Genomic DNA, 57,303 nt, shown 5'->3' on the forward strand with positions numbered 1-57,303 from the left:
GCCACGCCACCATCCGCCTGATCAGCCAACCCACCTACCAAGGGCGCTACAACCGGAAAGAAGATCCGCTCTGGACCTACAAACCCACAGCGCAACCCATTGACGTTCTCGCCTGGTACCAATGCGACCACCTCGGCACGCCACAGGAACTCACCGACCAGAACGGCAACACCGCGTGGAGCGCCCAGTACAAAGCGTGGGGCGAAGCTCACGAGCAGCGTTCCGATTTCGCCCAAAAGGTCGGCCTGAAAAACCCGATCCGCTTCCAGGGCCAGTACCACGACCCCGAAACCGGCCTGCACTACAACCGCCATCGGTACTATGATCCGAGAGTTGGGCGGTTCATCAGCAAGGATCCGATTGGTTATGAGGGTGGAATTAATGTTTATCAATACGCGCCGAATCCCTCAGGCTGGACAGATCCGTTGGGGTTGGCTGCCCATCGTGGCCGGATCCAAGCTCAAGGAGCGAAACTCGAGGAGTCGGTTGCTTGGAACCAGGATAAGCCCTTGACCGCGAGTGACGCCAAGCAAAAGCTGATTGCACTAAAGGCAAAGCTTGATAGAAAGGATCTCGCCATCCGTGAGGATGCTTTCAAAAAAGCGGAGAAATACATCGATAACGCGGCAAAGTGTGGAGGTGCAGATGCTTCCATTAGTCACACCTTTAAGGTGAAAGACACTAAGCATGAGCGTGTTGATATTGAAGTTATCACTGGCAAGGCGTTTACGGAGTAACTGATGTTTGAAGACTACTTGAATAATGAGCAGTGTTACATTGAGCTGGAGCGATACCTATATGACCGTTTCTTTCTTGAGTGTAGAACAAGCGAGCTAGAGTTAGCAAAGTTTAAAGCACCTTTTTATAATACGACGTTTTCGGATGGCACCCCGTTTAGGGAAGGCAATCCTATATTTTCCGTGCGAAATGAAGTTAGCGGTACCGTTCTCAGAATAGTACTCGATGAAGACACTGACTCTCCAGTTTCGTATCGAGACAAACACATGGGATGTGAACTCGTTATTATAGCGAAGGTAGCTTTGTTGGAGCACATCACCAAAGAAATGGCAGAATGGGTTAAATCTCAGTAACTTATGGAAAATGTTGACTTCAAGCCTTTAAAATGCAGGGGCAATAAATGATTGGTTCTGCTGAGAAATTCATCGCGCTCCGAACCAGCGAGTTAAAAAGCGAGTATGACAGAGCTGCCACGGAAGAGGCTCCGATAGCTGTTTGGCGCGAGATCATCATCAAGCACCCAAACTTTAGACGGTGGGTTTCGCACAACAAAACCGTGCCGCTGGAGATACTTGAAGAATTGTGCATTTATGACAGCACTATCAGGCAATCTGTCGCGAGAAAAAGGAAGTTATCGCCGCCGATGTTTGAAATGCTCTCTAGAGATGTTAGTGATGTTGTCAGGGTGGCGATAGCCGCAAATAGAAAAACACCAATCGCAATTTTAGAGAGGTCGCTAACCGATGCGGATAAAGATGTAGTGAGCGTGGCTAGACTGAATCTTGATGATAGAAAAATCAGCCACCGATGAAGATAATTACGTCTGCTGCGGAATTTTTCGAGCTAAAGGGGACGCAAGCAAAACGGAACGGACACCTTTATTCTTCAAAGGGGACTGTCCCATTTATTCTTCTTTATTCTTCTTTATTCTTGGTAAAATCGTGACCGACACACTGAACGTACCCCCGCTGATCGAACTTCCTGAGAGCCTGAGCCCACTGTTTCTTGCCGCAGGCTGGCCCAGGATTTCCACCGTACCGCTACCGCATTACGTTCCACCCGAGCATCCTGCCTCCGCTCTACTTGAACAGCTTGCCGGGGTGCAGGTGGGCATCTGTGGCGCAGGAGAGGAGTGTGCTACCAGTGATGTCGCCTTTGGCACATTTGAACACCTGCATGGAAGCGAAGCATTCCTTGAGTGGCAGCAACGCCTAAGCAGTACATTTGTGAGCATCGCCGAAATCCATCACGGCCACGGCGCGCTGTTGATGGACGAAATGGGTTGCTGCTACGTCTTGAGCCTCATCCACGACGGGCTTTGGATAGAGGGGCTGGATTTTGTTCAAGCCATGGAGAACTTGATGTTCGGGCGTAAGGCGGGTGAGCCGGCGCTACTGGCAACGCCAGGCGCGATACCAACCTTTTATAAAGGAACCTCTAAAGACGCGGACCCCTTATCTATTTAAGCATAAGCCCGATTATTCGAGGGTGTCGCTTATCAACGGGCAACTGATAAGGCGGTCAAAATCCGAGCGCCCACTGAGGGCCAAGTGGCGCTGGATAACTCATTCCAAGTCAAGGACACGATGAACAGCAGTCGGCGATTAAAAAAAGCTGGGATGATTCAGAGCAAAAGGAAGACTAAGAAATGAGCACTCACGCTATCTCGTACAGCAAGGAGGATCTAGATATCTTGCTTCAGTCGGACGACCCTACAGTAGCCATAAATGCGCTTCTATATCTTTGTTTTAATATCGACGATCCGGAATGGATTCAGGTCAAGTGTGTACAGGTGGTTCAAAACCATCAGAGTGACGATGTCAGAGGGCTGGCACTGACATGCATCGGACATGTTGCTCGGATGCATAAAATCATTAACAAAGTCTTGGTTATTCCCGTGCTGCTTAAGGGGCTTGAACACAAGACGTTAACGGGTAGAGCCCAAGATGCGCTTGACGATATCGACATCTATGTCCAAGGCTCAAATCTGAAAAACGGTGGGTAGTTTCCCTTATCCTTCAGCAACCGTATATAGGGCTTGTTAGATGACCAGGGACTACCTTCGATGTTAAGAATTTCTGCAAATTATAAAGACCTGGAGTCATACACCGTGCACGGCACGGCCATCGGCACTGATACAAGCTTTCAGCTCGATGAGATATCGATAGTCGCGGACCCAAAAACGTTGAAAGCCTTAGGTGCCTTTTTTATGAATGCGGCAGACGAAATGGAGCAACACGGTTTGGAGCATCTTCACTTTCAAGACATATTGGAAAACTTCTGCCACGACAACCACGTGGATGTGATTGTGCTGAATAGTGATGCTGTCATTCCAGAGCTGCCAAGCGGCGGCCCTCTCAAAGTCGACTGATCCGACCCACTTCACCACTCCAACGAACTCACGCCGTGGGCCCAGTGCTCGCCTGTACCAATGTGATCGCCTCAGCACGATACTAGAACCCCACGACTCAAACGATGAAACCGAGGCGGGACAAGTGAAAATCGATGATAACGGAGCCCCTAGAATGAGCAAGCATGGTCGCCCCCAGCCTCGAAAGGCAAAGATAAAGCGTTTTACAAGGGACACTGCCAGTGATTGATCAATCTTACAAGCGAGAGCTGCTCTATAGAAAAGCTCTCGGGAAAATCGTATTTCACTTGTACAAAGGAAAAATACAATTTCTGTTAGATAAGGAGGTTAATGACTCGCTCTTCTTAGATTTATTTCAGACAGATTGCCTCATTACCAAACTGACCGAGGGAATCAAAATCTCCACCGAGCACTTTGAGTTTGCAACTACGCGCAAATGCTTTGAATTCGTATCATCCACAATAATTGCCGGAAATTATTTCCTACTTATTGATGCGGACTGGAGGTATTGTGGAGCGTACACGCACGAAGTTCCTCCAATACTTAATCCGACTTTTGACTTTAATAAATTTCACAGCGACGAAATAAGATTGATCAGCGCCGACTTTTCTACTGAAATTACCATTGATTACAGTGACACTCACAATACGAAACTTTTCGAACTCCGCATCTGTAAATATCATCCTGCTTGACTATCAGAGATCATCTCGATGACAGCGCGACTGATTCCGCAAAAAACCACAATGCTGATGGACCTATTTTTCCAACTTAACAAAATCGATATTAAAAACTAGGGCGTTGGGTTATTACGCCATGTTGCGCTTTTGAATTCGCGAAACGCTGGTTTGATCTGGCGCGGTATTCCTCGAAGCAGCCTGCTGGCCTTTAAACTGGTTTAATAAATACGAAGCCAAGAAAAAGCCCCGAATCACCGGGGCTTCCTCAAAGCATCACTTACCAAAGCCCCCTCTCAAGGATCCACCTGCGCCATCAACTCCACCACCGGCTCTGTCCGCTTGGCGTACCGTTGTGCCAGCACCGCACACACCATCAACTGGATCTGGTGGAACAGCATCAACGGCAAGATCAGCAGCCCGATCGTGCTTCCGGCGAACAGCACCTGGGCCATGGGCACACCCGTAGCCAGGCTTTTCTTTGAGCCGCAGAAGAGAATCGTGATGCGGTCTTCCTGGTTGAAGCCGAACAATTTGGAGAGCAGGGTCGAGGCCACCAGCACCAGCGTCAGCAGCAGGCAACATACCAATACCAGCCCCGCCAGGTCCCAGACCGGCGTCTTCTGCCAGATGCCTTCGTTCACCGCTTCGCTGAACGCGCCGTAGACCACCAGCAAAATCGAGCCCTGATCGACAAATTTCAGCCAGTTCTTGTTGCGTCCAACCCAGGCGCCGATCCAGCGACGGGTGATCTGCCCGGCAATGAACGGGAGCAGCAGTTGCACGCTGATCTTCACGATAGCATCGAGGGTCGAGCCGCCTTCGCCATGCACATTCAGCAGCAACGTCACCAGCAACGGCGTCAGGAAGATCCCGAACAAGCTGGAGGCCGCTGCGCTGCAGATCGCCGCCGGAATATTGCCGCGTGCCAGGGAGGTGAAGGCAATGGCGGACTGTACTGTCGCCGGAAGCGCGCAGAGGTACAGGATGCCCATGTACAGGTCTTTGCCGATCAAAGGCGACAGCACCGGTTTAAGCGCCAGACCCAGCAGCGGGAACAGCACGAAGGTCAGCCCGAACACCAGCAGGTGCAAACGCCAGTGCCCTGCCCCGGCGATGATGGATTCCCGGGACAGCTTGGCGCCATGCAGGAAGAACAACAGCGCAATGGCGATGTTGGTCAGCCAGCCGAAACCGACCGCGACCTGACCGGTGGCGGGCAAGAAGCTGGCAATGATCACCACGGTGATCAGCATGAGGGTGAAATTGTCGGGAAGAAAACGGGGGCGGGTCATCTGCGTCATCCGTAGGTGCCAGGAACATGGCCCCTACTTTAACGCGCAACGCCGATGCCGACTAACGCCAATATGGCGATCAATAGCGCCTAACGGACACATCTGTCAGGCGCTTCGCGTCTTGACCTTCGCTGGTAAAGCGCGGCCCACGGCTCGGCAGGTCAATAAAGTCAGGCAATGCCGCCCTGAATGACGCGCATCACGGTGACTCGACGCTGGCCGGGGTTGTCCGCAATCAGCCGGGACAGTGCCGCTTGCCACTTCAATACATCTTTTTCCTGGGAGAGCATCATCAGCTGTTCCCACCCCATAGGGCCGCGCGGGCCAGCCTGGGCGACGGTGTCCTCAGGACTGTCTTCACGTTTCAAAAGGTTTGCTGCAATTTCCGAGAGAGTACTCATGGCTGGCTCCTGGGCATGCACGTCGTAAAGCATGCCGATTCAAAACTAAAGGTAATTTCAGGAGTGCCTTCGCGCCAATTTTCAGTGATCGAGGCCGCCTGTAATGGGGCTGTAGCAATGTTCAGACCAACAACCTGGCGCCCGCTCATTAATCATTATTCCTGGCTACTGATGCAGTTAGCTGCGCTGGTCGGCCCGATGTCCTCTCCCATTGACCGCCCACGACAGAGCCGCTTAACTGTATATACATACAGCTAACCAAAGGAGGGCCAATCATGAATGCCGTTTTCCCACGTTTTTCTTCACTTCCCCAGAGCCGGCCAGTTGCATCGGGCATTCCCGCTGCTCCTCGACAGACTACCCGCGGCCGTCAGCAGCCAGGTTCACTGACTGTCCGGTTCAGCGTGGCCGATCATGCTTACGAATGAGCGCACGTTCGCGTTGATCGACTGCAACAGTTTCTACGCCAGCTGCGAGCGGGTGTTCCGCCCCGATTTGGCAAGAACGCCCATCGTCGTGCTGTCCAACAACGATGGATGCGTCATCGCGCGCAGTTACGACGCCAAGCCGTTCGTCAAAATGGGCGCGCCGTATTATCAGATCAAGGACGACCTGCGCCGTGCCGGAGTGGTCGCGTTCAGCAGCAATTACGCGCTCTACGGCGACATCAGCGAACGGGTGATGACGATCATCGAGTCAATGGTGCCAGCGCTTGAGGTCTATAGCATCGACGAAGCGTTTGCCGACCTCACTGGCGTCCCCGGCGACCTGAATCAGTTTGGCCGCGACATTCGCGCGCGGCTGTTCAAATGCACCGGCATCCCGGTCGGAGTGGGCATCGCGCGGACCAAAACGCTGGCCAAGCTCGCCAACCACACCGCCAAACGGCTGTCGCACATCACCGGTGGCGTGGTCGACCTCAGCGACCCCTTCAAACGCGACTGGACCCTGCGCAACACCGACGTCGGCGAGGTCTGGGGAGTCGGCAAACGCATGCGGGCACATCTCGAAGGCATGGGCATCAAAACCGCCATGGACCTGGCCAGGGCCGACCCGTGGACGTTGCGCAAGAACTTCAGCGTCGTGATCGAAAAGACCGCCCGTGAGCTGGCAGGCACAGCGTGCCTGGAGCTGGAAGACATCACGCCGCCGAAACAGGAAATCTGCTGCAGCCGCATGTTTGGCGCGCGGGTCACCGACATCGAGCCGATCAAGGAAGCAGTGGCCACCTATACCCAGCGCGCCGCCGAAAAGCTGCGAGCGCAGAATTCGCTGTGCAAGAAGATCCGGGTGAGCATCCGCACCGGTATGTTCAACCCCGAGGAGGTCAAATACGCCAACGCTGCGTTGGTGGAGCTGCCCTACCCCACCAACGACGTGCGGCTGATGACCAAGGCTGCGACTGAAGCGGTCAATCGGCTGTTCCGGCCGGGCTTCAAATACAGCAAGGCCGAAGTGCTATTGATGGATTTGCGCCAGCCGGGGGAATTCACCGATGACCTGTTCGCCCATTCCCAGCCCTCCGACGCAGGGAAGGTGATGCAAGTGCTCGATGAGATCAATGGCCGCTGGGGCCGTGGCACCCTGCGCTCGGCCAGCGTCCCGTCGGCCCCTGAATGGGCCATGCGTCGAGACCTGATGAGCAGCAGCTACACGACGCGGCTTGATCAGCTGTGGACGGTCAAGGCGACATGAGGGGCTAGCAGCCTGCACAACTGAGCGGTGCGCAGGGCTCCGGCCCTGCGTGGCCAGTAGTTCAGTGGTTCAGTGGCTCAGTGGTAATGCCTGGGTGCTTCAGCGCTTCGGAACACGGTCTTCAAGCAACGCAACCCTCAAGAATGCATCACCTTGTCGTGATCGCGGACGCTGTACTTCACCACGCCCCAGATCACCAGCTCGTCACCCTCCATGACATAGCGCGGCGGGTACTTGCTGTTTTCCGACTTGAGAATCACCTCGTTCCCACGCATGTGCAGGCGTTTGCAGACCGGCTCTGTGTTGAGTGCAGCGATGACGATGTCACCGTGCTCGGCGTACAAACTGCGGTCGACAATCACCAGATCGCCGCAGTAGATACCCGCCCCCTGCATGCTGTCGCCTTCGATCTTGACCAGATAGACATGCGGCGCGCGGATGTCGAAAAGCTCGTCCAGCGAGATATGCCGCTCGATGTGGTCGGCGGCCGGCGACGGAAAGCCCGCCGGGATGCGGAATGCGTAAACGGGAAACCTGTCGCCCGCCGCCGAGAACGGTCCAAGGATGGTGACACTCATGATACTGGCCTTGTGATTGATAACTGTACGTATATACAGTTAACGTTTTCAGCCGCATGCGGTCAATCTTGAAAGCAGCAAAATTCGACGGGTGACACATGTGCGGACGCTATTCCATTTATGAGCCAATGGACCACTACCTCAAGACCCTTGCGCCAGAGCAGTTGGTGATCAACGGCTATGATCTCTGGCCCATCGAGCGCTACAACGTGGCGCCGACGACCCGCGTCGAGATCATCCGCCCGGTCGCTGACGGCTTGAGCGTCGACAAGGTGCGTTGGGGCTGGTCGCCTTTCTGGGCGAAGGGCAAACGACCCGACCCGATAAACGCGCGGGTCGAGACCGTGATGACGGGGAAATTCTTCAAGGACTTATGGCCGAACGGTCGCGCGCTGGCACCCGCCAACGGCTGGTTCGAATGGGTGAAAGACGCGAACGATCCCAAGCGCAAGCAGCCCTGGTTCATCCGCCTGAAGGATCAGGAACCGATGTATTTCGCCGCCCTGGGGCAAGTCACCTCGGGCCTGGAGCCGAACGAAAGCGACGGTTTTGTGATCATTACCGCAGCGAGCGATGAAGGCATGCTCGACATCCATGACCGCCGCCCGCTGGTGCTGACGCCGGAGCTCGCCCGGGAGTGGATCGATCCGCAAACGCCGACGTCACGCCTGCAACAGATCGCGCAAGACGGCTGCCGACCGGTCAGCGACTTTCGCTGGCACGCGGTGAGCAAGGACGTGGGTAATGTGCGCAACGACGGCGCGAGGCTGATCGAGCCCGTGGAGGGGCCCGATCTGGCAGAGCGTCAAACCACGCTAGACCTTTGACCGCTGCGCTGCGCGGTCAAACGTGACGCAACGCCGCTGTGATCAGAGCGACCACTTCACCGAGAACATGACATTGCGCGGATCGCCATAAACGCCTGTGCCCGAGGCATTCGGGATGCCCTGCCAGTAGCGTTTGTCGAACAGGTTGTTGACGTTGACGCGGCCATCCCAGTGCTCGTTCAGCTTGTAACCGGCCATCAGGCCAACCACGCCGTAAGCTTCCTGGTTGGCCTCGCCGTTGCCGACACGGTTGAAGGTCTTGCTCTGGGCAAGCACGTCCGCGCCCACGCGCCATTTGTGCAGCTCGCCGGGCAAGGTGTAGCTGGTCGCAGCCTTGAACAGGTGCTTGGGCTGCTCAGGTGCAAACAGTTTGCCCTCGTTGCTCTTGGTGCCGTCTTCGACGAACTGGCTGAGCACGTAGGTGTACGAAGCCGACAGCTGCCAGTTGGGTGTCAGCGCGCCAGTCAGCTCGGTGTCGATGCCGCGGCTGCGCACCTTGCCCGCTGCGCCGTAGCAACTGGTCGCCGGGAAGCCCGGGCAGTTATCGCCATTCTGGTTTTCCAGCTGATAGGCCCGGTTCTCCTGCTCCATTTCAAACAACGCGACCGAGGCGTTAAGGGCGCCGTCAAAATATTCGCCTTTCAGGCCGAGCTCGTAGTTCTTGCCGGTCATTGGCTGCAGCACGGAGCGTGAAGTGTCCGTCTCGCTCTGCGGCTTGAAGATCTCGGTGTAGCTGGCGTAGGCCGAGTACGTTTCGTTCAGGTCATAAATGATGCCTGCGTACGGGGTCACTTCGCGGACCACTTTGTAGTCGCCGTCGCCCACACGGTTGTCGTAGTCATACCAGCTGACCCGGCTGCCAAGGATGACGTGCAGCGGATCGATGGGATTCAGGCGCGCTGCGGCGTAAACGCCCTCCTCGGTCGCTGCATTGCGCGTCTCGTACAGGCTGGTGTCGACGTCAGGCTTGGCCACTGAATGGGTCGGTTTGTAGAGATCGATCGGCGTGCCGTCGGTCCAGCCGCCCCATTGATGAAACTTCTCTTGCCGATGACTCACGCCCACGACCAGTTCATGCTCACGCCCGAATAGCTGGAACGGCCCGGTGAGAGAGGCATCCAGGTTGGTCTGGTCGTCGTCGTCGCGGTACTTGCCCTGGTACTGCTGGAAGCCCAGACCGTCGTAGTTGCCGATATAGCTGGAGAACGTGTCCGCTTCCGCCCAGATCTTCTGCCCTGCCAGTTTGGCCGACCAGCCGTTATCGAAGCGGTGGGTGACGTCGGTGAAGAACATAATGTTGTCTTTGTTCCAGTACGACCAGTCATTGCTGAGGAACGTCGAGCGCTTGAGGTGCAGGTCCTCGCCATTCGGACCGCTCGGCAGGCCGCCCCAGTCGGAGGTGTTGTCGTCACGCTGCTTGGAGGCGCCGACTGTCCACGTGGTTGAGTCATTCAGATCGGCTTCGAGGATGCCGTAAAAGGTCTGGCGCTGGTTCTCGCGGATATCGGAAAAGCTTTTGTCGTCTTCGTAAGCTGCAACCACACGGCCACGGACAGTGCCGGAATCGTTGAGCTTGTTCGACGCGTCCACCTCGGTGCGGTAACGGTCCCAACTGCCGGCGCTGGTCGTCACGCTCACCTGCGGCACGGCGGTCGGGCGCTTGCGCACCAGGTTCAACGTCGCCGCCGGGCTGCCCGCCCCGGTCATCAGGCCCGTCGCACCACGCACCACTTCGACACGGTCGTACATGGCCAGATCTGCGCCTGAAATCACGTCCTGCGTGTACGTACTAATGCTGCTGGGCAGCCCGTCGTACATGATGTTGTCGATCTTGAAGCCACGCGCCAGAAACTCCTGACGATCGGATGCGGTCCGGTGCAGGGTCACGCCGGGCGCGTACTTGACCACGTCGTTCAGGTCATTCATGCCCTGATCGTCCATGCGCTGGCGGGTGATCACACTGACCGACTGCGGCGTCTCGCGAATGGACAGCGGCAGCTTGGTCGCCGTGTTCATGGAGCCCGTAGTGTACGAACCGGTACTTTCAGTGGTGGCCAGGCCGGCAATGCCGTAATCAGCATTGATGCTCAGCCCTTCCAGCGCCACCGCACCCTGGGTTGCCGTTGCTGTTGCCTGAGCCGGGGCTTGCACCTGTGCTGTCTGGGCCGCAACGACCTGCGCCGAGTTGCCGTTGACGCTGCCTGTCAGGCCGCTGCCCGCCAGCAGCTGGCGCAAGGCTTGCGCCGGTTCCAGTTCACCGCGCACGGTCGGCGCCTGTTTGCCGGCGACGGTCTGAGGATCAAACACCACCCGAATTCCGCTGGCACTGCCCAACTGAGCGAGTGAAGTCGCCAACGGCTGGGCAGGCAGATCAAGGCGCACCGGCGTGGCGAAAGCATGGCTGGAAAAAGCAAGCGAAACGAGCGCAGTCAAGGCTGGCAAAGCGGGACGTAACATCGGGTGCTTCCTGGAAGGACGAAGACGTGCTGATCTGCGGCACGGCACCCTGAGGAGCGACGAACCGCATGGCGAAGAGCTATGAGGGCGCCGATCCTAACAACTTTTTCATGGAATGTTAATGCAAAGCGTTATCACCTGATAAGACTTCTGATTCATGTTGTCATTTGGGTGATGCGCTAAGTCCGAAACTGGCCATAAGGCGGTATCACGCGGCTGCGCGCTTCGCGCTTCCGAACAATTTGGGCCCGAGCAGATTGACCGTCAGCCCCAACATCACCAGCACGCCGCCTGCGCATTGCAGCAGACTCAGGCGCTCGCCTAGAACCAGCGCTGAAGAACTCAGGCCGACCACCGGCACCAGCAGTGAAAACGGCGCGACCTTGCCCGCCGGGTAGCGAGACAACAGTTTGCTCCAGCTGATATAGCCAAAGAGGGTGGCCACGAAGGCCAGATACGCCAGCGACAGCACCGAACTCCAGCTCAGGTTCAGCAACGAGTGCTCAATGAGCGCCGGGCCTTCCAGCCACCACGACATCGCCAGAAACGGCAGCGGCGGAACGATCGCACCCCAGACCACCAACGCGACGAGATCGACGTTTCCAAACCGGCGCGTAATGATGTTGCCCAATGCCCACATCGACGCGGCGCACAACACCAGCAACACGGCCAGCAACGGAGTCGCAGCCCCTGTCCCCATGCCGATAAGCGTCAGCCCGCCAGCGGCGATGAGCAAGCCAGCGACGCTGTAGACGCGTAATTTCTCACCGAGGAACATCGCCGCGAACAGCAGCGTGAAGAATGCCTGCGCTTGCAGCAGCAACGAGGCCAGTCCTGGCGGCATGCCGTGCGCCATGCTCTCGAACAGAAAGGCGAACTGCCCGAAGGAGATGGTCGCCCCATAGGCAAGCAGCCAAAGCCAGGGCAGCTTCGGACGGCGGATGAAAAACACCGCCGGAATCGCAACCAGCGTGAATCGCAGCGCGCCCAGCAGCATCGGCGGCAGGCCATCCAGGCCGTATTTGATCACGATGAAATTCAGCCCCCATGCAACGATGACAAGCAAAGCCAGGCACAGATCTTTAAACGGCATGGAGTTCCTTAAAAGGCGATAGCAGCGCGCTGCTGGGTGAAATGGGGCGCGGCAAATTGTGCAGGAGCTCACGGATGCGTTCAACCGGGCGGGTCTCGCATCAGAGCGAGAAGTCGCCGGTCGAGGGCTACCCCCTCCAAAAGCCGGGAACTAACAGCTCGAGCCATTCTCGGAATAACGAGAACTGAACCCTCCGGGAACGATACCAGAGCAAACAAACCCTGGTGATCGCTGCGGCGGGGTTCGGCAGATGGCAGACAGCCCACCCTAGGCCGCACCATGCTGGAACGGCCATCCATGCAGCAAAGGAGCAGGACCGATGGACTATAACGATGTCGCCGAAGTCATCACCACCAGTAGCACGTCGGGTGCCAACGATCTACTGGGCAAGGGCTGGACGCTGCTGGCGGTTGTGTCGGGCAACAGCGGTCCGGATTTCGTGTTGGGTCGACACAAGGATCAACCAAAGCTGGCGGGCAAGAGAAACTCCGGCGAGCTACTGGGCGACGCCGACCTTTAAGCGCAGGCGCCGTGGGACCGGCCACCTCAGGCGAGATGAACGACGAGCTTAATGTCCAGCCGGGAGACGCCGGCCTCCCTAGACCTTGAATTGCCCCATCAGTGCTTGCTGATGGTTGGCCAGTTTATTGAGCTGTTGGCTGACTTGCGCCGACTCGCCTGCCTGGCGGGAAATGCTTTCAGTCACGTCGCGAATGGCAGCCACGTTACTGTTGATCTCTTCCGCCACCAGACTCTGTTCTTCGGCGGCGCTGGCAATTTGCAGGTTCATGTCGGTAATCATCCCGACGGCTGCACTGATGCGCCTGAGAGCATTCACCGCGAGCTCCACCTGACGGACGCTGTTCTGCGCCTGTTCATGGCTTGCACCCATGGTGCCGACAACTTCGCGCGTGCCACTTTGAAGGCCTTCGATCACCTGGCGTATTTCTTCAACCGAGTCCTGTGTGCGTTTGGCAAGGCTGCGCACTTCGTCAGCCACTACAGCGAAACCTCGTCCGGCATCACCGGCCCGGGCAGCTTCGATGGCCGCGTTGAGTGCCAGAAGATTGGTCTGGTCGGCAATCGAGCGAATCACTTCCAGTACAGAGCCAATCTGCTGGCTGCTGTGGGAAAGACCTTCGACCTCCCCCATGGCCATTGTCACTTTGCCGGCCAGCAGCTCAATGGCCGTGGTGGTGGTGTCGATGACGGCGAGCCCTTCATGGGTCGCTTCGTCAGCACTGCGGGCGGCTTCGGCGGCTTGCGCTGCATTGTGGGCCACGTCATGGGCAGTGGCGCTCATTTCCTGAAAGGCGGTAGCCACCTGGTCCACTTCCCGGAACTGCTGCTGCATTCCATCGCTGGTTTGTCTGGCGATAGCCGCAGACTGGTCAGCGGTGGAACGTGCGTCCAGAACCGATAGCTTCACATCGGCGATAATTGGCTGCAGCTTGTCGAGGAAGCGGTTGAACCAACTCACCAACTCACCCAGCTCATCGTCCTTTTTATACTCCAGGCGCCGGGTAAGGTCCCCTTCGCCGGTGGCAATGTTTTTGAGCATGTCCGCCACCTTCAGAATCGGGCGAGTGACGCCACGGGCGGTCAGCCACATCAGCACCAGGCCGGCGATAACGGCCAGCAAGCCAATGCCCAGCGCCATACGGCTGTCGCTGGCGCGGCGGATGTCGAGTTCCGCCTCAAGCTTTCTCGCCGGTGCAGTCAGTATTTCTTCCGGCACTTCGAGTAGAACACTCCAGGGCTTGGCGCCTGGAATGGGGATCAACGGCTCCAGCACCTGCAGCATCGGCCCCTGATGCAGCATTTGCGACTGGCCGCTGGCCGTCAGGCGAATGAGTTCGTCACTCTGGGCACCAAAACCCGTGCTCAAGGGTTTGCCCAGTACGGAGGCGTCTCCGCTATGGCCAGCAAAGAAGCCCAGCGGGCTGACGATACTGATACGACCCTGGCCGTCGTACAGCTCGGCGCTTGCCTTGTCGCTGATCCCTTGAAGGCTGGCCAGGCTGATGTCAGCGCCGACGACACCCACGACCTTGCCATCCACGACAAGGGGAACAGCGATGCTGGTCATCAAGGTTTTAACGTCGTCCACGTCGTCCACATAGGGATCGAGTACGCAGGTTTTTCCGCTGGTGACGGCGCAGGTGTACCAGAAATTATAGGGGGCGCCGTTGCTCATCACGGTGGTGTCGGTGAGCACTTTCTCCTTCATGGCCTCAGCTTCGAGTGTCCCGTCGCTGGACTGTGACCAGTACAAGGCGAAGCGGCCCTTTTCGTTACTGCCCAATGCCGGCTGGTCCAAAAACTGCTCGTCCTTGCCATCAAGACCGTTGGCCTCGAACACCACATACAGTCCCAGCAGATTGGGCTTGCCCTGGAGGGCGTCGTGTATTTGCGAGGACAGATCGGCACGTACGGATTTTGAATCAATGTCGTGCTGCCGGGCCTGGGCAATCAGCATCTTTATTTGCCGGGTGAAGCCGTCGCTGTATTGGTAAACATCCATGAAATAGCGCTGGATGCTCAGGGCCTGGGTCTCGCCGCGAGCAGCCATGCGCTTCTGCGCCGACTCTTGCAGCATGGCGGTGCTGGAAGCCTGAACAATCCGGGCACTGCTGTGCGACTGATACAACGAAGCAGCGACCAGCAGCGTAACGATGAACAACAGACAAAGGGCTGCGAGCAGCGTGATTTTCCACTGAATAGAGAAGCGATTGAACATGGGTGTGCCTTGGATACGTCGGGTATGCAACGTATATCGGCGCAGCTGCTCATTACTGAATCGAAGGCATTCGGGTATCAGGATCCGAACGGCGAAAGGAATCGTCGCCCACCAAACCCCGAAAACGAAAAAGCCCCGCATTCGCGGGGCTCTTTTTACTGCGTTTGGCGGGGAACTAGGGATTCGAACCCTAGAAACGCTATTAACGTTCGCCGGTTTTCAAGACCGGTGCATTCAACCACTCTGCCAATTCCCCGAAGCTTCTGACGTAGGGTTCCGAGCACCCTGCGTCGCATTGCGGGCGCCATAATACCGTAATGAAACAAGCTGTCAAACTCTCCGGCTAGCGTGCTGCGTCGCCTCTGTTATGATCTTTGCAACTTGAGGTTTCAAACCCTTCATTTTCACCATCAGGAGTAGCGCCATGCGCGAACAGGATTACGCAGTCAACAACCGCGTGCAGGTCGAGCAGCTAGAGGTTAGCCGCGTCCTGCGCAACACTTACGGCCTTCTGGCCCTCACCCTTGCCTTCAGTGGCGTCATGGCGTTCGTCTCGCAGCAGATGAACTTCCGTTACCCGAACGTCTTCGTCGTACTGATCGGCTTCTATGGTCTGTTCTTCCTCACCAACAAACTGCGCGATTCGGCGTGGGGTCTGGTTTCTGCTTTCGCATTGACTGGCTTCATGGGGTTCATCCTCGGCCCGATTCTCAACCGTTACATCGGTATGCAGGGCGGCGCTGAAATCGTCGGTTCGGCGTTCGCAATGACGGCGCTAGTGTTCGGCGGCCTGTCGGCCTACGTGCTGATCACCCGCAAGGACATGAGCTTCCTCGGCGGCTTCATCACCGCAGGTTTCTTCGTGCTGCTCGCGGCAGTGCTGGCCAGCATGTTCTTCCAGATCAGCGGCCTGCAACTGGCGATCAGCGCCGGCTTCGTGCTGTTCTCGTCGGTCTGCATTCTGTTCCAGACCAGCGCGATCATTCACGGCGGCGAGCGCAACTACATCATGGCGACCATCAGCCTGTACGTGTCGATCTACAACCTGTTCATCAGCCTGTTGCAGATCTTCGGCATCATGGGCAGCAAAGACTGATCGCTGCCTCATTAACAAAAAGCCCGCTTCGGCGGGCTTTTTGCTGTCCGGCGGTCGTGAATTCTTTATCATTGCGCTCATATGCCTTGTCAGCGACCCACTGAGCCGACCATGAAATTCGCCATCGCCCTTCACTCACCCGCACACGCGCCCTCCTCCCGACGCGCGCTGCTGTTTGCCAAGGCCGCGCTGGCTGAAGGTCATGAAATCGTGCGGCTGTTTTTCTACCAGGACGGCGTCCACAGCGCGTCCGGCAACGTGGTTTCACCTCAAGACGAGTCGGACACCGTTTCGCAATGGCGCGAATTCGTCAGTACGCACCAACTCGATGGCGTGGTGTGCATCGCCGCCGCCCTGCGTCGAGGGGTCCTGAATGTGGAAGAAGCGGAGCGTTATTCACGCCCTGCGGCGAATCTTCCAGCGCCCTGGGAACTGTCGGGTCTTGGCCAGTTGCATGATGCGGTGCAAGCGGCGGATCGCTTGATCTGCTTTGGAGGGCCGTAAAATGGCGAAGTCGTTATTGATTATCAGCCGGCAGGCACCGTGGGCCGGCCCCGACGCCAGAGAGGCGCTGGACATCGCGCTGGCGGGCGGCGCGTTTGATCTGCCCGTTGCCATGTTGTTTATGGACGATGGCGTACTGCAACTGGCACCGGTGCAAAATGCCACCCTGTTGCAGCAGAAGGACCTCACGGCCAATCTTCAGGCCTTGTCGATGTTTGGCGTGGAAGATTTGTTCGCCTGCCGCTTCAGTCTCAACGAACGTGGCATGCAGGCGACCGGCTTCAGCGTAGACCCGCTTGAGGTATTGGATGACGCGCAAATCGCTGCGCTCATCGACCGTTACGACCAAGTGATCACAATCTGATGGCGACTTTGCACGTACTTTCTCATTCCCCCTTCACCGACTCGCGTCTGAGCAGTTGCCTGCGCGTGCTCGGCCCCGACGACGGGGTCCTGCTGTGCGGTGACGCCGCTTATGCGCTGGGCACAGGAGCCGTCGCTCAAGCGTTACGTACCAAAAGCACTGGCCTGAGCGTGTATGTGCTCGATGAAGACGCCAAGGCCAGAGGCATCGCGCTGCCAGAGTGGGCGCAGAGCGTCGACTACGCAGGATTTGTCGCGCTGTCGGTGCATTACGACAAGGTCAACACGTGGCTATGAAGGCGCTTACCGTTGACGGGCGCGATATTGCCCTGGACAAGGACGGCTACCTTGCAGACCTGCATGACTGGTCCAAAGAGGTAGCCGAAGCGCTGGCCCGAGAGGAAGCGATAAGCCTGACTCCCGAGCATTGGGAAATCCTCGAACTGCTGCGTTCGTTCTACTCAGAATTCCAGCTGTCCCCGGCCACTCGCCCTCTGGTCAAGTACACTGCGCTGAAACTGGGCGCTGACAAAGGCAACAGCCTGCACCTGAATCGTCTGTTCAACGGCACTCCCGCCAAACTTGCCGCCAAGCTGGCGGGCCTGCCAAAGCCGACCAATTGCCTATGACCGACCACCCCCCCCTCGTCACCCAAACCCCTGACGAACACCCGTTCGCACCCTTCGTACGTATTCTGGGCAAAGGTAAACGCGGCGCTCGCAACATGACCCGCGCCGAAGCCAGGGAAGCAATGGGCATGGTGCTCGATGAAAAAGTCGAGGACACCCAGCTCGGCGCGTTTCTCATGCTGCTGCGGCACAAGGAAGAGAGCCCGGATGAACTGGCGGGCTTTACCGAAGCCGTGCGCGAACGCCTGAACGCACCCCAACTCAGCGTAGACATCGACTGGCCGACCTACGCCGGCAAGAAGCGTCATCTGCCATGGTACCTGCTCGCGGCCAAATGCCTGGCGCAGAATGGGGTGCGAGTGCTGATGCATGGCGGCGGTGCGCATACCGCCGGCCGCCTTTACAGTGAGCAGTTGCTGGAGCTGTTGGGCATCCCGTTGTGCCGCAACTGGCAGGCAGTGGGTGAGGCGCTGGAGCAGCACAACATCGCATTCATCCCTCTGGGAGACTGGGCGCCGCAGCTGCAGCGCATGATCGACTTGCGCAACACCCTCGGCCTGCGCTCGCCAATTCACTCGTTGGCGCGCATTCTCAATCCGCTGGGCGCACGCTGCGGTCTGCAGAGTATTTTTCACCCGGGCTATCAAGCCGTGCATCGCGACGCCAGCGGTTTGCTGGGCGACCACGCGATTGTGGTCAAAGGCGACGGCGGCGAAGTTGAAATCAACCCGGACACGATCAGCCATCTGTATGGCACCACCCACGGCCAGCCATGGGATGAGGAATGGCCTGCTTTGTCGGACCGCCGCCACGTCAAACCCGCCACGCTCGATCCCGATCACCTGGTCGCCATATGGCGCGGTGATATTGAGGACAGCTATCCGCAATTGGCGCTGATTTCGACGATGGCCCTGGCGCTGCGTGGCCTCGGCATGCCGCGGGCTGAAGCCTTTGAACGTGCGGAACTCTACTGGGCCAGCCGCGATAAATCGATTTAACCGATAGGAACCGCCCAGTCTTTGCGCCATTTGTTCGAACGATTGTCTTTAGACTGACCTCCAACGTACATCAGTACACATTAATTGGAGTCAGACATGGGCCTCCTCGTCGAAGGCCGCTGGCAAGACCAGTGGTACGAGAGCAGCAAAGACGGCGCGTTCCAGCGTGAACAAGCCAAGCGCCGTCACTGGGTCACCGCCGACGGACGCCCCGGCCCGTCGGGCGAAGGCGGCTTCAAGGCCGAAGCCGGCCGCTACCATCTGTATGTGTCGCTGGCCTGTCCGTGGGCGCATCGCACGTTGATCGTGCGCAAACTCAAGGGCCTGGAGAGCCTGATCGACGTCTCGGTCGTCAGTTGGCTGATGCGCGAAAACGGCTGGACCTTCGACCCACAGACCGGCTCAACCGGGGATGCGCTCGACGGCCACACGTTCATGTACCAGCGTTATCTGGCCGACACCGCGGACTACACAGGCCGGGTCACCGTGCCAGTGCTGTGGGACAAGCAGCTGAACCGCATCGTCAGCAACGAGTCGTCTGAAATCATCCGCATGTTCAACTCGGCGTTCGATGACCTGACCGGCAATCATCTGGATCTGTATCCGGAAGCGCTTCGTGAAGAGATCAACCGTCTCAACGACCGTATTTATCCGGCCGTGAATAACGGCGTGTACCGCGCGGGTTTCGCCACTTCTCAAGGGGCGTATGAAGAAGCGTTCGATGAAGTCTTCGCCGAACTGGACGCGCTGGAGCAACTACTTGGCGAGAAGCGCTATCTGGCGGGTGAATACCTGACCGAAGCGGACGTTCGCCTGTTCACCACGCTGATCCGGTTTGATGCGGTGTACCACGGGCACTTCAAGTGCAATCTGCGGCGCATTGCCGACTACACAAACCTGAGCAACTGGGTACGTGAGATGTATCAGCTGCCAGGGGTGGCCGACACTGTGGACTTCCAGCACATCAAGCATCATTACTACGGCAGCCACGCTACCATCAACCCGACCGGCATTGTGCCGAAGGGACCGCAGCAGGATTTCAGCGGCGAGCACGATCGCGGTCGATTGAGCGGGAAAGGGATTTTGCAGCAACACTGATGGGCGTCGCTTAATGCGCTGAAACCCGCCTCACCCTCCAGCGCAAAACCTGTGGGAGTGCCACCCCGGTCACTCCCACAGCGGGTGGTGTTGCTGGCCGTTTTAAACGCCAGCCACAAATGAGGTGAGCGCAATCAGACGCTCGCCTGCGCCCCTTCGAACCACGCGAGCTTGTCCCGCAGCGTGACGACTTCTCCCACGATCACCAGAGTCGGCGCATGGACCTCATGCTCCGCGACCAACTGTGGCAAGTTGGCCAGCGTACCGGTGAACACGCGTTGATGAACCGTGGTGCCTTGCTGGATCAGCGCAGCGGGCGTGTCCGCGGAGCGCCCGTGCTTGATCAATTCGTCGCAAATGATCGGCAGCCCGATCAGGCCCATATAGAACACCAGGGTCTGCGAAGGCGAGACTAGGTCTTTCCATGGCAGATCGGTGGTGCCGTTTTTCAAGTGACCGGTCACGAAGCGTACGGACTGGGCATGATCGCGGTGGGTCAGAGGAATGCCGGCGTACGCGGCGCAACCGCTGGCAGCGGTGATCCCGGGCACCACCTGAAATGGGATGCCGTGGGCAGCCAGTTCTTCAATTTCTTCGCCGCCACGGCCGAAAATGAACGGGTCGCCGCCTTTCAGGCGCACGACGCGCTTGCCTTGTTTGGCCAAATCAACCAACTGCTGATTGATTTGATCCTGGGGCAAAGCGTGATCGGCGCGCTGCTTGCCGACATAGACCCGGTCAGCGTCACGACGGCACAACTCCAGAATCGCCGGGGCTACCAGACGGTCGTAGAGCACCACGTCCGCCTGCTGCATCAAGCGCAGCGCACGAAAGGTCAACAGGTCGGGATCCCCCGGACCTGCGCCGACGAGATACACCTCACCGGTCGCGGCCGGCGCGTCTCCGTCGATCTTTGCCTGCAGCAAGCGTTCGGCTTCAGCGCCCTGCCCGGCCAGTTGCCGGTCGGCGATGGGCCCCTGGAAAACCTCTTCCCAGAATGCTCGACGCTGCTGGACGTTGGGAAACAGGCCTTTCACCTGATGGCGAAAGCGCGCCGCCAGCCCCGCCAGATGCCCATAGGTCGGCGGAATCCAGGTCTCGATTTTGGCGCGGATCAGTCGCGCGAGCACGGGTGCGTCGCCACCACTGGACACGGCAATGACCAGCGGCGAGCGGTCGACGATCGCCGGGAAGATCACGCTGCAGAGTGAGGGAGCATCCACCACATTGACCGGCACCCCGCGTTGACGAGCGTCAGCTGACACCTGCGCATTGAGAGGCTCGTCGTCGGTGGCGGCGATGATCAGCACGCAGCCGTTGAGGTCCGATTCGGTGTAGCCACGCAGAATCTGCTCGCCACCGCTGCTGTCGATCAGCTCGCGCAGTTCTGTGCCGATGTCAGGGGCGACAACGCGCAGCACCGCGCCCGCATCGGCGATGAGGCGGGATTTGCGCAGGGCAATCTCGCCGCCGCCCACGACCAGCACGCGCGCGCCACGAAGGTTATGGAACAGCGGCAGAAATTCCATTTAGCCGATGACCTCGATGCCGCCCATCCAGGGCTTGAGAACCTCTGGCACGCGGATCGAACCGTCGGCCTGCTGGTAGTTTTCGAGCACCGCCACCAACGTGCGGCCGACTGCCAAACCGGAGCCGTTGAGCGTATGCACCAGCTCTGGCTTGCCGGTTTCAGGGTTGCGCCAGCGAGCCTGCATGCGTCGCGCCTGGAAGTCGCCGCAATTGGAGCACGACGAAATCTCGCGGTATTTGTCCTGGCTCGGAATCCACACTTCCAGGTCATAAGTCTTGACTGCACTGAAGCCCATGTCGCCGGTGCACAGGGCCAGCACGCGATAAGGGAGCTCAAGCAACTGCAGGACGCGCTCGGCGTTGCCGGTCAGGCTTTCCAGCGCTTCCATGGATTTGGTCGGCTCGACGATCTGCACCATCTCGACTTTGTCGAACTGGTGCTGGCGGATCATGCCGCGCGTGTCGCGTCCCGACGCACCCGCTTCGCTGCGGAAGCACGGCGTATGGGCAACGAATTTGAGGGGCAACTGCTTCGGATCGAGGATTTCACCCGAAACAATGTTGGTCAGTGACACCTCAGCGGTCGGGATCAGGTAGAGATCGGCTTCGCCTTCGCGGGAGATTTTGAACAGGTCTTCCTCGAACTTCGGCAACTGGCCGGTGCCCTGCAACGCCGGGGCCTGAACCAGGTACGGCGTATAGGCCTCTTCGTAACCGTGTTCATTGATATGCAGTGTGATCATGAACTGCGCCAGCGCACGGTGCAGGCGCGCAATCGGTCCGCGTAACAACGCAAAGCGCGCGCCGGAAAGCTTGGCAGCGGTTTCGAAATCGAGCCAGCCAAACTTCTCGCCCAGCGCGACGTGGTCCTGCACGGCGAAATCGAACGACGCTGGCGTGCCCCATTTGCGTACTTCGACGTTTTCTTCTTCATCAGCCCCGACCGGCACCGACTCATGGGGCAGGTTCGGCATGCTGAAAGCCATGGCGTCCAGCTCGGACTGAATACCGTCGAGCTCTTTTTTGCCGGCGTTCAGCTCTTCGGCCATGCGGTCGATGTCAGCCATCAGCGGTGCGATGTCTTCACCGCGCTGCTTGGCCTGGCCGATGGATTTGGATCGGGCGTTACGCTCGGCCTGAAGCTGTTCAGTGCGGGTCTGCACCGTCTTGCGCTGGGCTTCCAGCGCTTCGATGCGAGCCACGTCCAGTGTGAAGCCACGGGAAGCCAGGCGATCCGCTACGTCCTGAAGGTGGGTACGCAGCAGTTTGGAGTCGAGCATATCGTTGCCTCGTTATTGAATCAGGGTTATTAAATGTGAAGCGATTATATTCGGGTCAACGAAAGGCCGGCCCAGGTGGCGAGCAGTCCGCCCAGCACGCTGATCAGGGCGTAGCCAATGGCCAAAGGCGCCTGGCCGCTTTCAAGCAGACGAATCGTGTCCAGCGAGAATGACGAAAACGTCGTCAGCCCACCCAGAAACCCGACCATCAACCCGGCGCGCACTTCGATCGGGACCTCCGGGCGGATCATGAACAGCCCGTACAGCATCCCAATCAGCAGACAGCCCACCAGATTCACCGCCAGCGTCGCCGTATAGAAATAGCGCGGCCAGTTCGCGGCCACCACATTACCGGCCGCGAAGCGCAGTAATGTACCAGCCACGCCACCGGCGGACACAGCAAGAATCAACTGAATCACGGTTTTCTCCGCTGACGGGGGCTGGCGCGGTCGAGCGCCGAAAGGTGTTTGAGTTTTTCGCCGATCTTCAGCTCAAGGCCCCGCGGGACCGGCTGATAGTATTGGCGAGGCTCGAGCTCGTCGGGGAAATAATCCTCACCCGCCGCGTACGCGTCCGGCTCATCGTGGGCGTAGCGGTATTCTTCGCCGTAACCGAGTTGCTTCATCAGCTTGGTGGGCGCGTTGCGCAGGTGCAGCGGAACCTCCAGCGAGCCGTGCTCGGTGGCTTCCCTCATGGCCATCTTGAAACCCATGTAGACGGCGTTGCTCTTCGGCGCACAGGCCAGATAAACGATGGCCTGGGCAACGGCCAGCTCGCCTTCCGGGCTGCCGAGGCGTTCCTGCACGTCCCAGGCGGACATGCACAGCGGCAAGGCGCGCGGGTCTGCGTTGCCAATGTCTTCACTGGCCATGCGCACCACGCGCCGCGCCAGATACAGCGGATCGCAACCGCCGTCGATCATCCGCGCAAACCAATACAGCGCAGCGTCCGGGTTGGAACCGCGAATGGATTTGTGCAGCGCGGAAATCTGGTCGTAGAACGCTTCGCCGCCCTTGTCGAAACGACGGCGGCTGTCACCCAGCAGGCTTTGCAGCAATTCGGGATCGATCTCGCTGCCGTCTTCGGCAAGGTCCGAGGCGTTCTCCAGCAGATTGAGCATGCGCCGACCGTCGCCGTCCGCTGCGGCCAGGAGCGTCTTGAATGCTTCATCACCGAGCGTCAGATGCCGATTGCCCAGCCCGCGCTCTTCGGTCAGCGCACGGTTGACCAGTTGGCGCAGCGCAGCTTCATCCAGGCTTTTGAGCACATAGACGCGGGCGCGGGACAGCAAGGCGTTGTTCAGTTCGAAAGAAGGGTTTTCGGTGGTGGCGCCGATGAAAATCAGCGTGCCATCCTCAACATAAGGCAGGAACGCATCCTGCTGCGATTTGTTGAAGCGATGAACTTCATCGACGAACAGAATCGTCCGGCGGCCGTACTGACCGGCTTGCTGCTTGGCGATTTCCACCGCCTGACGGATCTCCTTGACCCCCGCCAGCACCGCCGACACTGTTTCAAAATGCGCGTCCGAGACTTTGGCCAGCAATCGCGCCAGCGTGGTCTTGCCAACGCCGGGCGGCCCCCAGAAGATCATCGAATGCAGCGCGCCCTGCTCCAGCGCCTCGCGCAGCGGTTTGCCGTGGGCGAGCAAATGCTGCTGGCCAACGTACTCGTCCAGATTGGTCGCTCGCAGGCGGGCGGCCAACGGCTGTGCGATCGGTTCACTGCTGAACAGGTCCATGAAACAGGCGAACCCCTTTTATTCCTGAATGACGTCAGCGCCCTTAGGGATCTGGAACTGGAACTTGCTCGCCGCGACAGGCTCGTTGGCCTTGACGCCGGTGAACAGGATATTGGTGCGTTGCCCCACACTGTCGATCAGCTGCATGTCGTTGATCATGCCGTTGCGAAACGACAGTCGCAGGCTGTCGAACAGCGTGTCCTTGGATTTGGGCTTGAGCACGAAGTCAATCACACCGCCCGCTTCCTTGGCAGTGATGTCAAAGCTTTCGCTGATTTTCGACACGTCACCCGACAGTAACAGCGCCGGGGTCTGGGTCAGGCGCTGATCGAGGGTCTTGATGGTGACCTGCTCCAGGTCAGGGTCCCACAGCGACACCTTCTTGCCGTCGGAAACCATCAGCTGCTCCTGGGGCGCATCGGTGTGCCAATAGAACAGGCCAGGGCGCTGCAGGGTCATCTCCCCAGTGGTTTCCTGCAATTGGGTGCCACCGCCGTCCAGCGTGAGCTGGGAGAAACGCCCGCTCAGGGTTTTGGAGTTCTCCAGCAGTTGGGTCAGGCGCGCCACGTCCTTGCTATCGGCGAGGGCCGGGAGGGCGGAAAAAGCCAGTGCAGATACCAACAACATGCGGATAAGACGCATGGGATTCCTCTTTGAGTGTGGTTGAAGCCGGACGCCGCCGTAGAGGCGCCGCCCGGTCAGGCATGACAGGGAAGTGTCAGTCACGCACGGGGGCTGGCGCAATCACTTCACGCGAGCCGTTGGTGTTCATGGCTGTCACGACGCCGGCATTTTCCATGGTTTCGATCATCCGCGCGGCGCGGTTGTAGCCAATCTTCAGCTTGCGCTGCACGGCAGAGATAGAGGCGCGTCGGCTTTCAAGTACGAACTTGACGGCTTCGTCGTAAAGCGCGTCGCTTTCGCTGTCCTCGCCATCACCGCCGCCGCCACCGCCATCGAAGCCGCTGCCTGGCTCCTCGACGCCGGCGAGGATGTCGTCGTTGTAGTCCGGCGTGCCGCGCAGTTTCCAAGCCTCGACCACGCGGTGAACCTCTTCGTCGGACACAAACGCGCCGTGCACCCGGATCGGCAGGCTGGTGCCTGGCGGCATGTAAAGCATGTCACCGTGGCCCAGCAGTTGCTCGGCGCCGCCCTGGTCGATGATGGTCCGGGAGTCGATTTTGCTCGACACCTGAAATGCCATCCGCGTCGGGATGTTTGCCTTGATCAGGCCGGTGATGACGTCAACCGACGGACGCTGGGTCGCCAGGATCAGGTGGATACCCGCCGCTCGGGCCTTCTGCGCGATACGGGCGATGAGTTCTTCAACCTTCTTGCCGACGATCATCATCATGTCGGCGAACTCGTCCACCACCACAACGATGGTCGGCAGCTTGGTCAGCAGCGGTGCTTCGTCGTGAATGCTCTCGCGGTGGTACAGAGGGTCGGAAAGCGGCGTACCGGCCTCCTCCGCCTCGCGAACCTTCTGGTTGAACCCGGACAGGTTACGCACGCCCATTTTGGCCATCAGTTTGTAACGACGCTCCATTTCGGCCACCGACCAGCGCAAGGCGTTGGCAGCGTCCTTCATGTCCGTTACCACCGGACACAGCAGATGGGGAATACCTTCGTAGATCGACAGCTCGAGCATTTTCGGGTCGATCATGATCAGCTTGGCGTCTTCCGGGCCGGACTTGAACAGGATCGACAGGATCATCGCGTTCACACCCACCGACTTACCGGAACCGGTGGTACCGGCAACCAGCAGGTGAGGCATCTTCGCAAGGTCGGTGATGACCGGCTTGCCGCCGATGTCGTGACCCAGCGCCAGCGTGACGGGCGATTTGGCGTCGTCGTACTCCGGCGTCGAAAGGACCTCGGAGAAGCGCACGATCTGGCGGTCCTCGTTGGGTATCTCGATGCCGACAGTGGTCTTGCCGGGAATGACCTCGACAACCCGCACGCTGGTCACTGCCAGCGAACGCGCCAGGTCTTTCGCCAGGTTGGAAATGCGACTGACTTTTACGCCGGCCGCCGGCTGGATCTCGTAGCGGGTGATGACCGGACCTGGATGGATCGAGTCCACCGAGACCTCAACCCCAAACTCCTTGAGTTTGATTTCAAGCAGGTGACCCACTGCTGCCAGCGATTCGGGCGAGTAATTGAGCTGCTTTTTCTCTGCCGGGTCGAGGATCGAGATCGGCGGCAGCGTACCTTCCACGGCGCTGTCCACGAACAATGGCGCCTGCTTTTCTTTCTGTACGCGCTTGCTCGGCTCTGGCACACGAGCGGGTGCCGGAGCGATAACCGCCGGAACGTGCTTTTCGCGAGCCGCCATGTGCTCGGTCAACGCCTGTTCGCGCTCGATGAGGCGTTCTTTGGCCTTGGCCTGCTCGCGTCGATCAGGGGCGACTGGCGCAACGACCTCGTCGACACGCATGTCAACTTCTCGCAGCTGGGCAACCATTTGCTTGCGCTCGTTGCGGGCGGCCCACCAACGGTTGAGCGAGCCGGTGAACAGCTCGACCAGGTCCAGCGTTATCTTGCCCGTCGTGTCCATGACTTTGAACCAGGACAGGTCGGTGAAGACGGTCAGGCCGAACAGGAACAGCGCAATGAACAACAGCGTGCTGCCCTGCACATTCAGCGCGCGCTTGGCCAGATCGCCAAGCACCTCACCCAGCACGCCGCCGGCCGAGCCCGGGAGGCCCGACGCCGAATGAAAATGCAGATGCGCGAGCGATGCGCCGGCCAGGACCAGAAACACCAGACCGATCGTGCGCCAGGAGAACAGCCAGCCGCTCCACTGCCACGGTTCGTGACGATGGCGGAACACCTGATAAGCCTTGACCCCAAGCAACAGCGGAAAGATGTAGGCGAAGTAGCCGAGAATCATGAACAGGATGTCGGCCGAGAACGCGCCGGCGCGGCCTGCAGCGTTCTGCACCTGAGCCGAGCTGCTCGTGTGGCTCCAGCCTGGATCGCCCTGATCGTAGGTCAACAGCGCCATGATCAGATAAAGACACAGGGCGCCGAACGCAATCAGTGCACCTTCCTTGAGCCGGTAGTGCAAATGCTGCCGCCAGAGCGGAACGGGGGTGGGTGCTATGGTGGATTTCTTCAAAACGCTTCAATTCCTGCGCGCAAGCGCGAACATCTGGTGATTGACTGTGTACGACTGCCTTGACGAAATGGCAGTGACGCTCCTGACGGCCATGGAAACCACAATGGCGCTAACCCAAGCTCGACAGGTGACTTGAAATAAGGTTAAACAACAACGGCATTGTACGGATTTGCACGCCGCGCGCTACGTTAGTCTGGCGCGGGGCTTGCGGATCTTCAAGCCTCGACGGCCCAAGGCAATTGGAGCACGCATTTTGTTTGGCGACAAAGACTTATGCGCCGTGCCTGCCGTACTCCTGAACTGTCAAAAGGCCACGTCTGGAAGCAACTGCTCTGCAGCCGGGCGTCGGGGCACAACCAAGCGCCTGTGACCGCAATTGCACGACGGAGTTGCACGCCGGCGCGGCCTCCCCTCCCCTCTCGTAAAGTCTGGATGCCATGCTGACCTGGTTACAACGCGACACCCTGGAATTCCCACCGCTGGAAAAAGCCATGCGCGAGCCCAACGGGTTGCTGGCGGGCGGCGGTGACTTGTCCGCCGACCGCCTGATTGCGGCGTACCGCCACGGGTGTTTTCCCTGGTATCAGCAAGGCCAACCGATTCTCTGGTGGTCGCCGGACCCGCGCACCGTGCTGTTTCCCGACGAGCTTCATGTCTCGCGCAGCCTGGGCAAGCTGCTGCGCCAGAATCGTTATCGGGTCACCTTCGATCAAGACTTTGCGGCCGTCATCCAGGCGTGCGCCGAGCCTCGGGCCTACGCGGACGGCACCTGGATCACCGGTTCAATGCAGGCGGCATACATCGAACTGCACGCCCGGGGTTTCGCGCACAGCGTTGAGGTCTGGGATGGCGACACACTGGTAGGCGGCCTGTACGGACTGGCCATGGGCAGGTTGTTTTTCGGCGAATCCATGTTCAGCCGCGCCGACAACGCCTCCAAGGTCGGCTTTGCCACGCTGGTCGGACACCTCAAGGCATGGGGCTTCGTCATGATCGATTGTCAGATGCCCACTCAACACCTGCAAAGCCTCGGTGCGCGGTCCATTCCACGTCAGACCTTCGCCCAATGGCTGGGCGAACATGTGGACGCAGACAATTGTGCCGACTGGCTGCCTAGGCGAGTTTGATATGGCTGGCATACACTCTTAACTCAAGTTTTTTTCGAGGGTTGATCATGACCGAGCTGGCGCGGCTGAAGTTCTATGCCACTCAACCCCACTCCTGCAGCTACCTGCCCGAGGAACAAGCCACAACGCTGTTTCTCGACCCGAGCCAGCCGATGGATGTTCAGGTCTATGCCGATCTCTCTGACATGGGGTTTCGCCGCAGTGGCGATCATCTGTACCGTCCGCATTGCCAGAATTGCAGTGCCTGCGTGCCTGCGCGAATTCCGGTCGGGCTGTTCACGCCTGATCGCCAGCAAAAACGTATTTTCAAGCGCAACGTCGACCTGGAAGTCACCAGCATCAAACCGCATTTCAGCGAAGAGTATTTCGATCTCTACCAGCGCTACATCGAGCAGCGCCACGCCGATGGCGACATGTTTCCACCCAGCCGTGATCAGTTTTCCACGTTTTTGGTCCGGGACCTGCCGTTTTCACGGTTTTACGAGTTTCGTCTGGAGGGTCGCCTGCTTGCGGTCGCCGTCACCGACCTGCTGCCCAACGGGCTTTCAGCCGTCTACACGTTCTACGAGCCGGCCGAGGAGCGTCGCAGCCTTGGCCGCTACGCCATCCTCTGGCAGATTGCCGAAGCGGCGCGCATGCAGTTGCACGCTGTTTACCTGGGCTACTGGATAAAGAACTGCAAAAAGATGAATTACAAGACCCAATATCGGCCTATCGAACTGCTCACGAATCAAAGATGGGTCACTCTTTACTGAAGCCCTTGGCTTAAACCTCAGTTTTCGGGCACAATGCAGCCCGCTTTTGCCTGGCTGCCGTTTGCACCGGGCCATTCATTGGATACCGAGGGCTCTACTGCATGTCGAAAGAAGACAGCTTCGAAATGGAAGGCACTGTCGTCGACACCCTGCCCAACACCATGTTCCGTGTGGAGTTGGAAAATGGGCACGTCGTAACCGCGCACATCTCCGGCAAGATGCGCAAGAACTACATCCGCATTCTTACCGGCGACAAGGTCCGCGTTGAGCTGACGCCCTACGACTTGAGCAAAGGGCGCATCACTTACCGCGCCCGCTAACAGGTCTTAACAAAAACGCCCGGCATCTGCCGGGCGTTTTTGTTGGCGCTACTTAAGCACAGCACCCTGTGTAGGAGTGAGCTTGCTCGCGATGGCGTCGCGTCAGTCACCTAACGTGTCTGAGACAAATCGCAATCGCGAGCAAGCTCACTCCTACAAAGGTTCGGCAAATTCACAGCCAACAAAAAAGGCGCCAATCGGCGCCTCTTGAGTGTGTGCCCCTAACGAAACGTCAGGCCATTTCGGCCGTGGTTTCGTAGTCGAACGTGATCTCGCCGTCCTTGAAGTCGATGTGAACCACACCGCCATGCTCGGACAACTCACCAAAGAGAATCTCTTCGGCCAGCGGACGCTTGATCTTGTCCTGGATCAGACGTGCCATCGGACGCGCCCCCATTGCCGCATCGTAACCACCTTCGGCCAGATAACTTCTCGCCGCGTCGGTCACTTCCAGCAATACGCGCTTGTCTTCCAGCTGCGCCTGAAGCTCGGTGAGGAACTTGTCCACCACGCTTTTGATGACCTCATGACTGAGGCGACCAAACTGGATGATGGTGTCCAGACGGTTGCGGAACTCAGGCGTAAAGCTCTTCTTGATCACTTCCATGGCATCAGATGAGTGATCCTGATGAGTGAAGCCGATCGAAGCACGCGCTGCAGTCTCGGCGCCCGCGTTGGTGGTCATGATCACGATCACGTTGCGGAAATCCGCCTTGCGCCCGTTGTTATCCGTCAGCGTGCCGTGGTCCATGACCTGCAGCAGCAGGTTGAAGACTTCCGGATGCGCCTTCTCGATCTCATCAAGCAACAGCACACAATGCGGCTGCTTGGTGATCGCTTCGGTCAACAGACCGCCCTGATCGAACCCGACGTAACCCGGCGGCGCACCGATGAGTCGCGATACGGTGTGACGCTCCATGTACTCGGACATGTCGAACCGCACCAGCTCAATACCCAATGCCTTGGCCAACTGACGCGCCGCTTCGGTCTTGCCAACGCCAGTAGGCCCTGCGAACAGGAACGAACCGACCGGCTTGTCCGGCGACTTGAGGCCGGCGCGCGACAGCTTGATAGCAGTGGACAGTGAGTCGATGGCCGCATCCTGACCAAATACCGTCAGCTTCAGGTCGCGCTCCAGATTACGCAGCAGCTCCTTGTCGGAACTGTTGACGTGCTTTGGAGGAATCCGCGCGATCTTGGCCACGATGTCTTCAACCTGTGGCACTTCAATGCGCTTGACGCGCATTTCAACAGGTTGCAGGCGTTGGTAGGCACCCGCCTCGTCAATCACGTCGATTGCCTTGTCGGGCATGTGACGATCATTGATGTAGCGCGACGCCAGCTCGGCTGCAGCGCGCAGTGCCTCATCGCTGTACTCGATGTTGTGATGCTGCTCGAACCGGCCTTTCAGGCCACGCAGGATACCGATAGTGTCTTCAACCGATGGCTCGGAAACGTCGACCTTCTGGAAGCGACGCGCCAGGGCACGGTCTTTCTCGAAGATGCCGCGGAATTCCTGAAACGTCGTCGAACCGATGCAACGGATATCACCCGAAGACAGCAACGGCTTGAGCAGGTTGGAAGCGTCCATCACGCCGCCCGACGCTGCGCCTGCACCAATGATGGTATGGATTTCGTCGATGAACAGAATGGCATGAGGGCGTTTTTTCAGTTCGCCCAGCAATGCTTTAAAGCGCTTTTCGAAATCGCCGCGGTATTTGGTACCGGCCAGCAGCGCACCCAGGTCGAGGGAATAAACGACACTGTTGGCGAGCAGGTCCGGCACTTGATTGTCGACGATACGTTTGGCCAGACCTTCGGCGATGGCCGTCTTGCCCACCCCCGCCTCGCCCACCAGCAACGGGTTGTTCTTGCGACGCCGCGCGAGGATCTGAGCGACGCGCTCGACTTCCATCTCGCGGCCTACCAGCGGATCGATGCGGCCTTGACGGGCCAGCTCATTCAGGTTGCTTGCATAGGCATCCAGAGGATTGCCTGAAGAAGAAGACTCACCGCCCTCGTCGTCCTGCATATCTTGCTCACCTTCAGACTGATCGCCATGCCCCGGCACTTTGGAAATGCCATGGGCGATGTAGTTGACGACATCGATACGGGCAACGCTCTGCTGCTTGAGCAGAAACACTGCCTGGCTTTCCTGCTCGCTGAAAATCGCTACCAGTACGTTGGCACCGGTGACTTCACGCTTGCCGGAGCTCTGCACGTGAAAAACCGCACGTTGCAGAACGCGTTGGAAGCCGAGTGTAGGTTGGGTCTCGCGGTCCTCGTCGTGAACGGGGATCAGCGGCGTGGTGGAGTCGATGAACTCCTGGAGGTCGTGTTTGAGTTTGTCGAGGTTTGCGCCGCAGGCACGCAGTACGGTGGCGGCAGCCTCATTGTCCAATAGGGCCAGCAGAAGGTGCTCGACGGTCATGAACTCATGACGTTTGGAGCGGGCCTCCTTGAAAGCCAGATTGAGGGTGACTTCGAGCTCACGGTTTAACATAGCTTCACCTCATACCCAAGTGTCCGGCGTTAACCGTCCTTCTCGATTTCACAGAGTAGCGGATGCTGGCTTTCCCTGGCGTACTGATTGACCTGCATAGCCTTGGTCTCGGCAATGTCACGGGTGAACAACCCGCAAACGGCCCGTCCCTCTGTATGGACGGCCAGCATGACCTTGGTCGCCAGCTCACGATTCAGGTTAAAAAACACCTCGAGCACTTCGACAACGAAATCCATCGGGGTGTAGTCATCGTTGAACAAAACCACCTTATACATAGGCGGCACCTGCAATGTCGGCTCGGCTTCCTGTACAGCGATACCCGACGCGTCGTCCTCATGGGGCTGCTGCGGGTCATTCTGATTGAATGTTAGTCGAATCTTGCTGAATGCATGCATGGTAAAGAAGGTTCACAGAGGACGTGATTGAATTAAATGGTGGCGGCGATACCGTATTTCAACTGGACCGCCGCTTGGCCTTGACTATCGGCCAATCGGTGTTACAAACAATAGAACCCACATTGGGTAAAAAGGGTCCGCGCAGTCAACCAAAATTTTTTAGGTCCGGCGGATGAGAGGTGATGATACTCCCATCGGAGTCCTTTGCAGAGGGATGTGACTATGCTAAGCGGTAAGGTCAAGTGGTTTAACAACGCCAAGGGGTATGGCTTCATCGTTGAAGACGGCAAGTCGGAAGACCTGTTTGCGCACTACTCGGCGATCACTATGGATGGCTATAAGACACTGAAGGCCGGGCAGCCGGTCAATTTTGAAATCATCCAGGGGCCCAAGGGCCTCCATGCCGTAAAGATCGTTGCACAGCAGGCCGCGGCGCTTCCTGAAGCGGTTCGCACGCACGAAAGAGAGTTCGAGAAGCAACAGGCATAGCGTTACCATCACGCCTGAGCCGGACCGTTCAAGCGCGATTTCTGGAAGCCGGCCAACCTTTATAGGGTTGGCCGGCTTTTTTGTGGGTATTGATTCACGCCGCACGTGCTCCTTTAGTCGAAAAGCATCTGACTTCAGGCTACGCATTACCCCCCCTGCGCGAGGTGCGTCAGGTTGCCGCAGGCCCCGTAACGCAAGGGCTGACGCAACATTGCAGAAAACCCCTCTCACTTATGCCACAGGCAAACCGGCCGCCAGCCCTTCAAACCCTTCGCATGACCGGCATAGTAATGGCCGGGTGCGGTGATATACTCGGGCCGATGACCGTTGGGTCATCGAGGGTCGAGCCAACGAAACCGGATGCTCAGCCCTCCGCAGGCCGAACCGCTATCCGGGTCCGACCGTTTGACGCTCGACTGATGCACCCCCTACAACGCGACGAAATTCTCGACTTTCGGCTCATCGGTAAATTGGGCGAAAGTGCCTACCCTGCGCATCTCGAAATTTTGTGTACGCTCAGCAAAGAAGAGAGTTATCCCGAATATGTCCAACCGCTCGAAGATCATCTATACCTTCACTGACGAAGCGCCAGCCCTCGCCACCTACTCACTGCTGCCTATCATCGAAGCGTTCACCGCCTCCGCTGACATCGCCGTTGAAACCCGCGACATCTCGCTTGCAGCCCGCATCCTCGCCAGCTTTCCCGAGCGCCTGGGTGACAAGAAGGTTTCTGACGATCTGGCAGAGCTGGGCCAACTGGCGACCACGCCGGAAGCCAACATCATCAAGCTGCCAAACATCAGCGCCTCGGTGCCGCAACTGAAGGCCGCGATCAAGGAGCTGCAAGCCAAGGGCTACGACATTCCGGATTACCCGGATGAAGTCGTCACCGAAGCCGACAAGGCTGCCCAGGCTGGCTATGACAAAGTGAAAGGCAGCGCCGTGAACCCGGTTCTGCGTGAAGGTAACTCCGATCGTCGCGCGCCGCTTTCCGTCAAGAACTATGCACGCAAGCACCCGCACAAAATGGGCGCATGGGCGGCGGACTCCAAGTCCCACGTCGCGCACATGGACAACGGCGATTTCTACGGAAGCGAAAAATCCTCGCTGATCGAAGCCGCCGGCGCTGTGAAGATCGAGCTGATCGGTAAAGACGGCAGCACCACCGTGCTGAAAGACAAAACGCCTGTACTGGCAGGCGAGATCATCGACTGCGCCGTCATGAGCAAGAAAGCGCTGCGTGCGTTTGTGGCGCGTGAGATCGAAGACGCCAAGAAGCTTGGCGTTCTGTTCTCCGTCCACTTGAAAGCCACCATGATGAAAGTCTCCGACCCGATCATGTTTGGCGAGTTTGTTGCCGAGTACTATCAGGAAGCGCTGAGCAAGCACGCTGACGTCCTCAAGGAAATCGGCTTCAACCTGCACAATGGTATCGGCGACCTGTACGCCCGCATCAAAGACCTGCCAGCCGACCAGCAAGCGCAGATCGAAGCAGATGTCAAAGCCGTCTACGCGACCCGCCCTGCCCTGGCAATGGTCAACTCCGACAAAGGCATCACCAACCTGCACGTGCCGAGCGACGTCATCGTCGACGCCTCGATGCCTGCGATGATTCGTGATTCCGGCAAGATGTGGAACAACGACGGCGTCCTGCAGGACACCAAGGCCGTGATTCCGGACCGTTGCTACGCGACCATCTACCAGGCCGTCATCGAAGATTGCAAGCAACACGGCGCCTTTGACCCGACGACCATGGGCAGCGTGCCAAACGTGGGCCTGATGGCACAAAAAGCCGAAGAGTACGGCTCGCACAACAAGACCTTCCAGATCGAAACCGACGGCGTGGTCCGCGTGACTGACGACAAGGGTCAGGTCTTGATGGAACAGAACGTTGAAGCCGGCGACATCTGGCGCATGTGCCAGACCAAGGACGCGCCGATCCAGGACTGGGTCAAACTGGCTGTCAACCGTTCGCGCCTGAGCAACACCCCGGCCATTTTCTGGCTGGACCCTGAGCGTGCCCACGATGCAGTGATGATCAAGAAGGTCGAGCAATACCTGAAGGATCACGACACCACCGGCCTGGACATCACCATCAAGTCGCCTGTCGACGCCATGAAGGTGTCCCTTGAGCGTATCCGCGCCGGCAAGGACACCATCTCGGTGACCGGCAACGTGTTGCGTGATTACCTGACCGACCTGTTCCCGATCATGGAACTGGGCACCAGCGCCAAAATGCTGTCCATCGTGCCGCTGATGAATGGCGGTGGTCTGTTCGAAACCGGCGCGGGCGGTTCGGCACCCAAGCACGTGCAGCAGTTGAACGAAGAAAACTTCCTGCGCTGGGACTCGCTTGGCGAATTCCTGGCACTGGCCGCTTCTCTCGAGCACCTGGGCAACGTCTACAACAACCCTAAAGCGCTGGTGCTTGCCACTGCCCTGGACAAGGCCACCGGTCAGTTCCTGGACAACAACAAGTCGCCATCGCGCAAGGTCGGCGGTATCGACAACCGTGGCAGCCACTTCTATCTGGCCACCTACTGGGCTCAGGCCCTGGCGGCGCAGACCGAAGATACCGTGTTGCAGGCCAAGTTCACCGAGCTGGCCAAGACGCTGACTGACAACGAAGCGACCATCGTCGCCGAGCTGAACAGTGTACAGGGCAAGCCTCTGGACATCGGCGGTTACTACTTTGCAACGCCGGAGCTGGCCAGCCAGGCCATGCGCCCAAGCAAGACCCTGAACGACGCGATCAACGCGTTGAAGTAAGGCGCTCCGATCGGCGGCTGCAAAGCTGCTGAGTGCGATGAGAAGCCCTGGCCTTTGCGCCGGGGCTTTTTTTTGCTGACTCCGCTCCCTGTAGGAGCCATCGGAGGTTACGACGGTCGCGAATGCGGTTTACCTGACAATCCCCTTCGCGACCCTCGTAAACTCGAATTGCTCCTACGGCTAACGAGAAGCCCCAATGACCTGGCATCCCCATATCACCGTTGCAACCGTCATCGAAGACAACGGCCGCTTTCTGTTCGTAGAGGAACTGAAAAACGGCAAGCTCGTGCTCAATCAGCCCGCCGGACATCTGGAGCCTGACGAGACGCTGCGTGAAGCGGCCATCCGCGAGACGCTGGAAGAAACCGGCTGGGACGTCGAGCTCACCGGTGTGGTCGGCATTTACCTGTACACCGCGCCGAGCAACGGCGTGACCTATCAACGGGTTTGTTTTACCGCCAGGGCCGTCCGGCATCACCCGAGCCGCGCCCTGGACACCGGTATCGTCGGCGCCCCTTGGCTCACTCGCGACGAGTTGGCCGAACAGCCCGAGCGCTGGCGCAGCCATCTGGTACTGGAATGCATCGATGACTACCTCGCAGGCCCGATCCACAGCCTCGATGTGGTGCGCGACTGACTGGCCTCTTCCCGGCGAAAGCCGGTCCTACAGACCGTATGCATTGTGGGACCGGCTTCAGCCGGGAAGGCGCCGGGTGTCCCAACGCGAAATTCCTGGTGTTCGTTCAGGCCTCTTCCCGACTAAAGCCGCCCCACAAAAACAGCGCTCTGGCTAGTCAAGGTGCCTGTGCAACTGAATAGCTTTTAGCCTTGGCGCTGACTCCCTGATAGAATCGCGCCCTTTCCTGCTGCTACCCAATTGAATTCCTATGTCTGATTCAGCCTTTTCCGATACAGAAAAGAAGCGCGTCATCGTCGGCATGTCCGGCGGCGTGGATTCTTCGGTCTCCGCCCTTCTGCTCATGGAGCAGGGGTATCAAGTGGAAGGCCTGTTCATGAAGAACTGGGAAGAAGACGACGGAACGGAATACTGCACCGCCATGGACGACCTTGCGGACGCCCAGGCCGTGTGCGACAAAATTGGCATCAAGCTGCACACCGTGAACTTTGCGGCCGAATACTGGGATCACGTCTTCGAGCATTTCCTCGAAGAATACAAGGCCGGACGCACGCCGAACCCGGACATCCTGTGCAACCGCGAGATCAAGTTCAAAGCATTTCTGGATTACGCCTTCATGCTGGGCGCGGACCTGATCGCGACTGGACACTACGTGCGCCGCCGCGACATCGATGGGCGCACCGAATTGCTCAAGGGCCTGGACCCGAACAAGGACCAAAGCTACTTCCTGCACGCTGTGGGCGGTGAGCAGATCGCCAAGACCCTGTTCCCGGTCGGCGAGCTGGAGAAGCCTGAAGTGCGCGCCATCGCCGAGAAGTATCAGCTGGCGACGGCGAAGAAAAAGGATTCCACCGGCATTTGCTTCATTGGGGAACGTCGTTTCACCGACTTCCTGAAACAGTACCTGCCCGCTCAGCCCGGCGAGATCAAGACCACCGAAGGCGAAGTCATCGGACGGCATGCGGGCCTCATGTACCACACCATCGGCCAACGCCAGGGCCTGGGCATCGGCGGGCTGAAGGATGCTGGCGATGAGCCGTGGTATGTGCTGGTCAAGGACCTGGAGCATAACGAGCTGATTGTTGGCCAGGGCAACGAACACCCATGGCTGTTCTCCCGCGCCTTGCTCGCCTCGGACATTTACTGGGTCAACCCGATCGACCTCAGCAGCCCGCGCAAGCTCACCGCTAAAGTGCGTTACCGCCAGAGCGACCAAAGCTGCACCCTGGAACGTACCGAAACCGGTTACCGCGCCACCTTCGACGAGCCGCAACGCGCCGTGACGCCGGGCCAGTCCGTGGTGTTCTACGACGGTGAGGTCTGCCTGGGCGGCGGCGTTATCGAGATCGCCGAGCCGTGGCACAACAGGAACGCACGTTGATGACCCCGATCCAGGAACAACTTGTGGCCCTGGCCGGGGTCTTTCAGGCCGCCGTGCTGGTCGATCGCATTGCCAAGACCGGGCAGGCCGGTGAAGCCGCAGTGGGCTGCCTGATGGGCACCCTGCTGGTCCTGGACCCCAAGGACACGCTGGACGTATTCGGCGGCGATGACCTGAATTTACATGAGGGTTATCGGGCGCTGGCCAGCGCTTTGGAACGCGACCCCGCGACGCTGCAACGCGAGCCGTTGCGTTACGCGCTCGCGATGCTGGGCCTTGAACGCCAGCTGTCCAAGCGCGATGACATGCTCGACACGATTGGCAAACGCCTGCCGCAGATCAAATCCCAAGTCGAGCACTTCGGGATCGCCCATGAAAACGTCATTGCCGCCAGCGGCGCACTGTACCAGGACACCCTGAGCACCTTGCGTCAACGCATCCAGGTACACGGCGACATGCGTAATCTGCAACAGCCCAACAATGCGTCGAAAATCCGCGCGCTGCTGCTGGCCGGCATTCGCTGCGCACGACTTTGGCGACAGGTGGGCGGTCACCGCTGGCAACTGGTCATCAGCCGCCGCAAGTTATTGAAAGAACTGTATCCCTTGCTTCACCACTGAGTGGCAGACGCCACCCGGTTTGCTCACAATCCTGCATCGCGCGGCTCATCACGCTCGGCCAGCCTCGGCTGAGCGTGATTTTCATGTATGATACGCGCCCCTTTTCGTTGCCCGACAGTCCGAGAACACCCTATGCAGCTTTCTTCGCTCACTGCGGTTTCCCCTGTAGATGGCCGCTACGCCGGCAAAACCCAGGCCCTGCGCCCGATTTTCAGCGAATACGGCCTGATCCGTTTCCGCGCTCTGGTGGAGGTACGCTGGCTGCAACGCCTGGCCGCGCACCCGCAGATCCCGGAAGTCCCCGCGTTTTCCGCTGAAGCCAATGCCATTCTTGACGCGCTGGCTGACGACTTCGCCCTTGAGCACGCTGAACGCGTGAAAGAGATCGAGCGCACCACCAACCACGACGTCAAAGCGATCGAGTACCTGCTCAAGGAGCAGGCGGCGAAGTTGCCGGAGCTGGCCAAGGTCAGCGAGTTCATCCACTTCGCCTGCACCAGCGAAGACATCAACAACCTGTCCCACGCCTTGATGCTGCGTGAGGGCCGCGACACCGTGCTGCTGCCACTGATGCGCCAGATTGCCGAGTCCATTCGCGAACTGGCCATCCGCTTCGCCGACGTGCCGATGCTGTCGCGCACCCACGGTCAGCCAGCGTCGCCGACCACCTTGGGCAAAGAACTGGCCAACGTCGTGTATCGCCTGGAACGCCAGATTGCCCAAGTCGCTGCCGTGCCGCTGCTGGGCAAGATCAACGGCGCCGTCGGCAACTACAACGCGCATCTGTCGGCGTACCCGGACATCGACTGGGAAGCCAACGCCCGCGCCTTTATCGAAGGCGAGCTGGGCCTGGGTTTCAACCCTTACACCACGCAGATCGAACCGCATGACTACATTGCCGAACTGTTCGATGCGATCGCGCGCTACAACACGATCCTGATCGACTTCGATCGTGACATCTGGGGCTACATCTCCCTGGGCTACTTCAAGCAGCGCACCATCGCCGGTGAAATCGGTTCGTCGACCATGCCGCACAAGGTCAACCCGATCGATTTTGAAAACTCCGAAGGCAACCTCGGTATCGCCAATGCACTGTTCCAGCATCTGGCCAGTAAATTGCCGATCTCCCGCTGGCAGCGCGACCTGACCGACTCCACCGTGCTGCGCAATCTCGGCGTGGGCTTCGCTCACAGCGTCATTGCGTACGAAGCGAGCCTCAAGGGCATCGGCAAGCTGGAACTCAACGAGCAGAAAATCGCTGCCGACCTGGACGCTTGCTGGGAAGTCCTGGCCGAGCCGATCCAGACGGTCATGCGTCGCTACGACATCGAGAACCCGTACGAGAAGCTCAAGGAGCTGACCCGTGGCAAGGGCATCGGCCCTGAAGCGCTGCAGACCTTCATCGACGGTCTCGACATGCCCTCAGAGGCCAAAGCCGAGCTGAAGAAGCTCACGCCCGCCAACTACATCGGTAACGCTGCGGCGCAGGCCAAGCGCATCTGATCGCACTGCACTCGCTCTGAACGCCCGGCTGAGCCGGGCGTTTTTATTCCCGTCGCAGAAATTCGTTTTTTCAATAGGTTACACATGAATCCTGACATCCCTCTTCAGCTTCTAGGCGGCATCACAGCGCGCGAGTTTCTGCGTGACTACTGGCAGAAGAAACCTTTGCTGATCCGCCAGGCCATCCCGGATTTCCAGAGCCCGATCGACGCTGACGAGCTGGCCGGGCTGGCCCTCGAAGAAGAAGTCGAGTCGCGCCTGGTTATCGAGAAAGGCGAGCGCCCATGGGAGCTGCGTCGCGGCCCGTTCGCCGAGGACGAGTTCAGCAAATTGCCCGAGCGCGAGTGGACGCTGCTGGTTCAGGCTGTAGATCAATTCGTTCCGGAAGTCAGCGAACTGCTGGAAAACTTCCGCTTCCTGCCAAGCTGGCGTATCGACGACGTGATGATCAGCTACGCCGCACCTGGCGGCAGCGTCGGTCCGCACTTCGATAACTACGACGTGTTCCTGCTGCAGGGCCATGGCAAGCGTCACTGGCAGATCGGCCAGATGTGCGACGCCGAAAGCCCCCTGCTCACCCACGCCGACCTGCGCATCCTGGCCGACTTCCAGGGCACGGACGAGTGGACGCTGGAGCCGGGCGACATGCTTTACCTGCCGCCGCGGCTGGCCCATTGCGGCGTTGCCGTGGATGAATGCCTGACTTACTCGGTAGGTTTCCGTGCGCCGAGCGCCGCCGAAGTGCTGACCCATTTCACCGACTTCCTCAGCCAGTTCATACCGGATGAGGAACGCTACACCGACGCAGGCGCGCAACCGGTCAGCGATCCGCACCAGATTCAGCACGACGCCCTTGATCGCCTTAAAGGTCTGCTGGCCGAGCACATGGGTGACGAGCGCCTGCTGCTGACCTGGTTCGGCCAGTTCATGACCGAGCCTCGTTATCCGGAGCTGGTAGTCGGCCCTGAGTTGGCCGAAGAAGAACTGCTCGACAGCCTGGAACAAGGCGCTGTGCTGATCCGCAACCCGAGTGCGCGGCTGGCATGGTCGGAAGTAGACGACGACCTGCTGCTGTTTGCCAGCGGGCAAAGCCGTCTGCTGCCAGGCCACTTGCGTGAGCTGTTGAAAATGATTTGTGCGGCCGATGCGCTGCACATCGACAATCTGGGCCAATGGCTGGCAGATGACGATGGACGTAACCTGCTCTGTGAGCTGGTCAAACAAGGAAGTCTGGGGTTTGCTGATGAATAAGATCCGCGTACGGGTAGCCGACTGGCACAAAGACAACGCTGACATCCGCCGCATTCGCGATGCGGTGTTCGTGTCCGAGCAGTCCGTGCCGCCTGAACTGGAATGGGACTCGGAGGACGCAGGCGCCCTTCACTTCCTGGCACTGGAAGGTGACTACGCTGTCGGTACCGCACGCCTTTTGCCAGACGGTGAGTTCGGCCGTTTGTCGGTACTGAAAGACTGGCGCGGCTTGAACGTGGGTGACGCGCTGATTACCGCCATTCTCGACGAAGCCGAGCGTCGCGACCTGAAGCAGCAGCGACTCAGCGCTCAGGTTCACGCCACTGCGTTTTACGAACGGTTCGGGTTCACCGTCGTCAGCGACGAGTTTCTCGAAGCCGGCCTGCCCCACGTAGACATGGTGCGCAACTCGCACTGATCAGGCTTTGCGGCCTTTGACGCCCCGTCGCGCGCTTTCGGCAAACCCAGTCGAGAACCGCGCGCCGGGGCGTTTTGCCGTTTGCGATTCAACTTGGTGCTGCGCAGGCCGACAAACTGGCAAACTCGTCGCCTAGACGCGCCCTTGCGGAGACCGAACCGATGTCATTACGCACCCTGCTCGCTTCACTGCTGCTGGCCTGCAGCTTTACGGCCACGGCCGCCACCGAAGTCATTCCTCTGAACTACCGCACCAGCGATGACCTGCTGCCTGCGGTGAAGTCCTTTCTGGGCAACGACGGCAGCGTCAACGCCTACGGCAACAAGCTGATCGTCAACGCCGAGCCCTACAAGATCAGCGAACTGCGCGAGCTGCTCGGCCAACTCGACACCGCCCCCAAGCGACTGATGATCAGCGTCGACACCAGCGACAGCACGGTGCAGAACGATCAGGGTTACTCGGTCAACGGCACCGTGCGTTCTCAGGACGGACGCCTCAGTGCGGACGGTCAGACGCGCATTCAGAACTACGGCACGGTCAGCCGCGACGGTGGCGTACAGCAAGTGCAGGCCAATGAAGGCACCCCGGCGTTGATTCAGGTGGGTCAAAGCATTCCCATCACCTCGGTGCAGTCCGATGGCTATGGCTACCCGCAGACCAACACGCAGTACCGCAATGTGACCCAAGGCTTCTACGTAACCGCGACCGTGACGGGCGACATTGTTCACTTGAGCATCAGCACCAATAACGACCGCATGAGCCAGCAGCAAGCCGACGCGATCAAGGTGCAGAGCACCGACTCCCAGGTCAGCGGCCGACTCGGTCAGTGGATCACGCTGGCCGGGGTCAGCGACCAGTCTCGCGCGGATGAGCGCGGCGTGGTCCGTCGCTACTCCACGCAAGGCCGCAACGACATGCAGCTGCGCGTGAAGGTCGACAGCCTGGATTGAGGCGACATTTTTGATAAGCCACTGAAGCGACGCTCTGCAATCTGTAGGAGCTGGCTTGCTGGCGAACGGGGTCTATCATTCACCGCTGCGGTGGCTGAAAAATGGGTTCGCCAGCAAGCGGGCTCCTACGGTTTTTGCGCACGACACGGGTAATTGCCGTCTGCATGGGATCTGTAGGAGCCGGCTTGCTGGCGAACGGTGTCTGTCATTCACCGCTGCGGTGGCTGAAGAATGGATTCGCCAGCAAGCCGGCTCCTACGGTTTCTGCGCGCGACACGGGTAATCGCCGTTTGCATGGGATCTGTAGGAGCCGACTTGCTGGCGAACGGTGTCTGTCATTCACCGCTGCGGTGGCTGAAGAATGGATTCGCCAGCAAGCCGGCTCCTACGGTTTTTGGGCACGACACGGGTAATCGCCGTCTGCATGGGATCTGTAGGAGCCGGCTTGCTGGCGAACGGTGTCTGTCATTCACTACTGCGGTGGCTGAAAAATGGGTTCGCCAGCAAGCGGGCTCCTACGGTTTTTGCGCACGACACGGGTAATCGCCGTCTGCATGGGATCTGTAGAAGCCGGCTTGCTGGCGAACGGTGTCTGTCATACACCGCTGCGGTGGCTGAAGAATGGATTCGCCAGCAAGCCGGCTCCTACGGATACATAAAAGAGCCCGCCTGATCTCTCGCCCTAACCGGTCGCGCCCCACTCGATTATGTAGTGCTCCATCCGGCACTACATCTCGCCTCCAACCCGCGAACACCCAGCACCCACGCTGATTTGCCCTTCCCAGCACCCGCACGCCCTAAACTGACCGCCAAGTCGCATTAGACGGAATATGTAGTGAGGTAAAAAAACCACTACAAAGTGTTTGACGATGCAAAATCCCCGAGGCATGATGGCCTCGCTCCCGCTGATCGGAGGCCGCGCATTAAGCCTCCTGATCGCGCCTGAACGAACCACGTTCGCGCCGATTAGCGTCTTTTACGCCCAAAATGCCGTTTCACGCCTCTGCACCTGAAGGCGAACAAACATGAACTGATAAACATGCTTTCCGATTCAGTGAGCAGCCATCAGTGCGCCTCGAAGAAACACCGGCGCCGGCGAAGCAAGGAGCTTCACCTCAATACCCACAAGAGCAAGCAACGAGGTTCATCCCATGGCACTGACACGCGAACAACACATTGCAGCTATCGAGAAAGACTGGGCCGAGAATCCACGCTGGAAAGGCGTCACCCGCACTTACTCCGCTGCTGACGTCGTCCGCCTGCGTGGCTCGGTTCAACCGGAACACACCTTCGCCAGGCTGGGCGCTGAAAAGCTCTGGAACCTGGTAACTCAAGGCGCCAAGCCGTCGTTCCGACCGGACAAGGATTTCGTCAACTGCATGGGTGCACTGACGGGAGGTCAGGCCGTGCAGCAAGTCAAAGCGGGCATCCAGGCCATCTACCTGTCTGGCTGGCAAGTGGCGGCTGACAACAACTCCGCCGAGTCGATGTACCCCGATCAGTCGCTCTACCCGGTGGATTCAGTGCCAACCGTGGTCAAGCGCATCAATAATTCATTCCGCCGCGCCGATCAGATCCAGTGGAAAGCTGGCAAGAACCCGGGGGATGAAGGCTACATCGATTACTTCGCGCCGATAGTGGCCGATGCCGAAGCCGGTTTTGGCGGCGTGCTTAACGCTTACGAACTGATGAAGAGCATGATTGAGGCCGGTGCTGCCGGTGTTCATTTCGAGGATCAATTGGCGTCGGTGAAAAAATGCGGCCACATGGGCGGCAAAGTGTTGGTACCGACTCAAGAAGCCGTGCAGAAGCTGGTCGCGGCTCGCCTGGCCGCTGACGTTGCAGGCGTGCCGACCATCATTCTGGCTCGCACTGACGCCAACGCCGCAGACCTGCTGACTTCGGACTGCGACCCTTACGATCAGCCATTCGTGACCGGGACGCGTACACCCGAAGGTTTCTACAAAGTTCGGGCCGGCCTGGATCAGGCGATCGCTCGCGGGCTGGCCTATGCCCCTTACGCAGATTTGATCTGGTGCGAAACCGCCAAGCCGGATCTGGATGAAGCCCGCCGCTTCGCCGAGGCGATCAAAAAGGAGTACCCGGATCAGCTGCTGTCCTACAACTGCTCCCCTTCCTTCAACTGGAAGAAGAACCTGGACGACGCAACCATCGCCAAATTCCAGCGCGAGCTGTCGGCGATGGGTTACAAGCATCAGTTCATTACGCTGGCAGGCATTCACAACATGTGGCACAGCATGTTCAACCTGGCGCATGACTACGCACGCAATGACATGACTGCCTACGTGAAGCTGCAAGAGCAAGAATTTGCCGACGCTGCGAAGGGCTATACCTTTGTCGCGCACCAGCAGGAGGTGGGCACGGGGTACTTTGATGACATGACTACGGTGATTCAAGGCGGCAAGTCTTCGGTAACTGCACTGACCGGATCAACGGAAGAAGAGCAGTTCCACTAAGCCATCATCGAACGCGCTCGGTGCCTCTTGACAGGCTCCGCCATAAAAGCCGCCATAGGGCGGCTTTCTCTATTTGACCGGGTATTAAACCCACTGCAACGGTCAGTTATTACCTGATAGACAGTTCAAATTGGCATCACAAAGTTAATTAGGCTTCGTATATCGACCAATGCTCCTCTCTCACATAATTAATTGGAACTTCGTCACACATCTGTGACATCGTGCCCAAATAGGCCCAAATGATATTTATTATCATTTAAGCCGCTCTGTTTGCCTGCGCACCTCCGCCATACGGATTTATCCAAAGCGCCCCTCAACGCCCGCCCCTGCTGGGCCAGCGCATGAAAACCGTGACCTATCTCATTAATCCTTCAAATAAATTTGATGCAGAAAATTTACTTGCCCTCCTTTTGCACATAAAATCCCGGGATTGGTCGCACTGCGACATATCGTCACTGCTCCTACTTCTTTCAAGCTCAGAGACCCTTGCTCTCTGTTAAGGACTGCCAGCATGCCCGACTCGACAGGATTGATTGCCCACAACTGGGGCTTCGCAGTTTTCCTTCTGGGCGTCGTCGGCCTCTGCGCCTTCATGCTCGGCCTCTCCAGTCTGTTGGGTTCCAAAGCCTGGGGCCGCAGCAAAAACGAACCGTTTGAATCCGGCATGCTGCCTACCGGTGGCGCCCGCTTGCGGCTCTCGGCAAAATTTTATCTGGTCGCGATGCTTTTCGTGATTTTCGACATTGAAGCCCTCTTTCTGTACGCCTGGTCTGTGTCCGTCCGCGAAAGCGGCTGGACCGGCTTCGCCGAAGCGCTCGTTTTCATAGCAATTCTGTTGGCAGGTCTTGTCTACCTATGGCGGGTAGGGGCGCTCGATTGGGCTCCCGTTGGTCGTCGTAACCGGCAGGCGAAGCTAAAACAATGAGGCTTTGGCAATGCAATACAATCTCACCAGGATCAACCCGGATGCTCCTAACGAGCAGTACCCCATCGGCGAACGCGAAGTCGTTTCCGATCCGTTAGAAGACCAAGTCCACAAAAACATCTTCATGGGCAAGCTCGAAGACGTACTGAGCGGTGCTGTCAATTGGGGTCGCAAGAACTCCCTTTGGCCGTACAACTTCGGTCTGTCGTGCTGCTACGTGGAAATGACCACCGCCTTCACGGCGCCCCATGACATCGCGCGCTTCGGTGCAGAGGTCATCCGGGCATCGCCTCGTCAGGCGGATTTCATGGTTATCGCCGGTACACCTTTCCTGAAGATGGCCCCGATCATCCAGCGCCTCTATGAGCAAATGCTGGAGCCGAAGTGGGTTATCTCGATGGGCGCGTGTGCCAACTCCGGTGGCATGTACGACATCTATTCAGTGGTTCAGGGCGTGGATAAATTCCTCCCCGTGGATGTTTATGTGCCCGGCTGCCCGCCCCGTCCAGAGGCATTTCTGCAAGGCTTGATGCTGCTGCAGGAATCCATTGGTCAGGAGCGTCGTCCTCTTTCCTGGGTCGTCGGTGATCAGGGCGTTTATCGCGCCGAGATGCCGTCGCAGAAGGAACAGCGCCGCGAACAGCGTATTGCGGTGACAAACCTGCGCAGCCCCGACGAAGTCTGATCCAGTTTTTCTTTTACAAAAAGAAGCCTGAACCTGGGTTCATTCTGTACGTTGACCGATAGCGATCGAGACCTATGACTGCAGACACCGCTCTGTACATCCCGCCTCACAAGGCTGACGACCAAGAAGTCGTCGTTGAACTCCATAACCGTTTTGGCGCTGACGCGTTCACCGCCCAATCCACTGTCACCGGTCTGCCGGTGCTGTGGGTGCAACGTGCCCGGCTGATCGAGATCCTGACGTTCCTGCGTCAGTTGCCCAAGCCGTACGTCATGCTCTATGACCTGCACGGCGTGGACGAACGACTGCGCACCAAGCGTCGCGGCTTGCCGGATGCCGACTTCACGGTGTTCTACCACCTGATGTCGATAGAACGTAACAGCGACGTGATGATCAAGGTCGCGCTGTCCGAAAGCGACTTGAGCATGCCGACCGTGACCGGCATCTGGCCGAACGCCAACTGGTACGAGCGCGAAGTCTGGGACATGTTCGGGATCGACTTCCCGGGCCACCCGCACCTGACTCGCATCATGATGCCGCCGACCTGGGAAGGTCACCCGCTGCGCAAGGACTTCCCGGCCCGCGCTACCGAGTTCGACCCGTATAGCCTGACGCTGGCCAAGCAGCAGCTGGAAGAGGAAGCCGCGCGTTTCCGTCCGGAAGACTGGGGCATGAAGCGTTCCGGCACCAACGAGGACTACATGTTCCTCAACCTGGGCCCGAACCACCCTTCGGCCCACGGTGCGTTCCGTATCATCCTGCAGCTGGACGGCGAAGAGATCGTCGACTGCGTTCCCGACATCGGCTACCACCACCGTGGCGCCGAGAAGATGGCCGAGCGCCAGTCGTGGCACAGCTACATCCCGTACACCGACCGCATCGATTACCTCGGCGGCGTGATGAACAACCTGCCGTACGTGCTCTCGGTCGAGAAACTGGCCGGGATCACCGTGCCGGACCGGGTCAACGTCATCCGCATCATGATGTCCGAGTTCTTCCGCATCACCAGCCACCTGCTGTTCCTGGGGACGTATATCCAGGACGTGGGCGCAATGACGCCGGTGTTCTTCACCTTCACCGACCGTCAGCGCGCCTACACCGTGATCGAAGCCGTCACCGGCTTCCGTCTGCACCCGGCCTGGTTCCGTATCGGCGGTGTGGCTCACGACCTGCCCCGCGGCTGGGAAAAGCTCGTCAAGGACTTCATCGACTGGATGCCCAAGCGTCTGGACGAGTACACCAAGGCAGCGCTGCAGAACAGCATCCTTAAAGGTCGTACCGTCGGCGTTGCCGCGTACAACACCAAGGAAGCGCTGGAGTGGGGCGTCACCGGGCCTAGCCTGCGCGCCACGGGCCTGGACTTCGACCTGCGCAAGGTGCGTCCGTATTCGGGTTACGAAAACTTCGAATTCGAAGTGCCCTTGGCCCACGATGGCGACGCCTACGACCGCTGCATGGTCCGCGTCGAAGAGATGCGCCAGAGCCTGAAAATCATTGAGCAGTGCATGCGCAACATGCCGGCCGGCCCGTACAAGGCGGATCACCCGCTGACCACGCCGCCGCCGAAAGAACGCACCCTGCAGCACATCGAAACCCTGATCACGCACTTCCTGCAGGTTTCGTGGGGCCCGGTCATGCCGGCCAACGAATCCTTCCAGATGATCGAAGCGACCAAGGGCATCAACAGTTATTACCTGACGAGCGACGGCGGCACCATGAGCTACCGTACCCGGATTCGCACCCCAAGCTACCCGCACCTGCAGCAGATCCCTTCGGTGATCAAAGGCAGCATGGTCGCGGACTTGATCGCGTACCTGGGTAGTATCGATTTCGTTATGGCCGACGTGGACCGCTAAGCATGAACAGCACGCTTATCCAGACAGACCGTTTCGCCCTGAGCGAATCCGAGCGCTCGGCCATCGAGCACGAAATGCATCACTACGAGGACCCGCGCGCGGCGTCCATCGAAGCCCTGAAAATCGTTCAGAAAGAACGCGGCTGGGTGCCGGACGGCGCCATCTACGCCATCGGCGAAGTGCTGGGCATTCCTGCCAGCGACGTTGAAGGCGTGGCGACGTTCTATAGCCAGATCTTCCGCCAGCCGGTTGGCCGACACATCATCCGCGTGTGCAACAGCATGGTCTGCTTCATTGCCGGCCACGAAGACATCGTGGGCGAAATTCAGAGTTCGCTGGGCATCGGCCTCGGCCAGACCACTGCAGACGGTCGCTTCACCCTGTTGCCGGCCTGCTGCCTGGGCAACTGCGACAAGGCGCCGGCGGTCATGATCGACGACGACACATTCGGCAATCTGCAGCCCGCTGGCGTTGCCCGGCTGCTGGAGGACTACGTATGACCATCACTTCCTTCGGCCCCGCCAACCTGATCACCCGTGCCCCGGAAACCCATCCGCTGACCTGGCGTCTGCGCGATGACGGCGAACCGATCTGGCTCGATGAATACCAGAAGAAAGACGGTTACGCAGCAGCGCGCAAGGCGTTCGCCACGCTCTCGCCTGACGAAATCGTTCAGGCCGTCAAAGACTCTGGCCTCAAGGGTCGCGGCGGTGCAGGCTTCCCCACCGGCGTGAAGTGGGGGCTGATGCCCAAAGACGAATCCATGAACATCCGCTACCTGCTGTGTAACGCCGATGAGATGGAGCCCAACACCTGGAAAGACCGCATGCTGATGGAGCAACAGCCCCATCTGCTGATCGAAGGCATGCTGATCAGCGCCCGCGCGCTGAAGGCCTACCGCGGTTACATCTTCCTGCGCGGCGAATACACCACTGCAGCGGTGCACCTGCGTCGTGCGGTGAAAGAAGCCGAAGCCGCCGGCCTGCTGGGCAAGAATATCCTCGGCAGCGGCTTTGATTTCGAGCTGATCGTGCACACCGGCGCCGGGCGTTATATCTGCGGTGAAGAGACCGCACTGATCAACTCCCTGGAAGGCCGTCGCGCCAACCCGCGCTCCAAGCCGCCCTTCCCCGCCGCTGTGGGCGTGTGGGGCAAGCCGACCTGTGTGAACAACGTCGAAACCCTGTGCAACGTGCCGGCCATCGTCAATAACGGCAACGACTGGTACAAGTCGCTCGCCCGCGAAGGCAGTGAAGACCACGGCACCAAGCTGATGGGCTTCTCCGGCAAGGTGAAGAACCCCGGCCTGTGGGAGCTGCCATTCGGTCTCCCGGCTCGTGAGCTGTTTGAAGACTACGCTGGCGGCATGCGCGACGGCTTCAAGCTCAAGTGCTGGCAGCCCGGCGGCGCTGGCACCGGCTTCCTGTTGCCTGAGCACCTCGATTGCCAGTTCTACGCCGGCGGCGTGGCCAAGGTGGGCACCCGGATGGGTACCGGCCTGGCGATGGCCGTGGACGACAAGGTCAATATGGTTTCGCTGTTGCGCAACATGGAAGAGTTTTTCGCGCAGGAGTCGTGCGGTTTCTGCACGCCGTGCCGCGACGGCTTGCCGTGGAGCGTGAAGATGCTGCGCGCCCTCGAAAACGGCCAGGGTCAACCGGGCGATATCGAGACGCTGCTGGGGTTGGTCAACTTCCTCGGCCCGGGCAAAACCTTCTGCGCCCACGCACCGGGCGCCGTTGAACCACTGGGCAGCGCGATCAAGTACTTCCGGCCGGAATTCGAGGCAGGCATCGCACCAACACGTGCGGGCGACCTCAATCAGGTCATCAGCCCGACCATGGTCGGCGCATAACACGATAAACGGTCGGCGGCTCATAAGGCCGCCTTCCTGCATCCGACGACGCCGCGAGGCTGTTTGAGTCGGATGGCACCGAGATTCCATTAGCCACGCCCGCTGACACCGGGCCAACGAAGATCTTTGAACCATGGCCACTATCCACGTAGACGGCAAAGCGCTCGAAGTCGATGGCGCAGACAACCTGTTACAGGCATGTCTGTCGCTGGGCCTCGACATCCCTTATTTCTGCTGGCATCCGGCACTTGGCAGTGTTGGCGCCTGTCGCCAGTGCGCAGTCAAGCAGTACACCGACGAGAACGACACCCGCGGTCGTATCGTGATGTCCTGCATGACGCCCGCCACTGACAACACCTGGATCTCCATCGACGACGACGAATCCAAGGCGTTTCGCGCCAGCGTCGTTGAATGGCTGATGACCAACCATCCGCACGACTGCCCGGTCTGCGAGGAAGGTGGTCACTGCCATTTGCAGGACATGACAGTGATGACCGGCCACAACGAGCGCCGGTATCGCTTTACCAAACGCACCCATCAGAATCAGGAACTGGGGCCGTTCATCGCGCATGAGATGAACCGCTGCATTGCCTGCTACCGCTGCGTGCGCTTCTATAAAGACTACGCCGGCGGCACCGACCTCGGTGTATTCGGCGCCCACGACAACGTGTACTTCGGTCGCGTTGAAGACGGCACCCTTGAAAGCGAGTTCTCCGGCAACCTCACCGAGGTCTGCCCGACCGGTGTATTCACCGACAAGACCCACTCCGAGCGCTACAACCGGAAATGGGACATGCAGTTCTCGCCGAGCATCTGCCACGGCTGCTCCAGCGGCTGCAACATCAGCCCGGGCGAGCGTTATGGCGAAATTCGCCGTATCGAGAACCGCTACAACGGGTCGGTGAACCAGTACTTCCTCTGCGACCGTGGCCGTTTCGGTTATGGCTACGTCAATCGCAAGGACCGTCCACGCCAGCCGCTGGCGCAAGGCGTCAAGCTGAGCCTGGATGCCGCGCTGGACAAGGCCGCTGACCTGCTGCGCGGGCGCAACATCGTCGGCATCGGTTCTCCGCGTGCCAGCCTCGAAAGCAACTTCGCCCTGCGCGAACTGGTCGGCGCCGAGCATTTCTATTCGGGTATCGAAGCGGGTGAGCTGGAGCGTCTGCGCCTGATTGCACAAGTGCTGAAAGACAGCCCGCTGCCAATTCCTACGCTGCGTGAAGTCGAAGAACACGATGCTGTGTTCATCCTCGGCGAAGACGTGACTCAGACGGCTGCACGCATGGCCCTCGGCCTGCGCCAGTTGGTCAAGAACAAAGCCGAAGACATGGCCGCTGCGATGAAAGTCCAGCCATGGCTCGACGCTGCCGTCAAAAACATCGGCCAGCACGAACTGAACCCGCTGTTCATCGCCAGCCTGACGGATACACGTCTGGATGACATCGCTGAAGAATGCGTGCACGCCTCGCCTGACGATCTGGCTCGCATCGGTTTCGCGGTGGCTCACGCCATCGACCCAAGCGCTCCGGCGGTCATCGGTCTGGACGCAGAAGCATTGGAGCTCGCCGAGCGCATCGCCGCAGCACTTCTGGAAGCCAAGCGTCCACTGATCGTGTCGGGCGCCTCGCTGGGCTCGAACGCAGTGATCGAAGCCGCGGCCAACATCGCCAAAGCCCTGAAGCTTCGCGACAAGCAAGGCTCGCTGAGCCTGATCGTGCCGGAAGCCAACAGCATGGGCTTGACCCTGTTCGGTGGCGACTCGGTCGATGCCGCACTGCAGACGGTGATCTCGGGCAACGCCGACGCCATCGTGGTACTGGAAAACGACTTGTTCACCCGTGTCGACGCCGCGACGGTCAACGCGGCATTGAACGCCGCCAAAGTGGTCATCGTGGCCGATCATCAGAAGACCGCCACCACCGACCGCGCCCACCTGGTGCTGCCGGCCGCGAGCTTTGCCGAGGGTGACGGTACGCTGGTCAGCCAGGAAGGCCGCGCTCAACGCTTCTTCCAGGTCTTTGATCCGACCTACCTGGATGCCGGCATTCTGGTGCACGAAGGCTGGCGCTGGCTGCACGCCCTGCGCGCCACGCTGCTGAACCAGCCAATCGACTGGACTCAGCTTGACCATGTCACTGCGGCCTGTGCCGCAAGCGCGCCGCAACTGGCCGGCATCGTCGGTGCCGCGCCTTCTGCTGCGTTCCGTATCAAGGGTCTGAAACTGGCTCGCGAACCGCTGCGTTACAGCGGCCGTACGGCGATGCGCGCCAACATCAGCGTGCACGAGCCGCGCACGCCACAGGACAAGGACACTGCGTTCGCGTTCTCGATGGAAGGTTATTCAGGCTCGGCCGAACCGCGTTCGCAGGTGCCGTTTGCCTGGTCGCCGGGCTGGAACTCGCCACAGGCGTGGAACAAGTTCCAGGACGAAGTCGGCGGTCACATACGCGCGGGTGATCCGGGCGTACGCCTGATCGAAAGCACGGGAGACAGGCTGAGCTGGTTTGCCAACGTGCCTCGCGCGTTCTCTCCTGCCCAGGGCACCTGGCAGGTCGTGCCGTTCTACCACCTGTTCGGCAGCGAGGAGACCTCCTCTAAAGCCGCACCGGTTCAGGAGCGCATTCCGCAGGCATACGTTGCCCTGGCGAAGTCAGAAGCGGACCGCCTGGGTGTCAACGACGGTGCCCTGCTCAGCCTGAGCGTGGCCGGCCAGACGCTGCGTCTGCCGCTGCGCATCAGCGAAGAACTGGGCGCGGGCCTGGTGGCATTGCCGTCCGGTCTGGCCGGCATTCCTCCGGCGCTGTTCGGCAAAACCGTTGACGCGCTGCAGGAGGCCGCCCTATGACCTGGTTCACCCCTGAAGTGATCGACTCGATCATCGCTGTCGTCAAGGCCATCGTGGTGCTGCTTGCCGTGGTTGTCTGCGGCGCGTTGCTCAGCTTCGTCGAACGCCGCTTGCTGGGTTGGTGGCAGGATCGTTATGGTCCGAACCGCGTCGGCCCCTTCGGCATGTTTCAGATCGCTGCCGACATGCTGAAGATGTTCTTCAAGGAAGACTGGAATCCGCCGTTCGTTGACCGGGTGATCTTCACCCTGGCGCCGGTAGTGGCCATGAGCGCTCTGCTGATCGCCTTCTCGGTCATCCCGGTCACCCAGACCTGGGTGGTCGCCGACCTGAACATCGGGCTGCTGTTCTTCTTCGCCATGGCCGGTCTGTCGGTCTATGCGGTGCTGTTCGCCGGTTGGTCGTCGAACAACAAGTACGCCCTGCTGGGCAGCTTGCGGGCTTCGGCGCAGACCGTGTCGTATGAGGTGTTCCTTGGCCTGTCGTTGATGGGCATCGTGGTGCAGGTCGGCTCGTTCAACATGGGCGACATCGTCAAATACCAGGCCGATCATCTGTGGTTCATCATTCCGCAGTTCTTCGGTTTCTGTACGTTCTTCATTGCTGGCGTCGCTGTGACTCACCGTCACCCGTTCGACCAGCCGGAAGCCGAACAGGAACTGGCCGACGGTTACCACATTGAATACGCAGGCATGAAGTGGGGGATGTTCTTCGTCGGCGAGTACATCGGGATCATCCTGATTTCGGCGCTGCTGGTGACCCTGTTCTTCGGCGGTTGGCACGGCCCGTTCGATATCCTGCCGCAACTGTCTTTCATGTGGTTTGCCTTGAAAACCGCGTTCTTCATCATGCTGTTCATCCTGTTGCGTGCTTCGATCCCTCGTCCGCGTTATGACCAGGTGATGGATTTCAGCTGGAAGTTCTGCTTGCCACTGACCCTGATCAATTTGCTGGTGACCGCTGCGGTCGTCCTGGCGGCTCAGTGAGGATTTGACCCATGTTCAAATATATTGGCGACATCGTTAAGGGTACGGGTACCCAGCTGCGCAGCCTGATCATGGTCTTTGGCCATGGCTTCCGTAAGCGCGACACCCTGCAGTATCCAGAGGAGCAGGTCTACCTGCCGCCGCGCTACCGCGGTCGTATTGTCCTGACCCGCGACCCCGACGGCGAAGAGCGGTGCGTGGCCTGTAACCTGTGTGCCGTCGCCTGCCCGGTAGGCTGCATCTCGCTGCAAAAAGCCGAAACCGATGACGGACGCTGGTACCCGGAGTTCTTCCGTATCAACTTCTCGCGCTGCATTTTCTGCGGGATGTGCGAGGAAGCTTGCCCGACCACCGCGATCCAGCTGACACCGGATTTCGAGATGGCCGAGTTCAAACGTCAGGATCTGGTGTACGAGAAGGAAGATCTGCTGATCTCCGGTCCCGGCAAGAACCCTGATTACAACTTCTACCGCGTTGCGGGAATGGCCATCGCCGGCAAGCCGAAAGGCGATGCACAGAACGAAGCCCAGCCCATCAACGTCAAGAGCTTGCTGCCTTAAGGAAGAAAGATGGAATTCGCTTTCTATTTCGCATCCGGCATCGCTGTGGTGGCCACCCTTCGGGTGATCACCAACACGAACCCGGTGCACGCCCTGCTCTACCTGATCATTTCGCTGATCGCCGTGGCCATGACGTTCTTCAGTCTCGGCGCACCGTTCGCCGGCGCGCTTGAAGTGATCGCCTACGCTGGCGCCATCATGGTGCTGTTCGTCTTCGTGGTGATGATGCTGAACCTGGGCCCGGCCTCGGTCCAACAGGAACGCGCGTGGCTCAAGCCCGGCATCTGGCTTGGCCCGATTCTGCTGGGCGGCCTGCTGCTGGCGGAGTTGATCTATGTGCTGTTCGCCAACTCCACAGGCGCTTCCATTGGTCACACCACGGTGGACGCCAAAGCGGTGGGCATCAGCCTGTTTGGTCCTTACCTGCTGGTTGTCGAACTCGCCTCGATGCTGCTGCTTGCGGCAGCCGTGACGGCGTTCCATGTCGGCCGCAACGAGGCGAAGGAGTAACGCCATGAACTCAGCAATCCCACTTGAACATGGCCTGGCGGTCGCCGGTATCCTGTTCTGCCTCGGCCTGGCGGGCCTGTTGGTACGCCGCAACATTCTGTTCGTGTTGATGAGCCTGGAAGTGATGATGAACGCAGCCGCGCTGGCTTTTGTCGTAGCGGGCAGCCGCTGGGCTCAGCCTGACGGCCAGATCATGTTCATTCTGGTGATCAGCCTTGCCGCAGCCGAGGCCAGTATTGGCCTGGCGATCCTGCTGCAGCTGTATCGCCGCTTCCACACTCTCGATATCGACGCTGCCAGCGAGATGCGCGGATGAACCTACTCTTTTTAACCTTCGTATTCCCTCTGGTCGGCTTCCTGCTGCTGTCGTTCTCGCGCGGCAAATGGTCAGAGAACCTGTCTGCCTTGATCGGCGTGGGCTCGATTGGCCTGTCGGCCATTGTTGCCGCTTACGTGATCTGGCAATTCAACGTGTCGCCGCCAGAAGGCGGTCACCTGACCATGGTGTTGTGGCGCTGGATGTCGGTAGACGGCTTCGAGCCCAACTTCGCCCTGTATGTCGATGGCCTGTCCATCACCATGCTGGGCGTCGTGGTCGGCGTCGGCTTCCTCATCCACCTGTTCGCCTCGTGGTACATGCGTGGTGAAGACGGCTACTCGCGCTTCTTCGCCTACACCAACCTGTTCATTGCCAGCATGTTGTTCCTGATCCTGGGCGACAACCTGCTGTTCATCTACTTCGGTTGGGAAGGCGTGGGCCTGTGCTCGTACCTGTTGATCGGTTTCTATTACAGCAACCGCAACAACGGCAACGCAGCACTCAAAGCCTTCATCGTGACCCGCATCGGCGACGTGTTCATGGCCATCGGCCTGTTCATCCTGTTCCAGCAATTGGGTACGTTGAACATTCAGGAACTGCTGGTTCGTGCGCCACAGCACTTCAAGGTCGGTGACTTCTGGATAGTATTGGCCACGCTGATGCTGCTGGGTGGTGCTGTCGGTAAATCCGCTCAGCTGCCGCTGCAAACCTGGCTGGCGGATGCAATGGCCGGTCCTACGCCGGTTTCAGCGCTGATCCACGCCGCGACCATGGTGACGGCAGGTGTTTACCTGATTGCGCGGACCCACGGTCTGTTCATTCTGGCGCCGGACATCCTCCATCTGGTAGGCATTGTTGGTGGCGTGACCCTGGTGCTGGCGGGTTTCGCAGCCCTGGTGCAGACCGACATCAAACGTATCCTCGCCTACTCGACCATGAGCCAGATCGGCTACATGTTCCTGGCGCTGGGTGTGGGTGCATGGGACGGCGCGATCTTCCACCTGATGACCCACGCCTTCTTCAAGGCGCTGCTGTTCCTTGCGTCCGGTGCGGTGATCGTTGCCTGCCATCACGAGCAGAACATCTTCAAGATGGGCGGACTGCGGAAGAAACTGCCGTTGGCCTACGCGAGCTTCATCGTCGGCGGCGCTGCGCTGTCAGCCTTGCCGCTGGTCACGGCGGGCTTCTATTCCAAGGACGAGATCCTTTGGGAAGCCTTCGCCAGCGGTCATCAGTATCTGCTCTATGCCGGTCTGGTCGGTGCGTTCATGACCTCGCTCTACACCTTCCGCCTGATCTTCATTGCCTTCCACGGCGAAGCGAAGACCGAAGCCCACGCCGGCCACGGGATTTCCCACTGGTTGCCGCTGGGTGTGCTGATCGTGCTGTCGACGTTCATCGGCGCCTGGATTCATCCGCCACTGGCCGGTGTATTGCCGCAAAGCGCGGGCCATGCCGGCGGTGAAGCCAAGCACAGCCTGGAAATCGCCTCGGGCGCCATCGCGCTGGCGGGTATCCTCCTGGCCGCAGTGCTGTTCCTCGGCAAGCGTCGTCTGGTCACTGCCATCGCAAACAGCGGCCCGGGTCGTTTCCTGTCCGCGTGGTGGTTTGCAGCGTGGGGCTTTGATTGGGTGTACGACGTGCTGTTCGTCAAACCTTATCTGGCTATCAGCCGCATGCTGCGTAGCGATCCGCTCGACCACACCATCGGCCTGATTCCGCGTCTGGTCAAAGCCGGCAATGGCTTGATGACCCGCACCGAATCCGGTCAGCTCCGTTGGTACGCCGCTTCGATCGCCGCAGGTGCCGTACTGGTACTCGGCGCGATTGTGCTGGTCTGATGAGTCGATATGACATGAACCTTGCGACTTTGCGAAAGGAATTGAGCCCGTCATGATTCTGCCTTGGCTAATCCTGATCCCCTTCATCGGCGGC

At 59.2% G+C, this 57,303-nt stretch carries 55 protein-coding genes, 1 tRNA gene and 1 pseudogene (1 of these 57 only partly in view); 41 read left to right on the forward strand and 16 right to left on the reverse strand.

Translation table 11 applies throughout. The features are described from left to right. From QRN48_RS08840 to QRN48_RS08865, 6 genes are all read left to right on the forward strand, one after another. The coding region (locus QRN48_RS08840; protein ID WP_285350112.1) for an RHS repeat domain-containing protein at positions 1-737 on the forward strand (737 nt) is incomplete at its 5' end. A 3-nt stretch (positions 738-740) separates the two neighbouring features. Beyond that, on the forward strand, positions 741-1,091 hold the full coding sequence (locus QRN48_RS08845; protein WP_285350114.1) for a hypothetical protein: 351 nt from the start codon (positions 741-743) through the stop codon (positions 1,089-1,091). Positions 1,092-1,138: 47 nt separating this feature from the next. After that, the gene (locus QRN48_RS08850; protein WP_285350115.1) at positions 1,139-1,549 is read left to right on the forward strand and encodes a hypothetical protein; all 411 of its coding nucleotides are present in this window, start codon (positions 1,139-1,141) and stop codon (positions 1,547-1,549) included. After that, positions 1,524-2,204 (forward strand): SUKH-3 domain-containing protein, encoded by a 681-nt coding sequence (locus QRN48_RS08855; protein WP_285350175.1) that lies wholly within the window; start codon positions 1,524-1,526, stop codon positions 2,202-2,204. Before QRN48_RS08850 ends, QRN48_RS08855 begins: the two co-directional genes overlap by 26 nt. A gap of 182 nt (positions 2,205-2,386) precedes the next feature. Further along, complete coding sequence (locus QRN48_RS08860) at positions 2,387-2,743, forward strand: hypothetical protein (RefSeq protein ID WP_285350117.1); 357 nt, start codon at positions 2,387-2,389, stop codon at positions 2,741-2,743. 60 nt (positions 2,744-2,803) lie between these two features. Further along, positions 2,804-3,109, forward strand: a complete 306-nt coding sequence (locus tag QRN48_RS08865; RefSeq protein WP_285350118.1) for an Imm32 family immunity protein — start codon at positions 2,804-2,806, stop codon at positions 3,107-3,109. 970 nt (positions 3,110-4,079) lie between these two features. Here the strand turns inward: QRN48_RS08865 and QRN48_RS08870 are convergent. Beyond that, positions 4,080-5,078, reverse strand: a complete 999-nt coding sequence (locus QRN48_RS08870) for a bile acid:sodium symporter family protein (RefSeq protein WP_285350119.1) — start codon at positions 5,076-5,078, stop codon at positions 4,080-4,082. 170 nt (positions 5,079-5,248) lie between these two features. Beyond that, on the reverse strand, positions 5,249-5,479 hold the full coding sequence (locus tag QRN48_RS08875; RefSeq protein ID WP_037008892.1) for a hypothetical protein: 231 nt from the start codon (positions 5,477-5,479) through the stop codon (positions 5,249-5,251). A 414-nt stretch (positions 5,480-5,893) separates the two neighbouring features. Here QRN48_RS08875 and umuC point away from each other — a divergent pair, with 414 nt between their 5' ends. Continuing rightward, positions 5,894-7,174, forward strand: a complete 1,281-nt coding sequence (gene umuC / locus QRN48_RS08880; RefSeq protein ID WP_285350121.1) for a translesion error-prone DNA polymerase V subunit UmuC — start codon at positions 5,894-5,896, stop codon at positions 7,172-7,174. A gap of 137 nt (positions 7,175-7,311) precedes the next feature. Here the strand turns inward: umuC and QRN48_RS08885 are convergent, their stop codons facing one another. Then, positions 7,312-7,752, reverse strand: a complete 441-nt coding sequence (locus tag QRN48_RS08885) for a LexA family protein (RefSeq protein ID WP_037008891.1) — start codon at positions 7,750-7,752, stop codon at positions 7,312-7,314. Positions 7,753-7,850: 98 nt separating this feature from the next. On the opposite strand from QRN48_RS08885, the gene QRN48_RS08890 reads away from it, so the two are divergent. Continuing rightward, the gene (locus QRN48_RS08890) at positions 7,851-8,579 is read left to right on the forward strand and encodes an SOS response-associated peptidase family protein (RefSeq protein ID WP_285350124.1); all 729 of its coding nucleotides are present in this window, start codon (positions 7,851-7,853) and stop codon (positions 8,577-8,579) included. A 42-nt stretch (positions 8,580-8,621) separates the two neighbouring features. Here QRN48_RS08890 and QRN48_RS08895 read toward each other — a convergent pair whose 3' ends face one another. Together QRN48_RS08895 and QRN48_RS08900 are read right to left on the reverse strand one after the other, a co-directional pair. After that, complete coding sequence (locus QRN48_RS08895; RefSeq protein ID WP_285350126.1) at positions 8,622-11,036, reverse strand: TonB-dependent siderophore receptor; 2,415 nt, start codon at positions 11,034-11,036, stop codon at positions 8,622-8,624. A 208-nt stretch (positions 11,037-11,244) separates the two neighbouring features. After that, positions 11,245-12,129 carry an EamA family transporter gene (locus tag QRN48_RS08900; protein WP_285350128.1) on the reverse strand — a complete coding sequence of 295 codons (885 nt, stop codon included), beginning with the start codon at positions 12,127-12,129 and terminating at the stop codon, positions 11,245-11,247. A 319-nt stretch (positions 12,130-12,448) separates the two neighbouring features. On the opposite strand from QRN48_RS08900, the gene QRN48_RS08905 reads away from it, so the two are divergent. Next, positions 12,449-12,649: a hypothetical protein gene (locus QRN48_RS08905; protein ID WP_037008881.1), complete on the forward strand. Its 201-nt coding sequence runs from the start codon at positions 12,449-12,451 to the stop codon at positions 12,647-12,649. Positions 12,650-12,727: 78 nt separating this feature from the next. On the opposite strand, the gene QRN48_RS25350 is transcribed toward QRN48_RS08905, so the two are convergent. From QRN48_RS25350 to QRN48_RS08915, 3 genes and pseudogenes are all read right to left on the reverse strand, one after another. Continuing rightward, on the reverse strand, positions 12,728-13,483 hold the full coding sequence (locus QRN48_RS25350) for a methyl-accepting chemotaxis protein (protein WP_502944588.1): 756 nt from the start codon (positions 13,481-13,483) through the stop codon (positions 12,728-12,730). A gap of 102 nt (positions 13,484-13,585) precedes the next feature. Next, positions 13,586-15,010: pseudogene (locus QRN48_RS25355) on the reverse strand (cache domain-containing protein); the annotation flags it as partial. 24 nt (positions 15,011-15,034) lie between these two features. Continuing rightward, positions 15,035-15,125 (reverse strand) — tRNA-Ser (locus QRN48_RS08915). A 168-nt stretch (positions 15,126-15,293) separates the two neighbouring features. On the opposite strand from QRN48_RS08915, the gene QRN48_RS08920 reads away from it, so the two are divergent. The 7 genes from QRN48_RS08920 (at position 15,294) to QRN48_RS08950 (ending at position 19,557) form a co-directional block, all read left to right on the forward strand. Further along, complete coding sequence (locus QRN48_RS08920) at positions 15,294-15,965, forward strand: Bax inhibitor-1/YccA family protein (RefSeq protein WP_191945017.1); 672 nt, start codon at positions 15,294-15,296, stop codon at positions 15,963-15,965. A gap of 111 nt (positions 15,966-16,076) precedes the next feature. Further along, a complete protein-coding gene (tusD, locus tag QRN48_RS08925; RefSeq protein WP_191945016.1) occupies positions 16,077-16,469 on the forward strand; it encodes a sulfurtransferase complex subunit TusD in 393 nt (130 codons plus the stop codon). 1 nt (position 16,470) lies between these two features. Beyond that, positions 16,471-16,833 (forward strand): sulfurtransferase complex subunit TusC, encoded by a 363-nt coding sequence (tusC, locus tag QRN48_RS08930; protein WP_037008869.1) that lies wholly within the window; start codon positions 16,471-16,473, stop codon positions 16,831-16,833. Continuing rightward, complete coding sequence (tusB, locus tag QRN48_RS08935; RefSeq protein WP_285350131.1) at positions 16,833-17,129, forward strand: sulfurtransferase complex subunit TusB; 297 nt, start codon at positions 16,833-16,835, stop codon at positions 17,127-17,129. Before tusC ends, tusB begins: the two co-directional genes overlap by 1 nt. Then, a complete protein-coding gene (locus QRN48_RS08940) occupies positions 17,126-17,461 on the forward strand; it encodes a TusE/DsrC/DsvC family sulfur relay protein (protein ID WP_285350133.1) in 336 nt (111 codons plus the stop codon). The genes tusB and QRN48_RS08940 overlap by 4 nt, the downstream gene beginning before the upstream one ends. After that, on the forward strand, positions 17,458-18,459 hold the full coding sequence (locus QRN48_RS08945) for a glycosyl transferase family protein (protein ID WP_285350135.1): 1,002 nt from the start codon (positions 17,458-17,460) through the stop codon (positions 18,457-18,459). Before QRN48_RS08940 ends, QRN48_RS08945 begins: the two co-directional genes overlap by 4 nt. A gap of 96 nt (positions 18,460-18,555) precedes the next feature. Next, entirely contained in the window at positions 18,556-19,557 is a 1,002-nt protein-coding gene (locus QRN48_RS08950) for a glutathione S-transferase family protein (protein ID WP_285350137.1), read from the forward strand. 134 nt (positions 19,558-19,691) lie between these two features. Here QRN48_RS08950 and cysG read toward each other — a convergent pair whose 3' ends face one another. From cysG to QRN48_RS08980, 6 genes are all read right to left on the reverse strand, one after another. Then, on the reverse strand, positions 19,692-21,086 hold the full coding sequence (gene cysG, locus QRN48_RS08955) for a siroheme synthase CysG (protein ID WP_037008856.1): 1,395 nt from the start codon (positions 21,084-21,086) through the stop codon (positions 19,692-19,694). Next, on the reverse strand, positions 21,087-22,367 hold the full coding sequence (gene serS, locus QRN48_RS08960) for a serine--tRNA ligase (protein WP_285350138.1): 1,281 nt from the start codon (positions 22,365-22,367) through the stop codon (positions 21,087-21,089). Between the two features lie 44 nt (positions 22,368-22,411). Beyond that, positions 22,412-22,786 (reverse strand): fluoride efflux transporter CrcB, encoded by a 375-nt coding sequence (gene crcB, locus QRN48_RS08965; RefSeq protein WP_037008854.1) that lies wholly within the window; start codon positions 22,784-22,786, stop codon positions 22,412-22,414. Continuing rightward, a complete protein-coding gene (locus tag QRN48_RS08970) occupies positions 22,783-24,108 on the reverse strand; it encodes a replication-associated recombination protein A (RefSeq protein ID WP_037008852.1) in 1,326 nt (441 codons plus the stop codon). Before QRN48_RS08970 ends, crcB begins: the two co-directional genes overlap by 4 nt. Positions 24,109-24,126: 18 nt before the next feature. Further along, positions 24,127-24,750, reverse strand: coding sequence for an outer membrane lipoprotein periplasmic chaperone LolA (lolA, locus tag QRN48_RS08975; RefSeq protein ID WP_037008847.1), 624 nt, complete (start codon positions 24,748-24,750; stop codon positions 24,127-24,129). Positions 24,751-24,826: 76 nt separating this feature from the next. After that, complete coding sequence (locus tag QRN48_RS08980) at positions 24,827-27,232, reverse strand: DNA translocase FtsK (RefSeq protein WP_037008846.1); 2,406 nt, start codon at positions 27,230-27,232, stop codon at positions 24,827-24,829. A 437-nt stretch (positions 27,233-27,669) separates the two neighbouring features. Here QRN48_RS08980 and aat point away from each other — a divergent pair, with 437 nt between their 5' ends. The 3 genes from aat (at position 27,670) to infA (ending at position 29,434) form a co-directional block, all read left to right on the forward strand. Further along, on the forward strand, positions 27,670-28,359 hold the full coding sequence (gene aat, locus QRN48_RS08985) for a leucyl/phenylalanyl-tRNA--protein transferase (RefSeq protein WP_285350139.1): 690 nt from the start codon (positions 27,670-27,672) through the stop codon (positions 28,357-28,359). Between the two features lie 47 nt (positions 28,360-28,406). Next, positions 28,407-29,114: an arginyltransferase gene (locus QRN48_RS08990; protein WP_037008844.1), complete on the forward strand. Its 708-nt coding sequence runs from the start codon at positions 28,407-28,409 to the stop codon at positions 29,112-29,114. A 101-nt stretch (positions 29,115-29,215) separates the two neighbouring features. Continuing rightward, the gene (gene infA, locus QRN48_RS08995) at positions 29,216-29,434 is read left to right on the forward strand and encodes a translation initiation factor IF-1 (protein ID WP_002553999.1); all 219 of its coding nucleotides are present in this window, start codon (positions 29,216-29,218) and stop codon (positions 29,432-29,434) included. A 232-nt stretch (positions 29,435-29,666) separates the two neighbouring features. On the opposite strand, the gene clpA is transcribed toward infA, so the two are convergent. Both clpA and clpS read right to left on the reverse strand, forming a co-directional pair. After that, positions 29,667-31,937, reverse strand: coding sequence for an ATP-dependent Clp protease ATP-binding subunit ClpA (gene clpA / locus QRN48_RS09000; RefSeq protein ID WP_037008843.1), 2,271 nt, complete (start codon positions 31,935-31,937; stop codon positions 29,667-29,669). Positions 31,938-31,966: 29 nt separating this feature from the next. Beyond that, positions 31,967-32,332, reverse strand: coding sequence for an ATP-dependent Clp protease adapter ClpS (gene clpS / locus QRN48_RS09005; RefSeq protein ID WP_037008841.1), 366 nt, complete (start codon positions 32,330-32,332; stop codon positions 31,967-31,969). A 222-nt stretch (positions 32,333-32,554) separates the two neighbouring features. Here clpS and cspD point away from each other — a divergent pair, with 222 nt between their 5' ends. From cspD to nuoM, 22 genes are all read left to right on the forward strand, one after another. Next, complete coding sequence (gene cspD, locus QRN48_RS09010; protein ID WP_037008839.1) at positions 32,555-32,821, forward strand: cold shock domain-containing protein CspD; 267 nt, start codon at positions 32,555-32,557, stop codon at positions 32,819-32,821. A gap of 543 nt (positions 32,822-33,364) precedes the next feature. Next, positions 33,365-35,590, forward strand: coding sequence for an NADP-dependent isocitrate dehydrogenase (locus QRN48_RS09015; protein ID WP_285350146.1), 2,226 nt, complete (start codon positions 33,365-33,367; stop codon positions 35,588-35,590). A gap of 196 nt (positions 35,591-35,786) precedes the next feature. Further along, positions 35,787-36,227: an NUDIX hydrolase gene (locus tag QRN48_RS09020; protein ID WP_285350148.1), complete on the forward strand. Its 441-nt coding sequence runs from the start codon at positions 35,787-35,789 to the stop codon at positions 36,225-36,227. Positions 36,228-36,477: 250 nt separating this feature from the next. Then, entirely contained in the window at positions 36,478-37,608 is a 1,131-nt protein-coding gene (mnmA, locus tag QRN48_RS09025; protein ID WP_037008834.1) for a tRNA 2-thiouridine(34) synthase MnmA, read from the forward strand. After that, positions 37,608-38,228, forward strand: a complete 621-nt coding sequence (gene hflD / locus QRN48_RS09030) for a high frequency lysogenization protein HflD (protein ID WP_037008832.1) — start codon at positions 37,608-37,610, stop codon at positions 38,226-38,228. Before mnmA ends, hflD begins: the two co-directional genes overlap by 1 nt. Before the next feature lie 132 nt (positions 38,229-38,360). Next, complete coding sequence (purB, locus tag QRN48_RS09035) at positions 38,361-39,731, forward strand: adenylosuccinate lyase (protein ID WP_285350150.1); 1,371 nt, start codon at positions 38,361-38,363, stop codon at positions 39,729-39,731. Positions 39,732-39,815: 84 nt separating this feature from the next. Continuing rightward, complete coding sequence (locus tag QRN48_RS09040; RefSeq protein WP_285350151.1) at positions 39,816-40,982, forward strand: ribosomal protein uL16 3-hydroxylase; 1,167 nt, start codon at positions 39,816-39,818, stop codon at positions 40,980-40,982. Further along, positions 40,975-41,400 (forward strand): GNAT family N-acetyltransferase, encoded by a 426-nt coding sequence (locus QRN48_RS09045; RefSeq protein WP_191945002.1) that lies wholly within the window; start codon positions 40,975-40,977, stop codon positions 41,398-41,400. Before QRN48_RS09040 ends, QRN48_RS09045 begins: the two co-directional genes overlap by 8 nt. A 161-nt stretch (positions 41,401-41,561) precedes the next feature. Further along, entirely contained in the window at positions 41,562-42,350 is a 789-nt protein-coding gene (locus QRN48_RS09050) for a secretin N-terminal domain-containing protein (RefSeq protein ID WP_285350154.1), read from the forward strand. A gap of 1,151 nt (positions 42,351-43,501) precedes the next feature. Next, on the forward strand, positions 43,502-44,827 hold the full coding sequence (gene aceA / locus QRN48_RS09055) for an isocitrate lyase (RefSeq protein ID WP_285350155.1): 1,326 nt from the start codon (positions 43,502-43,504) through the stop codon (positions 44,825-44,827). 511 nt (positions 44,828-45,338) lie between these two features. Continuing rightward, positions 45,339-45,752 carry an NADH-quinone oxidoreductase subunit A gene (locus QRN48_RS09060; RefSeq protein WP_037008823.1) on the forward strand — a complete coding sequence of 138 codons (414 nt, stop codon included), beginning with the start codon at positions 45,339-45,341 and terminating at the stop codon, positions 45,750-45,752. A gap of 10 nt (positions 45,753-45,762) precedes the next feature. Further along, positions 45,763-46,437 (forward strand): NuoB/complex I 20 kDa subunit family protein, encoded by a 675-nt coding sequence (locus QRN48_RS09065; RefSeq protein WP_037008821.1) that lies wholly within the window; start codon positions 45,763-45,765, stop codon positions 46,435-46,437. A 74-nt stretch (positions 46,438-46,511) separates the two neighbouring features. Further along, positions 46,512-48,293, forward strand: coding sequence for an NADH-quinone oxidoreductase subunit C/D (gene nuoC / locus QRN48_RS09070; RefSeq protein ID WP_285350157.1), 1,782 nt, complete (start codon positions 46,512-46,514; stop codon positions 48,291-48,293). A gap of 2 nt (positions 48,294-48,295) precedes the next feature. Next, positions 48,296-48,793, forward strand: a complete 498-nt coding sequence (nuoE, locus tag QRN48_RS09075) for an NADH-quinone oxidoreductase subunit NuoE (RefSeq protein ID WP_037008818.1) — start codon at positions 48,296-48,298, stop codon at positions 48,791-48,793. Next, a complete protein-coding gene (nuoF, locus tag QRN48_RS09080; RefSeq protein WP_037008815.1) occupies positions 48,790-50,148 on the forward strand; it encodes an NADH-quinone oxidoreductase subunit NuoF in 1,359 nt (452 codons plus the stop codon). Before nuoE ends, nuoF begins: the two co-directional genes overlap by 4 nt. Before the next feature lie 133 nt (positions 50,149-50,281). Continuing rightward, on the forward strand, positions 50,282-52,993 hold the full coding sequence (nuoG, locus tag QRN48_RS09085; RefSeq protein ID WP_285350160.1) for an NADH-quinone oxidoreductase subunit NuoG: 2,712 nt from the start codon (positions 50,282-50,284) through the stop codon (positions 52,991-52,993). After that, a complete protein-coding gene (gene nuoH, locus QRN48_RS09090) occupies positions 52,990-53,979 on the forward strand; it encodes an NADH-quinone oxidoreductase subunit NuoH (RefSeq protein WP_037008811.1) in 990 nt (329 codons plus the stop codon). Before nuoG ends, nuoH begins: the two co-directional genes overlap by 4 nt. 11 nt (positions 53,980-53,990) lie before the next feature. After that, complete coding sequence (nuoI, locus tag QRN48_RS09095) at positions 53,991-54,539, forward strand: NADH-quinone oxidoreductase subunit NuoI (protein WP_037008808.1); 549 nt, start codon at positions 53,991-53,993, stop codon at positions 54,537-54,539. Between the two features lie 9 nt (positions 54,540-54,548). After that, positions 54,549-55,049, forward strand: a complete 501-nt coding sequence (gene nuoJ / locus QRN48_RS09100) for an NADH-quinone oxidoreductase subunit J (RefSeq protein ID WP_037008804.1) — start codon at positions 54,549-54,551, stop codon at positions 55,047-55,049. A gap of 4 nt (positions 55,050-55,053) precedes the next feature. Further along, positions 55,054-55,365 (forward strand): NADH-quinone oxidoreductase subunit NuoK, encoded by a 312-nt coding sequence (gene nuoK / locus QRN48_RS09105; protein WP_037008802.1) that lies wholly within the window; start codon positions 55,054-55,056, stop codon positions 55,363-55,365. After that, complete coding sequence (nuoL, locus tag QRN48_RS09110) at positions 55,362-57,209, forward strand: NADH-quinone oxidoreductase subunit L (protein ID WP_285350165.1); 1,848 nt, start codon at positions 55,362-55,364, stop codon at positions 57,207-57,209. Before nuoK ends, nuoL begins: the two co-directional genes overlap by 4 nt. A gap of 52 nt (positions 57,210-57,261) precedes the next feature. Continuing rightward, positions 57,262-57,303: the 5' end (the start) of an NADH-quinone oxidoreductase subunit M gene (gene nuoM, locus QRN48_RS09115; RefSeq protein WP_037008799.1), read on the forward strand. It continues 1,491 nt past the right edge of the window; 42 of the gene's 1,533 nt are visible here — the first part of the coding sequence; its start codon is at positions 57,262-57,264; its stop codon lies beyond the right edge, outside the window.

The sequence above is a fragment of the Pseudomonas sp. ME-P-057 genome (assembly GCF_030208975.1).
Classification (GTDB): domain Bacteria; phylum Pseudomonadota; class Gammaproteobacteria; order Pseudomonadales; family Pseudomonadaceae; genus Aquipseudomonas; species Aquipseudomonas lutea.

Coding starts and splice junctions, on each gene's coding strand:
- QRN48_RS08990 (WP_037008844.1), top strand. CDS start 28,407: ATGACCGAGCTGGCGCGGCTGAAGTTCTATGCCACTCAACCCCACTCC.
- QRN48_RS09015 (WP_285350146.1), top strand. CDS start 33,365: ATGTCCAACCGCTCGAAGATCATCTATACCTTCACTGACGAAGCGCCA.
- nuoH (WP_037008811.1), top strand. CDS start 52,990: ATGACCTGGTTCACCCCTGAAGTGATCGACTCGATCATCGCTGTCGTC.
- QRN48_RS08950 (WP_285350137.1), top strand. CDS start 18,556: ATGGGCCTCCTCGTCGAAGGCCGCTGGCAAGACCAGTGGTACGAGAGC.
- QRN48_RS09060 (WP_037008823.1), top strand. CDS start 45,339: ATGCCCGACTCGACAGGATTGATTGCCCACAACTGGGGCTTCGCAGTT.
- QRN48_RS08855 (WP_285350175.1), top strand. CDS start 1,524: ATGATAGAAAAATCAGCCACCGATGAAGATAATTACGTCTGCTGCGGA.
- nuoC (WP_285350157.1), top strand. CDS start 46,512: ATGACTGCAGACACCGCTCTGTACATCCCGCCTCACAAGGCTGACGAC.
- cspD (WP_037008839.1), top strand. CDS start 32,555: ATGCTAAGCGGTAAGGTCAAGTGGTTTAACAACGCCAAGGGGTATGGC.
- infA (WP_002553999.1), top strand. CDS start 29,216: ATGTCGAAAGAAGACAGCTTCGAAATGGAAGGCACTGTCGTCGACACC.
- purB (WP_285350150.1), top strand. CDS start 38,361: ATGCAGCTTTCTTCGCTCACTGCGGTTTCCCCTGTAGATGGCCGCTAC.
- tusD (WP_191945016.1), top strand. CDS start 16,077: ATGAAATTCGCCATCGCCCTTCACTCACCCGCACACGCGCCCTCCTCC.
- QRN48_RS08885 (WP_037008891.1), bottom strand. CDS start 7,752: ATGAGTGTCACCATCCTTGGACCGTTCTCGGCGGCGGGCGACAGGTTT.
- QRN48_RS09040 (WP_285350151.1), top strand. CDS start 39,816: ATGAATCCTGACATCCCTCTTCAGCTTCTAGGCGGCATCACAGCGCGC.
- hflD (WP_037008832.1), top strand. CDS start 37,608: ATGACCCCGATCCAGGAACAACTTGTGGCCCTGGCCGGGGTCTTTCAG.
- nuoI (WP_037008808.1), top strand. CDS start 53,991: ATGTTCAAATATATTGGCGACATCGTTAAGGGTACGGGTACCCAGCTG.
- mnmA (WP_037008834.1), top strand. CDS start 36,478: ATGTCTGATTCAGCCTTTTCCGATACAGAAAAGAAGCGCGTCATCGTC.
- tusB (WP_285350131.1), top strand. CDS start 16,833: ATGGCGACTTTGCACGTACTTTCTCATTCCCCCTTCACCGACTCGCGT.
- umuC (WP_285350121.1), top strand. CDS start 5,894: ATGCTTACGAATGAGCGCACGTTCGCGTTGATCGACTGCAACAGTTTC.
- QRN48_RS09065 (WP_037008821.1), top strand. CDS start 45,763: ATGCAATACAATCTCACCAGGATCAACCCGGATGCTCCTAACGAGCAG.
- QRN48_RS09045 (WP_191945002.1), top strand. CDS start 40,975: ATGAATAAGATCCGCGTACGGGTAGCCGACTGGCACAAAGACAACGCT.
- QRN48_RS08920 (WP_191945017.1), top strand. CDS start 15,294: ATGCGCGAACAGGATTACGCAGTCAACAACCGCGTGCAGGTCGAGCAG.
- tusC (WP_037008869.1), top strand. CDS start 16,471: ATGGCGAAGTCGTTATTGATTATCAGCCGGCAGGCACCGTGGGCCGGC.
- nuoG (WP_285350160.1), top strand. CDS start 50,282: ATGGCCACTATCCACGTAGACGGCAAAGCGCTCGAAGTCGATGGCGCA.
- QRN48_RS08890 (WP_285350124.1), top strand. CDS start 7,851: ATGTGCGGACGCTATTCCATTTATGAGCCAATGGACCACTACCTCAAG.
- clpA (WP_037008843.1), bottom strand. CDS start 31,937: ATGTTAAACCGTGAGCTCGAAGTCACCCTCAATCTGGCTTTCAAGGAG.
- QRN48_RS08900 (WP_285350128.1), bottom strand. CDS start 12,129: ATGCCGTTTAAAGATCTGTGCCTGGCTTTGCTTGTCATCGTTGCATGG.
- QRN48_RS09020 (WP_285350148.1), top strand. CDS start 35,787: ATGACCTGGCATCCCCATATCACCGTTGCAACCGTCATCGAAGACAAC.
- QRN48_RS08845 (WP_285350114.1), top strand. CDS start 741: ATGTTTGAAGACTACTTGAATAATGAGCAGTGTTACATTGAGCTGGAG.
- QRN48_RS08875 (WP_037008892.1), bottom strand. CDS start 5,479: ATGAGTACTCTCTCGGAAATTGCAGCAAACCTTTTGAAACGTGAAGAC.
- QRN48_RS08905 (WP_037008881.1), top strand. CDS start 12,449: ATGGACTATAACGATGTCGCCGAAGTCATCACCACCAGTAGCACGTCG.
- cysG (WP_037008856.1), bottom strand. CDS start 21,086: ATGGAATTTCTGCCGCTGTTCCATAACCTTCGTGGCGCGCGCGTGCTG.
- QRN48_RS09050 (WP_285350154.1), top strand. CDS start 41,562: ATGTCATTACGCACCCTGCTCGCTTCACTGCTGCTGGCCTGCAGCTTT.
- QRN48_RS08850 (WP_285350115.1), top strand. CDS start 1,139: ATGATTGGTTCTGCTGAGAAATTCATCGCGCTCCGAACCAGCGAGTTA.
- aat (WP_285350139.1), top strand. CDS start 27,670: ATGCTGACCTGGTTACAACGCGACACCCTGGAATTCCCACCGCTGGAA.
- nuoK (WP_037008802.1), top strand. CDS start 55,054: ATGAACTCAGCAATCCCACTTGAACATGGCCTGGCGGTCGCCGGTATC.
- QRN48_RS08895 (WP_285350126.1), bottom strand. CDS start 11,036: ATGTTACGTCCCGCTTTGCCAGCCTTGACTGCGCTCGTTTCGCTTGCT.
- aceA (WP_285350155.1), top strand. CDS start 43,502: ATGGCACTGACACGCGAACAACACATTGCAGCTATCGAGAAAGACTGG.
- QRN48_RS08945 (WP_285350135.1), top strand. CDS start 17,458: ATGACCGACCACCCCCCCCTCGTCACCCAAACCCCTGACGAACACCCG.
- nuoE (WP_037008818.1), top strand. CDS start 48,296: ATGAACAGCACGCTTATCCAGACAGACCGTTTCGCCCTGAGCGAATCC.
- QRN48_RS08940 (WP_285350133.1), top strand. CDS start 17,126: ATGAAGGCGCTTACCGTTGACGGGCGCGATATTGCCCTGGACAAGGAC.
- QRN48_RS25350 (WP_502944588.1), bottom strand. CDS start 13,483: ATGCAGCAGCAGTTCCGGGAAGTGGACCAGGTGGCTACCGCCTTTCAG.
- QRN48_RS08860 (WP_285350117.1), top strand. CDS start 2,387: ATGAGCACTCACGCTATCTCGTACAGCAAGGAGGATCTAGATATCTTG.
- lolA (WP_037008847.1), bottom strand. CDS start 24,750: ATGCGTCTTATCCGCATGTTGTTGGTATCTGCACTGGCTTTTTCCGCC.
- nuoF (WP_037008815.1), top strand. CDS start 48,790: ATGACCATCACTTCCTTCGGCCCCGCCAACCTGATCACCCGTGCCCCG.
- serS (WP_285350138.1), bottom strand. CDS start 22,367: ATGCTCGACTCCAAACTGCTGCGTACCCACCTTCAGGACGTAGCGGAT.
- nuoL (WP_285350165.1), top strand. CDS start 55,362: ATGAACCTACTCTTTTTAACCTTCGTATTCCCTCTGGTCGGCTTCCTG.
- QRN48_RS08970 (WP_037008852.1), bottom strand. CDS start 24,108: ATGGACCTGTTCAGCAGTGAACCGATCGCACAGCCGTTGGCCGCCCGC.
- QRN48_RS08865 (WP_285350118.1), top strand. CDS start 2,804: ATGTTAAGAATTTCTGCAAATTATAAAGACCTGGAGTCATACACCGTG.
- clpS (WP_037008841.1), bottom strand. CDS start 32,332: ATGCATGCATTCAGCAAGATTCGACTAACATTCAATCAGAATGACCCG.
- nuoJ (WP_037008804.1), top strand. CDS start 54,549: ATGGAATTCGCTTTCTATTTCGCATCCGGCATCGCTGTGGTGGCCACC.
- QRN48_RS08870 (WP_285350119.1), bottom strand. CDS start 5,078: ATGACCCGCCCCCGTTTTCTTCCCGACAATTTCACCCTCATGCTGATC.